This window comes from Streptomyces apocyni (genome assembly GCF_009739465.1).
Classification (GTDB): domain Bacteria; phylum Actinomycetota; class Actinomycetes; order Streptomycetales; family Streptomycetaceae; genus Streptomyces; species Streptomyces apocyni.
In genome coordinates this window covers 168,954-224,563 of sequence record NZ_WHOM01000040.1, presented here as the reverse complement: position 1 = coordinate 224,563, position 55,610 = coordinate 168,954, and the positions used below count along the sequence as shown (strand labels likewise).

Below are 55,610 nucleotides of genomic sequence, written 5' to 3'. Positions count from 1 at the left end.
ACAACCTCAAGCGCGTCCTCCGTCCACAGCCTGTGGATTTCGCCGCCGACCCGGGCACTCACCGCCTGACGGCGTTCCTGGAGACCAAGACGGTCTGGCACCCGACGGGGTCGCTGGGCGCGTCGGGCTCGGCGTACTGACCGGCTGACGGGCTGACCGGCTGACCACGTACTGGCCGGACGCCCAAAGACCAGCCCCGCCTTCCTCCGTCCAGGAAGGCGGGGCTCCTGTCATTCCGGGGCACCCCGGCCGCACCCGGTCGCACCCGGCCGGGCCCCTGGCGTCACCCAGGCAGCACGCCCAGCACGTCGCCCGTCACCGGCAGGCTGCCCAGGGACCCGCCGTCGGTCAGCGGCCCCGTCGCGGCGGCCGTGGAGACCGGCTGGAAGTCGGCCACCTGGGTGCCCGCGGCGTTGTCCAGCGGGTCGACGCCCGTGTTCGCCAGGGGGTCCAGCTGGAGGTTCTTCGCCGGGGCCAGGGCGCTGGCCGCCGTGTCCGTGACGGTCTTGGTCAGCGGCTGGTCCGGGCTGGTGGAGACGATGCCGTCGAGCGGCTCCGCGTTCGCCGCGCCGCCGCCCACGCCGAGCGCCGCGCCCGCGGCCGCCAGGGTCAGTCCCGTACGCAACAGGGCGCGGGCCTGCCTCCCGGGCGCCGCGTGCCGTGCCGTGCGTCCTGCCGCCTGCCCCGCTGCCTGCCCTGCTGCCTGTCGTGCCATGGGTGCGCCACCTATCCGACTCTGATCCGAACCTGCCCTGCGGTAACCGAGTGCGCACGGATAGTAGTTGTCGTGTGACGCTGGTTTCAAAGGCTGTCCCCCGGGGTCGCCCATGCGGCCGAATGCCTCACACTGGTGTCCCGTGAGCTCCCATCCCTCGATACCGACCCGGGTCGTGCTGCTGACCGGCCCGTCCGGCTCCGGAAAGTCGTCACTCGCCGCCCGTTCCGGGCTGCCCGTGCTCTGCCTCGACGACTTCTACAAGGAGGGCGACGACCCCTCCTTGCCCCTGGTCAGCGGCAGTACGGACATCGACTGGGACTCCCCGGCGGCCTGGGACGCGAACGCCGCGGTCACCGCGATCGAGGAGCTGTGCCGCACGGGCCGCACCCGGGTGCCGGTGTACGACATCGCCACCAGCGCGCGGACCGGTACCGAGGTGCTCGACATCGAACGCACGCCGCTGTTCGTCGCGGAGGGGATCTTCGCCGCGGACATCGTGGGGCGCTGCCGCGAACTGGGCGTCCTGGCCGACGCCCTGTGCCTGCGGGGCCGCGCCAGCACCACCTTCCGGCGGCGGCTGCTGCGGGACCTCAAGGAGGGGCGCAAGTCAGTGCCGTTCCTGCTCCGCCGCGGCTGGCGGCTGATGCGCGCCGAACGCGCCATCGTCAGCCGCCAGGCGGCACTCGGCGCACACCCGTGCGGCAAGGCCGAGGCCCTGGGCCGCCTCGCCGCGGCGGCGGCGGGCCGCTGTGTAAAGGCCCGCGCCTCAACGCCGTAACCCACCCACACCACATCACCGCAGGCACCACAGCACCGCACCCAGCGCACCTAGCGCACCCACCGCACGCGACAGCGGGACCGTAGGCCCCCAGCCTCCGATCCCGCTGTGCGTTTTCCCCTTAATCCCCCGTGGGGCCCCCACAGGGGACCTGTGGTCCCCCGTTTCCCCACTCCCCCCGATCCCCCAGTCCCCCCACTCCGCCGCCTCCCCCGAAGCGACGCCCCCCTGCTCCCCGTTCCCCCAGCCTTCGGCGTGTTACGCGACCAGCTCGCCGAAGGACTCCTCAAGGTCGCGGCCGAGGCTGAGCGCCTCGTCCTCGCGCAGGCGGCGCAGTGACCGCCAGATGCTCGACTTGACCGTACCGACGCTGATGTCGAGGATGTCCGCGATCTCAGGGTCGGTACGGCCCTCGTAGTAGCGCAGCACCAGCATGGTGCGCTGCAGCTCAGGCAGCCGGGCCAGGGCCTGCCAGAGGACCGCGCGCAGCTCGGTGCCGCGCATCGCGTCCGTGTCGCCCACCGTCTCCGGGAGCTCCTCGGTCGGGTACTCGTTGAGCTTGCGCCGCCGCCAGGCGCTGATGTGCAGGTTAGTCATCGTCCGGCGCAGATAGCCGCCGACGGCCGCCTTGTCGCTGATCCGGTCCCAGGCCCGGTAGGTCGAGAACAGCGCGCTCTGCAGCAGGTCCTCGGCCTCGAACCGGTCGCCGGTCAGGTGGTAGGCGGTGGCGTACAGCGAGGCGCGGCGCTCCTGGACGTAGGCGGTGAAGGCGGCTGCGGCCTCCGTCGCCTGGTCCTGGACCTGGGCCTTACGCTCCCCCGTCGCGGCGGCGCCCCCGTCGCCCGCCACGGCCTGACGTGCGTCAACCACCTTCAGGTACGTGGTGTGCTGACGCCCGGTGCCGCGAGCGCACCCCCGCCCGCTCACAGCACCGGACTTCTCATTCCGCTCATTCCGATCACCCCGTACGACGTCGTGCAGACGCGTGACAACTGCGCTTGAGCTGGTGCGGTGCTGCAGCGTGTTCATCTCGCGCCCCCCGTCGTGGAGTCTGTGTGCGGCTTCGAGAAAAAGACTCTCGCCGCGACTTCATGACGGTGTCCGTCGACTGTCACAGACCTGTCACAAGGTCTCCTTGCCTGGGTGGGAATGATGGGAGCGCTCCAACTGTCGATACCGCACCGCACCATGGGTCAGAATGACCCCTGTGCCTTCCCTGTTGCTGATCGAGGACGATGACGCCATCCGCACGGCCCTGGAGCTGTCGCTGACGCGCCAGGGGCATCGTGTTGCCACCGCCGCCACCGGCGAGGATGGTCTGAAGCTGCTGCGCGAGCAACGGCCCGACCTGATCGTGCTGGATGTGATGCTGCCCGGTATCGACGGTTTTGAGGTGTGTCGTCGCATTCGGCGCACCGACCAGCTGCCGATCATCCTGCTGACCGCGCGTAACGACGACATCGACGTGGTGGTCGGCCTGGAGTCCGGCGCCGACGACTACGTGGTGAAGCCGGTGCAGGGGCGGGTGCTCGACGCCCGTATCCGCGCGGTGCTGCGGCGCGGCGAGCGGGAGGCCAACGACTCGGCGGTCTTCGGCAGCCTGGTCATCGACCGTTCCGCGATGACGGTCACCAAGGATGGCGAGGACCTCCAGCTGACGCCCACCGAGCTGCGGCTGCTGCTTGAGCTGAGCCGCAGGCCGGGGCAGGCGCTCTCCCGCCAGCAGCTGCTGCGGCTGGTCTGGGAGCACGACTACCTCGGGGACTCCCGTCTGGTGGACGCCTGTGTGCAGCGGCTGCGCGCGAAGGTGGAGGACGTACCGTCCTCGCCCACGCTGATCCGTACGGTGCGCGGGGTCGGCTACCGATTGGACAGCCCTCAGTGACACGGGCGGAGACTCAGGCGGAGTCACGGGCGCGGACACCGGCGGACGACGTCGAGGACGGCGACGGCGGCGGCGCGCGGCGCGGGCCACGTAGGACGGTGCTCGCCCGGCTGCGGTTCACCAGCCTGCGGCTGCGGCTGGTCGTGGTGTTCGGCCTGGTGGCGCTGACCGCCGCGGTCTCCGCCTCGGGTATCGCGTACTGGCTCAATCGCGAGGCCGTGCTGACCCGCACGCAGGACGCGGCGCTGAACGACTTCAAAGAAGAGATGCAGAACCGCGCGGCGTCGCTTCCGAAGGACCCGACGAAGGACGAACTGCGGCGTGCCGCCGTCCAGATGTCGCTCGGCAGCCAGCGCTACAGCGTGCTGCTGATCGCCAGAGACGCGGACGGCAAGACGGTGGTCGGCAACTCCGACCTGGACACCTTCACCCGGGACGACGTCCCGAAGTCCCTCCGGGACACGGTGAACAAGCGGCAGCCCGTCGGCGGCGGCAACAAGGACGAGTACCACGTCTTCTGGCAGCGGATCGTCACCGACGGCACGCCCTATCTGGTGGGCGGGGCGCGGGTGATCGGGGACGGCGGGCCGACCGGGTACATGCTCAAGTCCCTGGAGGCGGAGGAGCAGGACCTCAGTTCGCTGGGCTGGTCGCTGGGGATCGCCACCGCGCTGGCACTGGTCGGCGCGGCGCTGCTGGCGCAGGCCGCGGCGACGACGGTGCTCAAGCCGGTGCACCGGCTGGGGGTCGCCGCGCGGCGGCTCGGCGAGGGCGAGCTGCACACCCGGCTGCGGGTCTCGGGCACCGACGAACTGGCCGAGCTGTCCCGTACGTTCAACAGCACGGCGGCCGCGCTGGAGAAGAAGGTCGCGGACATGAGCGCGCGGGAGGAGTCCAGTCGGCGGTTCGTCGCGGACATGTCGCACGAGCTGCGGACGCCGCTGACCGCGATCACGGCGGTGACGGAGGTCCTGGAGGAGGAAGAGGACAGCCTCGACCCGATGATCGCTCCGGCGGTACGTCTGGTGGTCAGCGAGACGCGACGGCTGAACGACCTGGTGGAGAACCTGATGGAGGTCACCCGCTTTGACGCGGGCACCGCGCGGCTGGTCCTGGACGACGTGGACATCGCGGACCAGATCACCGCGTGTATCGACGCCCGTGCCTGGCTGGACGCGGTCGACCTGGACGCGGAGCGCGGGATCATGGCGCGGCTCGATCCGCGGCGCCTCGACGTCATCCTGGCGAACCTGATCGGCAACGCGCTCAAGCACGGCGGATCTCCGGTGCGGGTGTCCGTACGGGAGACCCGTTCCGCGGCACGAGGAGCGGAGCTGACCATCGAGGTGCGCGACAACGGCCCGGGTATTCCGCAGGACGTACTGCCGCATGTCTTCGACCGTTTCTACAAGGCGAGCGCGTCCCGGCCGAGGTCTGAGGGCAGCGGGCTCGGGCTGTCCATCGCGCTGGAGAACGCGCATATCCACGGCGGTGAGATCACCGCCGCCAACTCGCCCGCGGGGGGCGCGGTGTTCACCCTGCGGCTGCCACAGGACCCGTCGGACGGGGAGGCGGACGGCGAGGACGGCTGCGACCGTGCGGGTCGCGAGGGTCGCGAGGGCGGCGGCGGGGGCTTCAGGGGGCGCCCCGGTGACCGCGTCGATGTCGATGTCGACACTGACGCCGATACCGCGGGCGGTACCACTGGCGGTACCGCTCACGACAGCACTCACGACAGCGCTCACGACGCCGCGACCAGGGGGGCCGACCGATGAGCCGGTGGCGCGTGCGGCGGGCGGGTGCGGTACTCGCGGGCTGTGGGGTCCTGCTGCTCGCCGGGTGCGGGATCAGGGCGACGGAGGTGCCGACCGACTTCGGGCCCGCGCCCTCGCGGGTGGCGTGTGTGACCACGGCGCAGGGCGTCGAGGCGCGCGCGGCGGGGGGCACGCTGGCGCAGGTCTTCCTGGTGTGTGGTTCGCAGCTGGTGGCGGTGGACCGGACGGTGGAGCTCCCCCAGGCCCCGGACGGGGACGCGGGAGCGGGTGAGAACGAACGCGTACCGGTGGCGCAGGCGCTGCTCGACGCGTTGCGGCAGCCGACATCCGAGGAGGAGGCGCAGGCGGGTTTCGCCACGGACCTGCGCGCTCGGGCGACCGTCACGGGCCCGCGCGAGGGCGACCCGAAGACCGCGCTCCGGCTGAGCACACCACCCGAAGGGCTCTCCCCGTTCGCCCTGGCCCAGGTCGTCTGCACCTTCGCGCACAGCGCGGTGGCGAGCGGCGAGGACACCGTGATCCTGGGCGGCCGTGGCTCCGACCCCCTCCGCAGCTACGCGTGCACGGACGCGCTCCGCGCCCGCCCCGGCACGGTGCCCGTACCGACGGAGACAGTCGGCGGTTAGGGCTGCCCGCCGGACAGGCCCTAACGCTTGTCTCCACAGCCGCGCCAGGGCGCGTGGTGGGCGGAGATGGAGCGCGTGGGGGCACGCGGAACCGATCCTGGCCGTGCTGGCGTCTTGGGGGACGTGCAGCGTCATGGCTCGCGCGGCGGCAACGTCGCCACTCGCTTCCGTGCGGCAGGAGTGCTCCTCCTGGCCGTACACCTTCTGCTCGTCGGCTGGCTCACCCTGCGTCCCCTGGACGTGCCGTGGATGAGCGCCGCCAATTTGCAGCCCCTGGCCGGGATCAAGGCCGACCTCGCCCTGGGACCCGAGGCGGCCGTGCGCAGTCTGGGCCGGGAACTGCTGCTGCTCGCCCCGCTCGGGGTGCTGCTTCCGATGGTCGGCGGGCGGCTTCAGGTGTCGCCGCTGGCGTCGCTGACCCGTACGGTCGCCGCCGGTGCGCTGCTGTCGCTGGGTATCGCGCTGGCGCAGACCGGGGTGCCGGGCCAGGTCGTCGATGTGGACTCGCTGTTCCTGAACACCGTGGGCGTCGCACTGGCCCATCTCGCCGTGGTGCCAGCCGCCAGGGCCCGGCTGCGTCGTCGCGTACGTGTGGGTCATCGCGTGCGTGATCGCGTGGGTGATCGTGTGCGTGGCGGGGTCGGTGAGGTCGGGATGCGGCGGCTGTCCGTGCCGCCGCGGGACGAGGCCGCTTCTCAGGGGTCGACCCCGACGATTCCCAGGGTCGGGATCGCCCCCTAGCGGGACGCTTTGGCCCCCTTCGCGCTCGTACGGTGGAAAACATCAGACACCGCGTGAAGGAGCGACCATGACGGCACTTGCCCGCCCCCAGAACGGACGGATGATTGGCGGAGTGTGCGCGGCGCTGGCACGGCGCTTCGGCACCTCGGCGACCACGATGCGGGTGATCTTCGTGGTGTCCTGCCTGCTGCCAGGACCACAGTTTCTGATCTACCTCGCGATGTGGATCATGATCCCGAACGAGAAGCCGGAGCCGGCCGCCGCGAGCTGGTGAACCGCCAACCGCCGCGTACACGGCGAACGGGGTGCGCACCGTGTGGTGCGCACCCCGTTCGTGTGCCGGGTGCCGGTCGCCCGTACGCCGGGTGCCGATCGGTCTACCAGGGAGGTCAGCCGAGGGGGAGACCGGTCCCGACGGGGAGACCGCCCGGCGCCACACCCTCCAGCGGGAGGCCGCCGAGCAGGCCGGTGACCGGGTCAGTGCCCTTCGCCAGCGCGTCCTGGCCGACACCCAGGGCCTCGGGGGCACCGGCCGGGAGCGTCCCAGCCGTGTCGCCGATCGGCAGTACGCCGGACACGGGGCCGAGCCCCTGCGCGACGTCCGGGATCGCCGGGGCGGCCGTTGCGGTACCGGCAGCGGCGGCGGCGAACGCGGCGCCGATCGCGGCGACACCGAGGGTCTTGGCGGCAGACTGCTTCATCTTGGATATGTCCTCTGAGCCGGGGGTCTTCGGGGATCTTTGCGCGGTCCCGCAAGCTATCCAGGCGCCGATGAGCTTCGCAACGCATACAAAACGGCCGGAAGGTTCCCCTTCCGGCCGTTCGTGTGAGGTGCGGGTGGCGGTCGACTCAGCCCAGGATCGCGGTAGAAGCGCTGGTCGAGGCGGTCTGCTGGAAAAGCCACTCGGATTTGAGCTCGGCGTAACCGGGCTTGATGACGTCATTGATCATGGCGAGACGTTCATCGAAAGGAATGAATGCTGATTTCATCGCATTGACTGTGAACCACTGCATGTCATCGAGCGTGTAGCCGAAGGCCGAGATCAGGTGTTCGAACTCCTGGCTCATGCTCGTGCCGGACATCAGGCGGTTGTCGGTGTTCACCGTGATGCGGAAGTGCAGCTTGCGCAGCAGACCCAGCGGGTGGTCGGCGTAGGAGCTCGCCGCTCCCGTCTGCAGGTTGGACGACGGGCACATCTCCAGCGGGATGCGCTTGTCGCGTACGTAGGAGGCGAGGCGGCCGAGCTGCACGGTGCCGTCGTCGGCGACCTCGATGTCGTCGATGATGCGGACGCCGTGGCCGAGGCGGTCCGCGCCGCACCACTGGAGGGCCTGCCAAATGGACGGCAGGCCGAAGGCCTCACCCGCGTGGATGGTGAAGTGGTTGTTCTCGCGCTTGAGGTACTCGAAGGCGTCCAGGTGGCGGGTGGGAGGGAAGCCCGCTTCCGCGCCCGCGATGTCGAAGCCCACGACGCCGTGGTCGCGGTAGCGGTTGGCGAGTTCGGCGATCTCCAGCGCGCGGGCGGCGTGCCGCATCGCGGTGAGCAGGGCGCCGACGCGGATGCGGTGGCCGCTGGCCTTGGCGCGGCGCTCGCCCTCGCGGAAGCCGTCGTTGACCGCCTCGACGACCTCTTCGAGAGTGAGGCCGTTCTCCAGGTGCTGCTCGGGGGCGTACCGGATCTCGGCGTAGACGACGCCGTCTTCGGCGAGGTCCTCGGCGCACTCCGCGGCTACCCGGTAGAGGGCTTCCTTGGTCTGCATGACGGCGCAGGTGTGCGAGAACGTCTCCAGGTAGCGCTCCAGGGAGCCGGAGTCGGCGGCGTCCCTGAACCAGGTGCCGAGCTTGTCGGGCTCGGTCTCGGGGAGACCCTGATAGCCCGTCTCGCGGGCGATGTCGATGATCGTCCCGGGGCGGAGGCCACCGTCAAGGTGGTCGTGCAGCAGCACCTTGGGTGCGCGGCGGATCTGGTCCGGGGTCGGGGTGGGAGCGCTCTGGCTGGCCTGGCTCCTGGTCTGGCTCGTCATTGGCGCACTCTACCGCCTACGCGCGTAGAGCGCGCCTGCGACGGCGGGGCGGCTCCGTGTCGATACCCAACAGTGACCCCGCGGCCCGGCTCCGTACATCTGGGGTTCTGAGACTCTGCTGTCATGGCGCAGCAAGCAACACCGGTACGTGATGCCCGACTTGGGCGGGTTCTGGGCGGCAGGGCGGCAGGGTCCGGGGTCAACGGGGTGGTGCTGGTGCTGCCCGGCGGCGCTGAGGTGTCGGCGCGGCGAGCGTCTTCGGTGGCCCTGGCGGGGGCGTGGGGTGTGGCGCGGCGGGTGGTACGGGGGTCGGGGGCGTGGCCCGGAGTGGGGTCGGGGTCCGCATCGGGGTCGAGGTCGGGGCCCGGGTCAGGGTCGGGGTCGGGGGCGGGGGCGGAACCCGGGTCGGGGCTGGTCGCGCATGTGGTGCGCTACCGGTGTCGTGGGTGGAACGGCCCGGAGGCGGGGCCTGCGCGGGACGCGGAGTGGGCTGTGGACGAGGTCGTACGCCGGTACGGGGACGTTCCGGTGTGCCTCGTCGGGGTCGGCATGGGCGGCCGGGCGGCGCTGCACGCGGCAGGACACCCCGCCGTGCACTCCGTGGTGGCGCTGGCGCCCTGGCTTCCGGGCGGCGCGAGCGATGCGGGCGGCGCGAGCGATGCGGGCGACGAGGGCGCGTCGGCGCGGGAGCCCGTGGCGGAGCCGGTGGGGCAGTTGCGTGGACGGCGGGTGCTGATCGTGCACGGGACGGTTGACACGCGGAGCGATCCGGAGCTGTCCTTCCGGCTGGCGGAGCGAGCGAAGAAGGTCAACGGCGAGGTGTGCCGGTTCGAGGTGCACACGGACGGACACCGGCTGCGTCAGCACCGGGACGAGGTGCTGGCGCTGGTGACCGACTTCGTACAGGGGTCGCTGTACGAGCGGGGCTTCTCGCGGCCCGTCGCCGACGCGCTCGCGGCGCCACCGCCGCTGGGGCTGCGGATGCCGTTGGCGGCGGGGTTCGGGCGGGCGTTGCGCAGGTAGCGCCGGACAGGCCCTACGGGAGGAGGGAGCCCGCGGGGGCGGCGATCGTGCCCTTGCGGGTGAGCAGGAAGCGCTTGAAGGCCGCTACGGGTGGGGTGTCGGGATGGCCCGCCAGCCAGGCGACGCCGATCTCGCGCACCGCCCGCGGCGCCGTCACCGCGAGTTCGACCACCCCGGGCCGGGCGAACGCCGGAGGGGGCAGCAGCGCCACCCCGAGCCCCGCCGCGACCAGCCCGCGCAGGGTCTCCGCGTCCTCGCCCTCGAAGGCGACCCGTGGGCGGAACCCGGCCTCGGCGCACAGCGCGTCGGCGATGCGGCGCAGCCCGTAAGGGGGTTCGAGGGTGACGAACGCTTCGTCGGCGGCCTCGGCGAGCCGGATGCGCTTGCGCGTGGCCAGCCGGTGGTCGGCGGGGACGACCAGGTTCAGGCGCTGCTCGGCCAGCCGTCGGGCGACCAGGTCCGGGGCGTCGGGGACCGGCGAGGTCAGGCAGAGGTCGAGTTCGCCGGTGCGGAGGCGTTCGATCATCCACTCGCCGTAGTTCTGGACGAGGCTGAAGCGCACCCGGGGGTGGTCCACACGAAAGGCCCGGATGAGTTCGGGGACCGCTTCGGAGCCCATGGTGTGCAGGAAGCCGAAGGCGACCTTCCCGGTGGCGGGGTCCGCGTCCGCGCGTACGTCGTCAGCGGAGCGGTCGATCTCGCCGAGTGACCGCTCGACGGAGGCCAGGAAGGTGCGGCCCGCCGCCGTGAGCGACAGGGTGCGGCCGCGGCGGGCGAACAGGTCGACGCCGAGGTCCTGTTCGAGCCTGGCCAGGGCGCGGGAGAGCGTGGACTGCGGGATGCCCAGCTGCTGCGCGGCGCGCGTGACGTGTTCGGTACGGGCCACGGCGGCGAAGTACGCGAGGCGGGGGGCGAGGAGGGCGGACCAGGAGTCGGGACTCAGGTCGCTCAGGTCGCTGGGGTCGCTGGGGTCGCTGGGGTCGCTGGGATAGTTTTTCGCCTCAACAAAAGGGGGTCGTGTGGGGCGTGTGCTGCGGTCATGCGCCATGGGATTGATTATGGCCTGTTTATGCATTGGACGCATGAACTGCACCTCCTTAGATTCAAAGCATGCCTCCTGCCAGTAGCAGGGCGTTCGCAAGGCACGCGGACGCCCCTGCCTCCGATTCCTCTGCTCCCTTTGACTCTCGCCTGGCACCGGGCGGGGCCGGTTACCTCCGGATGAACCTCGCGCTGTTCGCCGCGGGGCTCGCCACCTTCGCGGTGCTGTACTCCACGCAGGCGCTACTGCCCCTGATCTCCGCCGAGTTCGCCGTCACGGCCGACACCGCGAGCTGGACGGTCTCCGCCGCCACGGGGGCGCTCGCGCTGTGCGTCCTGCCGCTGAGCGCGCTCTCCGAGCGGTTCGGGCGGCGGACGCTGATGACGGTTTCGCTGGCGGTCGCCGTGGTGGTCGGGCTGCTCATCCCGTTCGCGCCCAGCCTGGGCTGGCTGGTGGGCCTGCGGGCGGTGCAGGGTGCGGCGCTGGCGGGGCTGCCCGCGTCGGCGATGGCGTATCTGGCCGAGGAGGTACGGCCCAAGGCGCTGGTCGCGGCGATCGGACTCTTCGTCGCGGGCAACAGCATCGGCGGGATGAGCGGCCGGGTGCTGACCGGCTGGGTCGCGCAGGCCTGGGGGTGGCGGGCGGGGCTCGCCGCCGTGGGTCTGATGGCGCTGGTGTGCGCGGTCCTGTTCCGCGTCCTGCTGCCCCGGCCCCAGCACTTCACGGCCGGTTCGCTGCGGCCCCGGGAGCTGGCACGGACCGTACGCGGGCACCTGGCCAATCCGCTGCTGTGCCGTCTGTACGTCATCGGGGCGCTGTTCATGGTGGTCTTCGGCGCCGTCTACACGGTGATCGGATACCGGCTCGTCGACGAGCCGTTCTCGCTGCCGCAGGGAATCGTCGGCTCGATCTTCCTGATCTACCTGGTCGGTACGGTGTCATCGGCCGCGGCCGGACAGCTGGTCGCGCGGATCGGGCGGCGCGGGGCGCTGTATCTGGCGGTGGGTACGACGACCGCCGGGCTGCTGCTGTCGCTCGCCGATGTGCTGGCCCTGGTGCTGGCGGGGCTGGTGCTGATCACCGCCGGGTTCTTCGCCGGGCATACGGTCGCGTCCTCCGCGGTGAGCCGGACGGCCGAGGTGGGGCGGGCGCAGGCGTCGGCTCTCTATCAGTCGGCGTACTACCTGGGCAGCAGCGTGGGCGGCATACTCGGCGCGGTCGCCTTCCACACCCTGGGCTGGCAGGGCACGGTGCTGCTGGGCCTGGTGGCGGTGCTCGGGGTGGTGTCGGTGACGCTGTACGGCACCCATGCGGCACGGGTGGAGCGCGCGCACGCGGCACGGGCGCGGGCGCGGGCCGGTCAGCGGCCGGTGCTGGCCTCGCACGCGTAATCCCGCTAGAGAAGGTGCATGCGGGTTCCTGAGCGGTTGTCGGTGGCGGTCGAGCTGCTGGGTGTGCGGGCGGACGAGCGGATTCTGGAGGTCGGCTGCGGGCGTGGGGTCGCCGCCGCGCTGATCTGTGAGCGGCTCACGGGCGGGGACGGGCAGCTGGTGGCTATCGACCGGTCGGCCGCCGCGATCGCCGCCGCCCGGGCGCGCAACGCGGCGGTGGTGGACGCCGGACGGGCCGAGTTCCGGCAGCTGGCGCTGGCCGATGTGGACCCGGCGTCGCTGGGGACGTACGACAAGATCCTGGCCAGTGACGTCAACCTCTTCTGGACCGGGCCCGCGACGCGGGAGGTGGCTGCCATCGGCCGGCTCCTGGAGCCGGACGGGCAGGTGCTGCTGTGCTTCGCGCCGCCTCGCGGGCGGGCCGTCGGTCCGCTGGAGTCGGCGGTGCTCGGGCGGCTCCGGGACGGCGGATTCCGGGCCACGGCGGTGCGGCGGCCCCTGGGTGAGGGCGGGACGCTGCTCGCGGTGCGCGCCAGGCATAGGGCTTCCGCCGCTGGTGGGACGGGCCGCTGAGTTCTTCGGGCGCCATTGTCAGTGGGGTGCGGTAGCTTCCGAGGTGTTGGTTTCGGAGGCTCGGCAGGGGTGTGGACCGATGAGTGACAGCGCGACGAAAACCGATCTGGACGCGGGCCTGGAGAAGCACAGGACCGAGCTGACGGGGTACTGCTACCGCATGCTCGGCTCCGGCTTCGAGGCCGAGGACGCGGTGCAGGACACCTTCGTCCGCGCGTGGCGGGCGTACGACCGCTTCGAAGGGCGCTCGTCCCTGCGTTCCTGGCTGTACCGCATCGCCACCAACGTCTGCCTGGACATGCTGAACGCGGGCAACAAGCGCGCCCGGCCGATGGACCTGACCGCAGCGCAGCCGGTCGCCGCCGCGGTGCTCAGTGAGCGCTCCGAGATCACCTGGCTGGAGCCGGTGCCGGACGGCCGGGTGCTGCCGTCCACCGCCGACCCGGCGGAGACGGCGGTGGCGCGCGAGTCGGTGCGGCTCGCCTTTGTGGCGGCGCTACAGCATCTGCCCGCCAAGCAGCGTGCGGTGCTCATCCTGCGCGAGGTGCTGGCCTGGAAGGCCAGCGAGGTCGCCGAGCTGCTCGACACCTCGGTCGCCTCGGTCAACAGCGCCTTGCAACGGGCGCGGGCCACCATCGGCGAGCGGGAGATGCGCGAGACGGACCTCGCCGACCCGCTGGACGAGGATCAGAAGAAACTCCTCGACCGCTATGTCGCGGCCTTCGAGGGCTACGACATGGACGCCCTGACCTCGCTGCTGCACGAGGACGCCGTACTGTCCATGCCGCCCTACGACCTGTGGCTCACGGGGTACGACAACATCACCGGCTGGATGCTCGGCCATGGCGCGGTCTGCCGCGGCTCCCTGCTGGTCCCGACGGTGGCGAACGGCACGCCGGCCTTCGGCCAGTACCACCCGACCGAGACACCCGGGCGGTACGAGCCGTGGGCGCTCCAGGTCGTCGAGATGTCAGGGGGAAGGATCGTCGAGATCACCAACTTCCTGGACACCGACCGCTGGTTCCCGATGTTCGACCTCCCCCAGCACCTCGACAAGTCCCACTAGGAGCAGCAACTCGCAGAGCCGGGTGCTGGGGTCGCGGACGCGCATCCTCGCCCCGGCCGTGCGGGTGGTGATCCGTAGCCGGGCGAGGGCGTCCACGGCGGCCAGGTTGGGTTCGGAGACGGCCGCGGCGTCGCAGATGAGTTCGTCGGCGCCGGAGTGCTCCAGTGCCGCTCTCACCCGCTCGCACAGCAGGGGCACCTCGGCCGGGGAGACGCGGGGGCCGAGGGCGACGACGATTGGTTGGGTAGCTGTCACACAGGGGTGACCCGTGGGCGGGGCGGAACTCATCGCCCCGCCCACGGGTCACCGACCGGATCAGGCGATGCGGTCCAGGACGATCGGGTTCGGGGTGAAGCCGTTCGCGCCCTGCGTGTCGATGTCGTACGCGCCCTGGAGGGACTTGATCGCGTACTCGAACCGCTCCGGGGTGTCCGTGTGCAGGGTGAGCAGCGGCTGGCCCTCGGTGACCCGCTCGCCCGGCTTGGCATGCAGCTCGACACCGGCGCCCGCCTGGACCGGGTCCTCCTTGCGGGCCCGGCCCGCGCCGAGCCGCCAGGCGGCGACGCCGACGTCGTAGGCGTCGAGGCGGGTGAGGGTGCCGGAGGCGGGGGCGGTGATGACGTGCTGCTCACGGGCCGTGGGCAGGGTGGCGTCCGGGTCACCGCCCTGGGCGGCGATCATGCGACGCCAGACGTCCATCGCGGAGCCGTCGGCGAGGGCCTTGGCCGGGTCGGCGTCCTTGATCCCGGCCGCGTCCAGCATCTCGCGGGCGAGGGCGAGGGTGAGCTCGACGACGTCCGCCGGGCCGCCGCCCGCCAGGACCTCGACGGACTCGCGCACCTCAAGGGCGTTGCCCGCCGTCAGGCCGAGCGGCGTGGCCATGTCGGTGAGCAGGGCCACGGTCTTCACGCCGTGGTCCGTGCCGAGACCGACCATCGTGGAGGCCAGTTCGCGGGCGTCGTCGATGTTCTTCATGAAGGCGCCGGAGCCGACCTTCACGTCCAGCACCAGGGAGCCCGTACCCTCGGCGATCTTCTTCGACATGATGGACGAGGCGATCAGCGGGATCGCCTCGACCGTGCCGGTGACGTCGCGCAGCGCGTACAGCTTCTTGTCGGCGGGGGCCAGGCCGTCGCCCGCCGCGCAGATCACCGCGCCGGTGGTGTCCAGTACGTCCAGCATCTCGGCGTTGGACAGCAGGGCGCGCCAGCCGGGGATGGACTCCAGCTTGTCCAGGGTGCCGCCGGTGTGGCCGAGCCCCCGGCCGCTGAGCTGCGGCACGGCGGCGCCGCAGGCGGCGACGAGGGGGGCGAGCGGGAGGGTGATCTTGTCGCCCACGCCTCCGGTGGAGTGCTTGTCGGCGGTGGGGCGGGTGAGAGCGCTGAAGTTCATCCGCTCGCCGGAGTTGATCATCGCGGCGGTCCAGCGGGCGATCTCCGCGCGGGTCATTCCGTTCAGGAGGATCGCCATGGCCAGGGCCGACATCTGTTCGTCGGCGACCTCGCCGCGGGTGTAGGCGTCGATGACCCAGTCGATCTGGTCATCGCTGAGTACGCCTCGGTCCCGCTTGGTGCGGATGACGGAGATGACGTCCATGGGGTTGGGTCCCTTCCAGGGGAGTGGGTGGGGTGCGCGTCAGAGATATGTCCCCCACCCCGCCCCTTCCCGAAAGGCCTCGCCGGCCGGGCTCAAAGATGGCCTCAAACGCCGGCCGGGCTGGATTGCGGAATCTTTAGCCCGTCCGGCGTTTGAGGACCGGGGTCTGGGGCGGAGCCCCGGTTACGGGAAGGGGCGGGGTAGGGGAGAAGGAAGCGTGGCGCGGCTACGCCAGGTGCTCCGGGCCGAACGCGTCGGGGAGGAGTTCCGACAGCGGGCGGACGCCGCTCGCGGTGTCGACCAACAGGGTGGGGCCGCCGAACTCGTACAGCAGCTGGCGGCAGCGGCCGCACGGCATCAGGATCCCGCCGCTGCCGTCCACGCAGGTGAAGTGGGTGAGGCGGCCGCCCCCCGAGAGCTGGAGCGCGGAGACCAGGCCGCACTCCGCGCACAGGCCAAGCCCGTACGAGGCGTTCTCGACGTTGCAGCCGGTGACGGTGCGGCCGTCGTCCACCACGGCCGCCGCGCCGACCGGGAAGCCCGAGTACGGGGCGTACGCGCGGGACATGGCGTCGCGCGCCGCATCGCGCAGGGCTTCCCAGTCGACGTCGGCGTCCGTCACTTGCCTTGCCCCTTCCGGTACGGCTTGCCGTTCGCCTTCGGCATCCGCAGGTTCTGCGCCGCCAGGGCCAGGACCAGCAGGGTCGCGATATACGGGGCCGCGCCGATGAACTGCCTGGGCACCTCGTCCACCGTCAGATACGTCAGTACACCGGCGAGCGCGGCCAGCGCGGCCAGCCCGGACTGGAGGTACTTCTTCCGCGTGAACTGCCACACCGCGACGACCGCCAGCAGGATGCCGAGCAGCAGGAACATCGCCATGACGTTCTCCGCGCCGCGCTCCTTGAGCGAGCCGGTGAAGCCGAAGAGCAGGGCGCCCATCGCGACACCCACCGGCCGCCAGTTACCGAAGATCATCGCGGCCAGGCCGATGTAGCCGAGGCCGACGGTCTGGCCCTCGCGGTAGAAGGGGGCGGCCACCTCGGAGAGGAAGACGCCGCCGAGGCCCGCGAGCGCGCCGGAGATCAGCACGGCGACGTACTTGTAGAGGTAGACGTTGACGCCGAGGGACTCGGCCGCGATCGGGTTCTCGCCGCAGGACCGCAGGCGCAGGCCGAAGGCGGAGCGCCACAGGATGAAGTACGTCGCGACCAGCAGCACGATCGCGAGGACCGACAGCCAGGACAGCCGGGTGGTCAGCGCGCCGAGGAAGCCCGCCAGGTCGGAGATCAGGAACCAGTGTTTGCCGTTGAGTGAGACCAGCCAGTCGGACAGGCCTGGCACGGTCAGCGAGCCGAGCGGGTCGACCTGTGGGGACTGGGTGGTGCTGCCGCCCTCTTCCGCGCCGAAGGTCAGCTTGGACAGGAAGCGGGTCGCGCCGAGCGCCAGGATGTTGATGGCGACACCGGAGACGATGTGGTTCACGCCGAAGGTGACGGTGGCGATGGCGTGCAGCAGCGCGCCGAGCGCGCCGCCCAGCAGGCCCACGACGACGCCGGTCCACGGGCCCCACTGGTAGCCGGCCCAGGCGCCGAACCAGGTACCGAAGATCATCATGCCTTCGAGACCGAGGTTGATCACACCGGCGCGCTCGGACCACAGACCGCCGAGACCGGCGAGCAGGATCGGGACGGCGACGGAGATCGCGGCGGCCACCTGGCCGACGGAGGTGATGTCGTTGGTGCCGGTGAGGGTGCGGACGAGCGAGAAGAGGACCAGGCCGCCGAGGACGTAGTAGAGCGTGCGGTGCCAGTCGAAGCCCGACTTGCGGCGGGCGTGCCCGGCTTCGGGCTGGCCGAGAGCGGATGCCGTGGCGGCCATCAGAGCGCCACCTCCTCGTTCTTCTTCGCAGCGGCGGCCAGCTCGGCCCCGACCTTCTGCTGCTGGCGCTTCAGGCCCCAGCGCTGCACGGACTCGTACGCGATGACGACGGCGAGGACGATGATGCCCTGCATGATCACGGAGATCTCGGACTCGTAGCCGTTGTCGTCGAGGGTGGTGGACGCCTTGTCGAGGAAGGCCCACAGGAGCGCGCCGAAGGCCATGCCCAGCGGGTGGTTACGGCCGAGCAGCGCGATGGCGATGCCGGTGAAGCCGTAACCGGCCGGGAAGTCGGACATGAAGGTGTGGGACTCGCCGAGCAGGACGGGCATGCCGATCAGGCCCGCGAGGGCGCCGGAGGCGAGCATCGCGATGACGACCATCTTGCGGCCGCTGACACCGGAGGCGAGGGCCGCGGACTCCGAGGCACCGGCGGCGCGCAGGTCGAAGCCGAAGCGGGTGCGATTGAGCATCACCCAGTAGCCGACGCCGCACAGCACCGCGATGACCAGGAAGCCGTAGATCTCGTAGTCGCCGTACGGAATGCCGGGGAACCAGGCGGACTCGGGGAGTTCACCGGTGTTGATGGCGTTGGAGCCCTCGGGCTGGTGGCCGAAGACGTCCCGCTGGATCAGGTAGCCGATGATCGCGGCGGCGATGGCGTTGAGCATGATCGTGGCGATCACCTCGCTGACACCGCGGGTGACCTTGAGCAGTGCCGCGATGCCCGCCCAGAGCGCACCGACCACCATGGCCGTGACGATGACCGCGATCATCTTCAGGACACCGGGGGCCGGGAGGTTGAAGCCGACGATGCCGCCGATGCACGCGCCGAGGCGGTACTGCCCCTCGACGCCGATGTTGAAGAGGTTCATGCGGAAGCCGATGGCGACCGCGAGCGCCGCGAAGTAGTACGTGACGGTCTGGTTGATGACCAGGACCTGCACATCGGGCCACTCGGCGACGTAGTTCACCATCAGCGAGTACGGCTCGAACGGGTTCTTGCCGGTGGCGAGCAGGATGACCGACGTCAGGGCGACGGCCACGGCGAGGGCGAGCACCGGCGCGGCGGTCGCCAGGATCACCCGCTCCTTGAGGAGCTCCCGCTTCAGCTCCTTGGGGGTCTGCTGTGTCATCGGTCCTCTCCCCCGGTCTGCGCGGAGTTCTGGTCGGCGATGTTCCCGGGCGGGGAGTCCTCGGGATGCTCCAGGTGGCCGGAGGCGGCACCGGTCATGGCAGAACCCAGCTCCTGCGGGGTGATGGTGGCGGGGTCGGCGTCGGCGACCAGACGGCCGTCGAAGATGACCCGCAGGGTGTCGGACAGGCCGATCAGCTCGTCCAGGTCGGCGGAGATCAGCAGCACGGCAAGGCCTTCGTGCCGTGCCTGGCGGATCGCGTCCCAGATCTGGGCCTGCGCGCCGACGTCCACACCCCGGGTGGGGTGGGCGGCGATCAGGAAGCGCGGGGTGTGGCTCATCTCGCGGCCGACGATCAGCTTCTGCTGGTTACCGCCGGAGAGCGAGGCCGCGGTGACCTCGATGCCGGGGGTGCGGACGTCGTACTCCTCGACGATCCGCTCCGTGTCGGCCTTGGCGCCCTTGGGGTCGAGCCAGAAACCTTTGGAGTTGGGTGCTTCGGTGACGTGGCCGAGGATGCGGTTCTCCCAGAGGGGGGCCTCCAGGAGCAGGCCGTGCCGGTGGCGGTCCTCGGGGATGTAGCCGACGCCCTGCTCGCGGCGCTTGCGCGTCGGCCAGGCGGTGACGTCCTCGCCGTCCAGCGTGATGGTGCCGGAGTCGGCGTGCTTCATGCCGATCAGGGTCTCGATCAGCTCGGTCTGGCCGTTGCCCTCGACGCCCGCGATACCGAGGACCTCGCCCGCGCGGATGGCGAAGGTGAGGTGGTCGAGGAGCGGCTTGCGGCCCTCGGCGCCCAGGGTGAGGCCCTTGACGTCCAGGACGACGCGGTCGGTGACCGTGGACTCGGTGGTCTCCGGGACCGGCAGCTCACTGCCGACCATCAGCTCGGCGAGGGCACGCGGGGTCGTCTCGGACGGGATGGCCGTGCCGACCGTGGTGCCGCGCCGGATGACCGTGATGTCGTCGGCGACGCTCAGCACCTCGCCCAGCTTGTGCGAGATGAAGATGACCGCCAGGCCCTCGGCCTTGAGTTCGCGCAGGTTGGTGAAGAGCGCGTCGACCTCCTGCGGGACCAGCACGGCGGTCGGCTCGTCGAGGATCAGGGTGCGGGCGCCGCGGTAGAGGACCTTGAGGATCTCCACGCGCTGGCGGTCGGCGACGCCGAGGTGCTCGACGAGGGCGTCGGGGTTGACCCCGAGACCGTAGGCCTTGGAGATCTCCAGGATCTTCTTGCGGGCCCTGGAGCCGATGCCGTACAGCTTCTCGCCGCCGAGGACGACGTTCTCCAGGACGGTGAGATTGTCGGCGAGCATGAAGTGCTGGTGCACCATGCCGATGCCGCGGGCGATCGCGTCACCGGGGCTGCTGAAGGAGACCTGCTCGCCGTCGATGGTGATGGTGCCCTCGTCCGGCTTCTGCATGCCGTAGAGGATCTTCATCAGCGTCGACTTGCCGGCCCCGTTCTCACCGACCAGAGCGTGGACGCTGCTCCTGCGGACGGTGATGTCGATGTCGTGGTTGGCCACGACGCCGGGGAATCGCTTGGTGATGCCGCGGAGCTCGACGGCCGCGGTCTCGGTGGAGGCTGTGATGGCGCACTCCCTCGGGGCGGAGGAAAGGAGGTGACGGAGGAGGTGGTGGTGCGGGTGAGGCGGTGGTGCGGGTGAGGCGGTGCCGTTCAGGACTCGTACGGGCCTCACTGCGGGAACCGCCGGGGGGACCGTATCCTGTCATGCACATGCTACGCGCGTAGAGTTAACGAGAAAAGGCGCGAACACCCTCCAGGGGATCAAGTCCCCTGGAGGGTCGGCCCGCTGAGCCCTGGGAGCTGCTCCCTGAGCCCTCGGGCTACTTCTCGCTGAGCCCTGGGACTACTTCTTGGGCTGGGTCGCGACCTTGATCTCGCCGTCGGCGATCTTCTTCTTCGCCTCGTCGACCGCGGCGATGGTCTCCGTCATCTTGACGAACTCCGGGTTCGACTTGGAGTAGCCGACGCCGTCCTGGGCCAGGTCGGCGGAGACGATGCCGGACTGCGGCTTACCGTCCTGGACCGACTTGACGAAGTCGTACACCGAGCCTTCGACGTTCTTGAGCATCGAGGTCAGGATGACCTCCTTGACGCCCGAGAGTGCCGGGATCTTGTACTGGTCCGAGTCGACACCGAGGCCCCAGGCGTCGCCCTTGGTCTTGATCGCCTCGAAGGCACCGCCGCCGGAGCCACCGGCCGCCGGGTAGATGACGTCGGCCTTCTTGGAGAGCATGCCGCTGGCGATGCGCTTACCACCGGCCGGGTCCGCGAAGCCCTTGAAGTCGGGCATCTGCGTGATGTACTCGGTCAGCACCGTGACATCGGAGTTGGTGTCCGCGACGCCCTGCTTGAAGCCGGCCTCGAACTTCTTGATCAGCGGAGTGTCCACACCGCCGATGAAGCCGACCGTGTCGGTCTTGGTGGTCTTGGCGGCGACCACGCCCATCAGGTACGAACCCTGCTCCTCGGTGAAGACCAGGTTCGCGACGTTCTTGGTCTGCAGCGACGAGTCGTCGACGACCGCGAAGCTCGTCTTCGGGAACTTCTTGGCCACCTCGTCGATGGACTTGGCGTACGCGAAGCCGACACCGATGACCGGGTTGTAGCCCTGGCGCGCCATCTCGGTCAGGCGCTGCACCTTGTCAGCGTCGGACTCGCCATCCTTCGGCTCCTTCTCGGTGCCGCCGATGTCGAATTCCTTCTTCGCCTTGTCAAAGCCCGCGGCGGCCGCGTCGTTGAACGACTGGTCACCACGGCCGCCGACGTCGTAGGCGAGGCCGATGCCCTTCCCGTTCGAGTTCGAGCTGCTGCTGGACTTGTCACCACTGTCGTTGCCACACGCGGTGGCAGCGAAGGCAAGAGCAGTGGTGGCTACACCACTGACGACGATCTTGGTCACCCGGCGCACGATGGGTCCCCTTCACTCAAGGAAGCGCCCCGACCGGGGCTGACTTACCGGGAGCTTAACGCGCGTAGATGTCGCGTAAAGAGGGGTTCAGAGCCTGTTATCCAATCGAAGCGTTTCGGACAGGTGCCAGTTGGCTTCGGAGAGGTAAAACCGCAGGTCACCATTTGTTCCGGGCGGGAACAAGCGGGGGCGACAGCGCGCCCACGCCGCGCCGTCAGCGAGTTCGGCCCCTGGTCTCCGCGTCGAGGAGCGCCGCGGCGGTGAAGAGTTCGACGCCGACCTCGATGGCTGATTCGTCTGCGTCGAAGTCGCCCTGGTGGAGGTCGCGGACCGTGTGCTCGCCCGGTGTGCGCACGCCCAGGCGGGCCATCGCGCCCGGTACGTGCTCCAGGTACCAGGAGAAGTCCTCGCCGCCGAGGCTCTGTTCGGTGCCCTCGACCGCGTGGGGCCCTCGGCGGGCCGTCATGGCGTCGTGCAGCAGGTCCGTGACGGCCGGGTCGTTGACGACCGGGGGGACGCCACGGATGTAGTTGATCTCCGACTTGGCGCGGTACAGGTCGGAGATCTCCTGGATGGCGGCGTGCACCAGGTCCGGCGCCTGTCGCCAGGCGGCCAGGTCCAAGCAGCGGACGGTGCCGGAGAGCTCGGCGTGCTGCGGGATGACGTTGCAGGCGTGGCCTGCCTCGATCCGGCCCCAGGTGACGGCGAGCCCGGAGCGTGTGTCGATCCGGCGCGAGACCAGGGCGGGAACCTCCGTGACGACCTTGGCGGCGGCGGTGACCAGGTCGGTGGTGAGGTGCGGGCGCGCGGTGTGCCCGCCCGCGCCATCCAGGGAGACCTCCAGGCGGTCGCAGGCGGAGGTGATCGGGCCGTGGCGTAGTCCGATGCGTCCGGCGTCGACCCGTGGGTCGCAGTGCACCGCGATGATCCGGCCGACCCCCTCCAGGACGCCGGACTCGATGGCGTCGGCCGCCCCGCCGGGCAGCACCTCCTCGGCGGGCTGGAAGATCAGCCGTACGGGAGCGGGGAGGCGGCCCTCACGGTCGAGCTCGGCCAGGACCAGGCCCGCGCCGAGCACGGCGGTGGTGTGCACGTCGTGGCCGCAGGCGTGGGCGCGGCCCGGGACGGTGGACCGGTAGGGGCTGCTGGTCTTGGCGTCCGGGATGGGCAGGGCGTCGATGTCGGCGCGGAGGGCGAGCATGGGGCGCGTTCCGTCGTGCGTTCCTTCGGGCGTACGTGCGTGCGTGCCGATGTCGCACATCAGACCGGTGCCGGTGTCCAGGACCCTGGGTCTGAGCCCCGCGCGTTCCAGGCGTTCCTTGAGAGCCGCGGTCGTCCGGAACTCCTGGTTGCCGAGTTCGGGGTGCATATGCAAGTCGCGGCGGAAGGCGATGAGTTCGGCGCGCAGCGGCTCGGGCAGCGCGCCGGGGAGTGCCTCCGCTGGCGCGGACTCAGTATCGGACTCGGCTTCGGACTCGCGCGACTTCAGTTGGTTCACCCTGTGAAGGGTAGAGCGACGCATGGGCCAACTCACCCACGATCAACAAAAGTTAATCCGGATTGGCGTAAGAAAATGGGTCGAGGCACGCATGAGCCGCTTGCCTGGAGGGTATGACCTCTTGTTCGCTCTCTGTCTATGCCATGCGTACGGACTGGAGTCGATGCACGTCACGGGCCGTTCCGGTGACGCCGGACAGGAAGCCCTGGGCGCGCGGCGAGGCGTGGTTCGTCAGCCAGCTGGGGTCGATATCACAGACCGCGACCTCGACGCCGGTGCCGACCAGCGCGCGGGGCAGGGTGTGTACCACGGTTGACGGGAAGCTCAGGATCGTACGCCCGATGGGGCCTCGGCGAGCGATCAGCTCCAGCGGGAGGTCGGGACGTACCACCTCTAGTCCGGTCGCGGTAGACAGCGCGTGCAGCTTCTCGGGGAGCTCTCTACGGTGGGCGAAGTAGCGCGTCGCACCGTGGGTGCGGGCGAGTCGGCTGACCGCTTCGAGGTAGCGGTCACGGTCGACGACGCCCGTTTCGACCAGTGAAGTGCCCACCAGGTCCGCGCTCTTGGTGATCCTCGGCGGGCCGAAGCGGGAGCGAGTCCAGGAGAAGTCGTTCTCGGTGACGCGGATACCCGTGGGGGCGTCCGTCGGTATCGGCATGGAGGAGAAGATCTCGACGGTGCGTTCGCCGGACGGGATGAGACGGCGTCGGGCCGAAGCGGAGAAGGGCGCGAAGGCCAGGTCCCGCGCGCCGGGGCGGCCGCCGCGCCGGTGCCAGCGCACCAGGCGCTCGCCGCTGGCGAGTTGGGCGATGAACTCCATGGTCGCCGTGCCGTCGTCGACCACGACCAGGTCGCGGGCGGTGGTGAGGGTGAGCAGCAGTTGCACGTAGCGCGAGAACGGGTCGCCGATGACCACCCGGCGTGCGGTGCGCAGCATCCGGGTGAGCGCGCTGATGGTCTTCACCGGCGCGCTGGCGCCGCCCCGAGCCTCCTCCCAGCGCACGGTGTGCCCCTCGTCGCGCGCCAGCTCGGCCATCCGGCGCAGCTGGCCGCGTGACATGGGGTCGACCGGGGACAGCACGATGAGGGTGAGGCCGGTACGAGCCCGGGGGTGGTCGCTGGACGGAGCCTCGCACGCGGCGTCGGTGTGCGCCCACTCCAGCACGTTGAGCAGCTGGACCGGGCTCTCCACGAACGCGAGGGTGTCGGCCGGGTCGGCTGCGGCCGGGTCAGCGGGGCGAGCGGACGGGGCTGGCGCCCCCGAGAGCTCGGGGGCGCCAGCGGGTCCGTGCGAGTTCATCACCGTGAGGTGTCCGGCTGCCCGTCAGACCGCGGCCGGCTCGCGGTCGGTGAGCTGCGCCTCCGCCTCGGCGATCACACCGCTGACGCGGCGGAGCTTCTTCATCGGGCCGAGCTCGGACTCGTACACCTTCTTGACGCCGTCGCCGAGCGAGGCCTCGATGGTGCGGATGTCGCGGACCAGGCGCGACAGGCCCTGCGGCTCGACGGACGCGGCCTGGTCGGAGCCCCACATGGCGCGGTCCAGGGTGATGTGGCGCTCCACGAAGGTGGCGCCGAGCGCGACGGCGGCGAGGGTGGTCTGCAGGCCCGTCTCGTGGCCCGAGTAGCCGATCGGGACGTTCGGGAACTCGCCCTGAAGCGTGTTGATGACGCGCAGGTTGAGCTCCTCGGCCTTCGCCGGGTACGTGGAGGTGGCGTGGCAGAGCAGGATGTTGTCGCTGCCCAGGACCTCGACCGCGTGGCGGATCTGCTTCGGGGTCGACATGCCGGTGGAGAGGATGATCGTGCGGCCGGTGGCGCGCAGGGAGCGCAGCAGCTCGTCGTCGGTGAGCGAGGCCGAGGCGACCTTGTGGGCGGGGATGTCGAACTTCTCCAGGAAGGCGACGGCCTCGGTGTCCCACGGGGAGGCGAACCAGTCGATGCCGCGCTTCTTGCAGTGCTCGTCGATGGCCTGGTAGTCGGTCTCGTTGAACTCGACGCGGTGCCGGTAGTCGATGTACGTCATCCGGCCCCAGGGGGTGTCGCGCTCGATGTCCCACTGGTCGCGCGGGGTGCAGATCTCCGGGGTGCGCTTTTGGAACTTGACCGCGTCGCAGCCCGCTTCGGCGGCCACGTCGATCAGCTTGAAGGCGTTCTCAAGGTCGCCGTTGTGGTTGATGCCGATCTCGCCGGTGATGTAGACGGGGCGGCCGGGGCCCGCGGTCTTGTTGCCGAGGGTGCGGAGGCGGGACGTGGACGTGCTCATGGCGGGGGTTCCTTACGTGGCTCGGTGATGCTGAGAGGTGGGGAAGAGAGGAAGAGAAAGAAGAGGTGAGAGGGAAAGTCAGGGGGTCGTCAGGGACGGGCCGAGGAGCCAGGTCGCGATCTCCCGGATGGCGCCGTCGCCGCCCGCCGTGGTCGTGACGGACCTGGCGGCGTCCCGTACGACGTCGTGGGCGCTGGCGACCGCGACCGGCCAGCCGACCAGGCCGAAGCAGGGAAGGTCGTTGACGTCGTTGCCCGCGTAGAGGACGCGCTCGGGTGCGACGCTCTGCTCCTCGCACCACTGTTTGAGCGCGAGGTCCTTGCGGTCGATGCCGTGCAGGACGGGGATCTGGAGCTTCTTGGCGCGGGCCGCGACGACCGGGTTCTGCTCGGTGGACAGGATCAGCAGCTTGAGGCCCGCCTTGCGCAGGGCCGCGATGCCGAGTCCGTCGCCACGGTGTACGGCGACGATCTCGCGGCCGTCGGCGTCGATCAGCACCCGGTCGTCGGTCTGGGTGCCGTCGAAGTCGATGACCACGGCGTCGATGTCGTCGCCGGTGGGGCGGGCGGACGCGGGCTCCTCCAGGTCCGTGGGACCGGTAGGGCTGGTGGGGCTGGTGGGGCCGGTGGAGTCTGTGGGGCCCGTGGGGCCCGTGGGGCCCGTGGGGCCCGTGGGGCCCGTGGGGCCCGTGGGGCCCGTGGGGCCCGTGGTGTCGGCTCGGTCGAGCAGCGGGGCCAGGGCGCGGGCGCGGGCCAGGTCGTGCGGGTCGTCGACCTCCAGGACGCGGGCCGGGTCGGTCCGTACCAGCGCGGTGTGGCCGAAGAACCGGTGCTTGTGCTCGCGGAACCCGACGGCCGCCATGGCGTAGGCCGCGCCGGTCTCCAGCAGGTCCTGGGGGCGGTCCTGGCGGCGGGGGCGGAAGGACTTGTCGTGGTTGACGCCGTATCCACCCGTGGTGGAGGTGGCGGCGGCGGTGGCGGTTCCGGTGGCCTGGGCGGCGCCGGAGGCCGCCCGTACCGGCCGTTCCTCCGGGGCGAGTTCGTCCGCGCTGTCGCGCCAGACGAAGCCGTGGAAGCTGGCCACCGTCAGCGCGGTGTCGGCGCCGTGCTCGACGACCTCCGCCGCGACCCCGTCGATGTCCTCGCGGACCAGGAAGGGGCTGGTGCACTGGACCAGCAGCACCACGTCCATCGACGCGCCGTGCAGCGACTCGTGGGCGTCCATCGCGTGCAGCACCGCGGCCTCGCTGGTGGCCGTGTCACCGGCGATCGCGGCGGGGCGCAACACCACGTCGGCGCCTGCCGTGCGGGCCACGTCCGCGATGGCCGGGTCGTCGGTGGAGACGACGACGTCGGTGACCAGGCGGGCGGCCAGGCATTCCCGTACGGCCCTGGCGACCAGCGGTAGGCCGCTGACCGGGGCGAGGTTCTTGGCGGGTACGCCCTTGGAGCCGCCGCGCGCGGGGATCACGGCGAGTACCCGGCGTCTTGGCTTCACGTCCGCTTCCTGGTGGTTCATGTTCATGGGGTGGCCTCCTCGCGGGCCTGGGGTGACGTCGTCGGGGCCCTGAGGCCGGGGTGCTGGGGCCCGGGATACTGGGGCCGGGATGCTGGGGAGGTCACAACTTGCCCAGGCGGCGCAGGGCGGGGGCCACGCGCTGAGCCCCGTAGCGGTAGGCGCCGCGGGCCGCGCCGCGGGTGACCTTGCGCATGGTGTGCCGGATACCCCGGGCCGCGACCGGCTCGGGGGCCTGGGGCAGCGGGGTGCCGTCGGGTGCGAGCCGGTGCCTGGCCAGCAGCGACGGCAGGTATCCGGGGGCGGTCACCGGGTTGTAGTACGGGGCGACAGGCGGCAGTTCGGGGGCCTGGCGGAGTTCGGCGATGCGCTTGCGGGCCGCGTCGAAGCAGCTCTCGTACCCGCCGTCGGCGGCGACGCCCTGCACCGCCACCCAGTCCGGGTTCGGCTCCGGGATGTGCCCCTGGTCGAGCTGGTCCCAGGAGGCCAGGCAGCCGGAGCCGATGAAGTGGTGGTTGCCCAGCCGCTCGCGTACGCCGAGGTCGGTGAGGATGGCGGTGGGGATACGGCGGTGCAGCGACTCCAGCGCGGCCGTGGAGCTGACCGTCACGAGCAGCGAGGTGCGGTCGAGTACCTCGCCCATGTTCCCGTAGACGAGACGGCAGTTGTCCGGCAGGCCCACATCCTCGGCCAGCCGCTGGTACGGCAGGTTCTCCACGTGCGTGGTGTGCTCACCCGGCAGCGAGCGCAGCTTGATCAGGACCTCGCGGTCCGGATGCGCCCGTGCGTGGTCCGCCATCCGGTTCAGCAGGTACAGCCGGTCCGTACGGGTCTTCGGCACGGAGGGCTGGACCGCGAAGGTGACCGTGTACGGGTCGTGGTCCTGGTGCGGGGCGCCGCCGAGGAACGGCAGCGCGGCCTCCACCACGCTGTCGGCGCTGGCGCCCACCCCCTCGTACACCGCGCGGAAACGCTCCGCGTCCTGGCGGGAGTTGGCGAGCACGATGTCCGCGCCGTGCCGCAGCAGCAGGCCGTCGGCCAGCTTCTCGTACACCACGCCGACATAGCCGGTGACGAGTACCGGGCGCCTCCCGCGTCCCTGCCAGACCTTGGCGAGCCCGTGCAGCATCGCCTGCACCCCGCCGCCGACGAGCGCCAGCACGACCACGTCGTACTGCTCCGGGTCCTGCTCCATCTCGCTGAGGAACTCGGCCGACGTGAGCTCGCGCAGGCTGTCCGCCTGGACGCCGACCTCCTCCAGCTGACGCGCGGTGGGCGTGGCCCGGCCGCGGAGCAGGAGGCCGTCGAGCCGGCTCTCCGGAGCGATCCGGTGCGCGGTGAGCGCCCCCCACTTCCAACGCGTGTCGGAATCGGCGAGTACGGCGACGCGCTGCGTTCGTTCATTGCTTTCTGGCACGTCGAAGAAGCTAGAAAGGAATTCACGTGGATGGCCCAACTCGGGCGCAACAAAGGGTTAACAGCACCTCGACAATTAACCAACCAGCCTTGCTTACCTGGGAGTTAACCACCCGTCCACATATCGTTCACGAGGCATCTCCTCGCGGGTCAATGCGAATGCCGGTCGACTGACTAACGTCGCCTCAATGAAGCTCTTCGTCATACCTCTGTTCCCCCTCGACTCGCCGCGGATGACGCTCCCGTGACGCGCGACCTCGGCAACACCACACTCCCGAAGCCCTCTCCGGGAGTGAGTTCCACCGGTACACAGGACACCCGCGCACAGAACACCCGCGCCCCGGACACCCGCGCCCCGGCCTCCCGGTCCGCGCCCCGGCTGCGCGCGCTGGACGCGCTGCGGCTGCTGGCCGCGCTGATGGTCGCTGGCTTTCACTACGGCGGCCGGGGCGACGGCGATGTGGCCGTCGCCTGGGGTACCTCGACCCAGGTTCAGTTTCCCACCGCGCACGGCTGGTTGGCCTTCGGCAACCTGGGCGTGCAGATCTTCTTCGTGATCAGCGGTTTCGTGATCTGTATGAGCGGCTGGGGCAAACCCCTGCGCGCCTTCTTCGCCTCCCGGGCCGCGCGGCTGCTGCCCTCGTACTGGGTGGCGGTCGTCCTGGTCACCGTGGTCTTCGCGCTCCCCTCGGTGGCGTACGAGACGGTCTCGGCCAGCGACGCGCTGCTCAACCTCACCCTGCTCCAACAGCCACTCGGCGCCGATCGGGTGCTCGGGGTGTGCTGGACGCTCTGGGTGGAGTTGCGGTTTTACGCCCTGTTCGCGCTGTGCGTCATGTTGCCGGGCGCCAACAGACAGCGCATCGTGCTGTTCTGCGCGGTGTGGACGCTGGCCGCGGCGATCACCGAGCAGGCGGACCACGAGCTGCTACGGCTGGTGGTGATGCCGCAGCACGCGCCGTTCTTCATCGGCGGCATCGGGCTGTACCTGGTGTACCGCAACCGGCGGGACGTCACCGCCTGGGGCATCGTGGCGGTCAGTTGGCTGACCGGCCAGCACCACGCCGTTGACCGGCTCATGGACGGGGCTGACGCGGCGGCCTACCCGCCGCACCCGTCGCTGGTCGCCATCGCGATCGTCACGGCCGGTTTCGCGGCCGTCGCGGCGATCGCGCTGGGTGCGCTGGACTGGGCGGACTGGGGCTGGCTGACCACCGCGGGGGCGCTGACGTACCCGTTCTACCTGGTGCACGAGCATCTGGGCTGGGTGGTGATCGGTCTGCTGCACCGGGGGCTCGGGCTTCCGTCGTCCGTGACGGTCGCGGTGACGGTGGCGCTGATGCTGCTGGTGGCCTGGGCGCTGCACCGTGGCGTGGAGCGGCGGCTCACGCCGCTGCTGCGGGCGCGGCTGACGTCTGGTGGTGCTTCCCCACGCCGCCCCTTCCCGTGACGTGACCGGTGCTCAGAACGCGTCCGTGGGGACGTAAGTCCCCCACACCTCGCGCAGCGCGTCGCAGACCTCGCCCACCGTGGCCCGCGCCTTCAGCGCGTCCTTCATCGGGTACAGCACGTTCGCGTCGCCCCTGGCCGCGTCCCGCAGCGCCGCCAGCGCCGCGTCCACCGCCCGCTGGTCGCGCTCGGCGCGCAGCTTGGCCAGGCGTTCGGCCTGCTGGGCCTCGATCGCGGGGTCGACGCGCAGCGGCTCGTACGGCTCCTCCTCTTCGAGCTGGAAGCGGTTGACGCCGACCACGACGCGCTCGCCGGAGTCGGTCTCCTGGGCGATGCGGTACGCGCTGCGCTCGATCTCGTTCTTCTGGAAGCCGTGCTCGATGGCGCTGACCGCGCCGCCGAGGTCCTCGACCCTCGCCATCAGGTCCAGCGCGGCCGCCTCCACGTCGTCGGTCATCTTCTCGACGACGTACGAACCCGCGAACGGGTCGACGGTGGCGGTCACATCGGTCTCGTACGCCAGGACCTGCTGGGTGCGCAGCGCGAGCCGGGCCGACTTGTCCGTCGGCAGCGCGATCGCCTCGTCGAAGGAGTTGGTGTGCAGCGACTGCGTACCGCCGAGCACCGCCGCCAGCCCCTGGACCGCGACCCGTACGAGATTGACCTCGGGCTGCTGGGCGGTGAGCTGGACGCCCGCGGTCTGCGTGTGGAAGCGCAGCATCAGCGACTTGGGGTTCTTGGCGCCGAACTCCTCCCTCATCACCTTCGCCCAGATCCGGCGCGCGGCACGGAACTTGGCGACCTCTTCGAGGATCGTCGTACGGGAGACGAAGAAGAAGGAGAGCCGGGGCGCGAAGGCGTCGACGTCCATTCCGGCCGCCACCGCCGTACGGACGTACTCGATGCCGTCCGCGAGCGTGAACGCGATCTCCTGCGCGGGCGAGGCACCCGCCTCGGCCATGTGGTAGCCGGAGATCGAGATGGTGTTCCACTTCGGGATCTCGGCCTTGCAGTACTTGAAGATGTCCGCGATCAGCCGCAGTGACGGCTTGGGCGGGAAGATGTACGTGCCGCGGGCGATGTACTCCTTGAGTACATCGTTCTGGATGGTGCCGGTGAGCTGGTCGGCGGCGACACCCTGCTCCTCGCCGACGAGCTGGTACAGGAGCAGCAGCAGCGCGCCGGGGGCGTTGATCGTCATCGACGTGGAGACCTTGTCCAGCGGAATGCCGCCGAACAGAATCCGCATGTCGTCGATCGAGTCGATGGCGACACCGACCTTGCCGACCTCGCCGGACGCGATCGGCGCGTCGCTGTCATGGCCCATCTGGGTCGGCAGGTCGAAGGCGACCGAGAGCCCCATCGTGCCGTTGGCGATCAGCTGCTTGTAGCGGGCGTTGGACTCGACGGCCGTGCCGAAGCCCGCGTACTGACGCATCGTCCAGGGGCGCCCGGTGTACATCGACGGGTAGACACCCCGGGTGAAGGGGTACGTGCCCGGTTCGCCCAGCTTCTCGGCCGGGTCCCAGTCGTCGCCCAGGGCCTCAGGTCCGTAGACCGGCTCGATGGGCAGTCCGGACTCAGACTCGCGCGCCATGTGCTGTGCCTCCTGCTACTCGCCGGTAATCGTTGGCCTCGCGACGGACTGTAGCGGCGGAGGCGCGTCGGGTGGAGGTCACCTCGCTGGGACCTTGCTCACAAGCACCTCACCGGGTGGGCGCGTCGCGTTCGCCTTCCATGATGCGCGGGAAGTCTCTCCGTATGGGGGGGCAGCGGCAGTGGGGGGAACACATGCGCGGAAGAGCCGTGATCCGTCGGGCGTCTGCCACGGCGGTCGTGGCGGTCGCCGTGGGGGCCGTCGTGACGGGCTGTAAGGCCGATGTGGTGGACGGGGCGGCGGGTGGCGGCGAGGACGGGGTGGGGGGCAAACGACCGCCACCGCTGACGTCGTCGCCGAGCCCGCCGAGCCCGCCGGGGACGCGGCCCGCGAAGACTCCGACAACCGCCCCGACGGCCACTCCGACGGCCAGTCCGACGACCGCCCCGACCACCGCCCCCGCGCGGTCCAAGGCGGCCCCGGCCCTGAAGGTCCTGCTCGCCGAGGGTGATCAGGGCGAGCGCGTACGGGAGCTCCAGGCGCGGCTGCGGCAGATCGGCTGGTTCGGTGGGCCCGGGCCCACCGGGCGGTACGACGCGGCCACGGTCTCCGCGGTCAAGGGCTTCCAGGCCAAGCGCGGCCTGCCCGCGACCGGCGAGACCGACGAGGCCAGCTGGCGGCGGCTGCTCGACATGACCCGTAAGCCAGGCTTCTTCGAGCGGTACGCGGCGGGCGACCAGCCGCCCGCCAAGCCTGATCCGCGGTGCCTGGAGGGCCGGGTCCTGTGCATCAGCAAGAAGAGCCGCACCCTGACGTGGATGGTCGACGGCAGGGCCCTGTCGACGGTGGACGTGCGGTTCGGCTCGCAGTACACACCGACGCGCGACGGCGAGTTCACCGTGTACTGGAAGTCCCGGCACCATCACTCGACGCTGTACGACACTCCGATGCCGTACGCGATGTTCTTCAGCGGCGGCCAGGCGGTGCACTACTCGTCGGACTTCGCGGACCGCGGCTACGGCGGGACGTCGCACGGCTGCGTGAACGTACGCCAGGAGAAGAAGATCGCCGACCTCTTCGCGCAAGTGCGGACGGGCGACAGGGTGGTCATCTACTGGTGACCCGGGGTGCTCAGAGGGCGAGGGTGGGACCGGGGGAACGTGTCCCACCCTCGCCTGATGCACAGAGCCGGGGGTACGGGGGGAACCTCGGCTCGTGCAATCGCCGATGACCAGTCGGCTCACTTCATACTGCGCCATGGGGGCCGAAAGTGTTACACCCCCCGGAAAATCAGGAGCTGAGTGGCTCCACGGCCAGCCCGTCCGGGGCGGTTCCGAGGTGGCTGGTGACCGAGGAGCCGCCGTCGTCCAGGCTCCGTTCGGCGGTGTCCACCTGGTCCTTGCCCGCGCCTCGGCTGGTCTGGGGCGCGGGGCGACGGTCAGCGCCGGGCCCGCCACTGCCGCGCTTGTCCTTGTCGTCGGCGTCGGCGCCGTCGTTACGAGGAGCACCGTCGCTGCCGCCGCCCTGTGCCGCGAGGGCGCGGTCGCAGAGCTTCGCCACGTTCCCGGCGCCGTTGGCCGCACGCTCAAGGAGGCGCCGCTTGTCCGCGGCCAGTGGCTTGCCGCTCTGGTAGTCGCGGCAGACGCTGACCACCCGCTGGTACAGGTCGCGCTTCTGCTCGGGGGTGAGCTCGTCGGTCGGGTCGGGCTTCCTGGTGCTGGGGCCGCCCTGCTGGTCCTGCTCGCCCCGCTGGTCCTGCTGGTCGTCGTCTGGGGTGCTGGCGCCGGGCGCCGGGGATTCCGTACGGCCGTCGGGTGCGGTGGGCTCCGTACTGCCGCCGCTGGACGGGGCATCGTCGGTGTCGTCGCCGTCGCTCTCGACGGGGTGCGGCTGGCTCGGGTGCGGCGAGACGTGGGACGGGGGTGTGCCGGCCACCGAGACGGAGGCGCCGGGCTTCGGCTCGCCGCTGGTGCCGCCTCCGCCGTCAAACGGCGTGGGCAGCACTCCGGTGCCGGCCGCGACGGCGACGCCGCCGAGCGTGCAGGCGGCGAGCGCCGCGGCGGCCGCGAAGCGCACGACGGGCAGGCGGCGGGCGCCGCGCCGCCGCAGGCCCCAGTGGGCACGGGCTGGCAGCCCGTCGGAGGGGTTGCCCACGACGGAACCGGGAGCGGCGGCGCCGGGAGCGGCGGCGGCTGCCGCGCGAGCCTGCCGGAACGCGGCCAGCGCGGCGGCCTCTCCAGGCACCTCACCGGCTGGGGGCTCGCCGTGCGGCGGCAGTCCGCCGCGCGCGGCACCGAGTGCCTCGGCGAGCCGCTGGGCTCGCATCCGCGAAGAGGTGTCCGAGGCGTCGAGTACGGCGTCGAGGGGCTCGCCGCGCAGCAAAAGCTCCGCGGCGTCCTCGTCCAGCCACTTGTCGTACTCCTCGGCCATCACATGTCCTTCTGCGTCCGCGAACGCGAATGCGTCACACCATCGGGGCCCGCCGGAGAGCTCGCCGGGTGCCCGTCGCGCCCCCGCTGCGGCGGTACGGCGGCCAGCCCTTCGGCGTCGTCAGCTGCCTCACCGAGCAGCTCCGCGAGGCGCTTGAGGCCGCGGTGCGCGGAGGTGCGTACGGCACCGGGACGCTTGCCCAGCGTCTCCGCCGCGCTCTTCGCGTCGAGGCCGACGACCACGCGCAGGACGACGGCCTCGGCCTGGTCCTGGGGCAGCTGGGATATCAGCGCGAAGGTGTCGCCGGTGGCGAGGGCCTCCAGTGCCTCGCCCGCGGTGTCCGCGTCACCGGGCTTCACGGTGAGCTCCGTCTCGTCGCCGCCGACGGCGGGGCGGCGGCTGCGCATCCGGATGTGGTCGAGCGCGCGGTTGCGGGCGATACGGGCCGCCCAGCCGCGGAACCGGTCCGCGTCGCCGTCGAACCGGTCGAGGTCGCGGGCGATCTGTAGCCAGGCCTCCGACGTCACGTCCTCGGCGTCGACGTCGCCGACGAGTGTCCGCACGTACCCCAGGAGCCGCGGGTGCACAGCGCGGTACACAGAACGGAACCCACTCTCGTCCCCGCCCTGTGCCGCGAGCACCGCGGTGGTCAGCTCCGCGTCGTCCCCCAGCACTAACTTCTCCCTAGCCCGGCGCGATGCAGAACGGTACGGCCTGATGCGCCGTCCGTCCATGTTTGTACAACATGCAACAACATGGTCGCCAAGCGGGGTGTGACAGAAAACGCACGCACGGCGCTGAAGGGAGTACGGGCCGTCACACGGTCCGTACCGTGCGTCGGTCGGGGCCTCTCCTGTGGGGGGTGGCGGCCCCGACCGCGCATCCTCATCTCTATGGCCTGAACTGGGGTTATGCGGAAGGTCGCTCGCCGCCATGGCCCACCGCGTGACCAGCGCGTCCGGGAGTCCGCCCATCCGGCCAAGGCCGGTGCGCCGCGCCGTTCCCGGGGCCAGCGATCCGATCAGTGGCCACTCCGAGAACGCTCACTCAGCGGAACGCACCCTCGCCCCGGACAGCACGAACCGCGACCGCAGGACTCAGAAGAGCGTCTCGCAGTTCGCCCGGGTCTCGATCCGGATGTCGCATCGGTCGGCTACGCCCGGCCCTCCGTTGCCGAAGTCGCCCGCACCAGAGGGATCGGTCAGCAGATCGTTGCCGCCGCCACCGTGAAGTCGGTCGTTGCCCGCACCGCCGTCAAGGTCGTCGGCGCCTGCCTGGCCATGGAGAACATCCGGTCCGGCGCCGCCGTTGAGGGTGTCGGGCCCGGCCCCGCCGTAGATGGTGTCCGGGCCCGCGCCACCAGAGATCCGGTCGACCCCCGCCCTGCCATAGAGCGTGTCGCCGCCCCCGCCACCGGAAATCCGGTCGGCACCTGCTCGGCCGTCGATTAAGTCGGCGCCGGCACCCCCGTCCAGGGTGTCGGCTCCGGCGCCCCCGATGAGGCGGTCGTTGCCCGCACCGCCGAGCACGGTGTCTGGGCCGACGCCGCCGAAAACGGTGTCAGCGCCGCCCCGGCCCTCGATGTGGTCCCTGCCTCGCCCCCCGTTGATCCAGTCAGCGCCACTGCCCCCGATGACCGTGTCCGCACCGGCTCCGGCACAGATGATGTGGTTACCGGCGCCGCCGAGGATGATGACGTCGTTGCCAGCTCCGGTGGAGACCACCAGGCGGCTGTCGGAGTTCAGCACGATCCGGTCGCTGCCGTCCGTGCCGACGATGTCGGCAGCCACACCGTTGCATTTCGCCGCTGGCGCGGCATGCGCCGCCGTCGGCAGCGTGAAAGCCATCGCACCGGCCAGCATGGTCACGACAAGAGCCTGTCTCGTAGTGCTCATCAGATTTCCCTTCAGGTTGAACACAGGACTTTGGTTGGGACGGGCCACTGGGGCTCTCCCGCTTTCCGCTGCCGGAAGCAGCTCGGGCTACGCCCCAGCGATGTGTATCGTGCCGTGTCGGGAACAGCTTGTGACGGACCGATCACGCCAGGTTTCAGGACGGCGGGATAGTGGCTTCTTGAGCCTGCCCAGTGCCGGAGGCGCAGGCCGACGGCGCCGCCCACGCATGCCGCACCTCGCCGCACACGCCTCACGCCGGAACCTCCACTGAGGTTTTCAATCGCACCGGCCTGGGAATCTGGTCTACGCCGAGAGGGGGAGACGGGTGGCGGATTCAGACTCCGAAGGTTCTTCGAATCGAACGGCTCGAATTGCCGTGGTCGTTGCGATAATTACCGCAGTGGGGACTATCAGCGCCGCAGCCGTAACCGGAGTGTTCGGCCTGTTAGGAAACGGCGATTCCACCGAGGAAAAGGGTGCGCCGCCGAGCGCATCGGAATCTCCGAGTGGCACTCAGTCGGTCGCCCAGTCAGCGCCCCCGAGCGCCTCGGGTTCTCCGAGTACCGTTCAATCCGCGCCGCCCCCGAGCGCCCCTGGCGTAGTGGGCGATCCCGTGATGGTGGGAACCTGGGAAGGCTCCTACCGATGCGACGACGTCAAGGGAGTGCGGCTGGTCATCGTGAGCGACCCCGAGGTGGGTGAGGGTGGATTGCGGGCGACCGTGATCTTCTACCCCAAGGATGGAAACGCGGGCAGCCCTCTGGGGCAATACGCCTCAAAAGGAAGCTTCACCAGTGACACCTTCGTACTCAACGGGGACTACTGGATCGATAAACCCGCTGGTTACGGCATGACGGATCTCACGGCAGACGCCCCTGAAGGAGATCCACTCGTCTTGAAGGGCGCCATGAATGGCTACGGTTGCAAGCACTTCGAGGTGACGAAGGTATCCAAGGAGGCGACCCCACCCCCACTGTGATCAAGTGGGGCTCCACCTACCCGGACAGTGTGCGAACTCACTCGGCGGCCGCGCCGTCCCGGCAGCTGGTCAGAGGCGCGGGGTGCGTGACCCGGAGCTTGGACTGGCCGTGCGGCAGTCGCTCCCAGTCGTCCATGAAGCGGGCGCTCAGGCCGTGCTTCTCGGCGAGCTGGATCAGCGTCCGGGGACGGTAGTAGAAGTCCTCGCCGAGCACCTGGTGTTCGGTGCCCTCGGTGCGGTCGAAGGTGAAGTCGAAGAAGCCGTCAGGGGCCAGCACCCGTCCGACGTGGGAGAGGCATTCGTCGATGACCTCCAGCGGCGAGTGCGAGAACACGCTGTGCGCGTGCACCACCGTGAAGTACCCGTCGGGAAGGAAGTCCAGCGTCAGGTCCGCGACGGGGGTGAGATGCGGCACCTTCTGCTGGAGGTCGTACCGGACCAGGGTCTTCTTCGCCTCGATGAGGATCTCGGGCGAGATGTCGATCCCGAAGTAGTGCCCGGGCTCCAGGTACTCGATGAACCGCCACCCGGCGCGCAGATTGCCGCACCCGATCTCCAGCACCCGGTCCTGCGGCTTCAGCCCATGCCCCAGCAGGTAGTCGTACTGCATCTGCCCGATGGCCAGCCAGCGCGCGTGCGACGGCCCGCCGCCGACCGCGGCCTCGGGACTGCGCGCGGCGTCCGACGCCATCACCGCCCGGTAGTACGCGACGTGACTCCCGCGGTGCCGGAACCGCAGCCAGCCGTCCCTCGCCGACCGGCGCAGGTAGGGCACCACACGCTGTGGATGACGCAGTGCGTAACGCACCTTGTACCCCAGCCGCGAACGGTTCGTCGACAGGGGCGCGGCCGATGAGCTGGGCATGAGGGTCTCCGTGCCTTCCGTCCGGTCCGTAGGCATCACCTGTCCGGATGGTAACCACGGGGGGCCGACACAGCCTGTCTTCCGTGGAGGCTCCCCGGCTCGCCCTCACTCCTTCGGGAATAACCGCTCGGCCGAGTGCCTCACCGGCCTGGTGAGGCACCACAACCACCGGCAGCGTGCAGGAGCGGACACCAGCCGCGGGCACACGCCGCGGGCGCCGTCATCGGCCGGACCGTCGACGTCGAAGGAGACCGGACCATCCAGGAGCCACGTTTGATCTCCGGCTCGCGACAAGAGGTGCCGGATGACGCACAGCGAGAACAGACGCGAGGCGGCCGAGGCCGCCGAGGACACCCGGGCCGCCTAGGACACGGTGTGCGGCGGCGCGCCCTCAAACCCGGCGCGGCCGCCCGGCCAGTGCTGTGGCTGACGGCCGTCGCCGCCGCCTTCACGCTCGTCCAGCTCGTCCTGGTGGTGCCGGGTCTGGGGCTGGGCTGGGACGAGACGGTGTACGTCAGCCAGGTCAGCCCGCAGGCCCCGGCGGCGTTCTTCAGCGCGCCGCGTGCCCGGGGTGTCACCTTCCTCGTCGCCCCCGTCACGGCGGTGACCACCTCCACCCTGGCGCTGCGCGTCTACCTGGCACTGCTCTCCGGCGGCGCGTTGTTCAGCGCGCTGTGGGTGTGGCGGCGGATGCTTCCCACTCCCGTACTCGCGGTCGCCGGGGCGCTGTTCGCGAGCCTGTGGATCACGATGTTCTACGGCCCGCAGGTGATGCCCAACCTCTGGGTCGCGTACGGGGCGCTCATCGCCGTCGGCTGCTTCCTGCGCGCCGCCCGCCGACCCGGCCCCTGGGTGCTGACCGGCGTGGCCGCGGGGGTCGGACTCGCCTCGCTCATGCGTCCCACCGACGCGGTATGGCTGGCCCTGCCGCTCGCGGTGGCGGCCCTGCTGATGCGGGTGCGGCGCCAGGTGCTGCTGCTCCTCATGCTCGCTACGGGCCTGGCGATCGGCTGGGCCGGTTGGGTCATCGAGGCGTACGTACGGTACGGCGGCCTCTTCGCGCGGCTGCGGCGCGCCAGCGACATCCAGGGGCACCTGGGCGCGTACTTCGCCATCGACGACCACGTACGCGCGCTGAGCGGCCGCACCCTGTGCCGCCCCTGCGACGTGCCCTGGCAGCACCCCGTCACCAGTGTGTGGTTCCTCGCACTGCCGTTGCTCGTCGCGGGCGGCGTATGGGCGGCGGCCCGCACCCGGCACCGGGCCGCCATCGTCCTCGCGACCGGTACCGGACTGGCGCTGGCCGCACCGTACTTGTTCACCGTCGGCTACGCGGCGCCGCGCTTCCTGCTGCCCGCGTACGCCCTGCTGAGCCTGCCGGTGGCGCAGTGCCTGGTCCGCGTCTCGCGGGTCCGGCCGCGGTGGCGCCGGGCCGCCGTAGCGCTCGTCGCCGTGGCGGTCGCCGCGCATCTGGCGGTCCAGTTCCGGATCCTCGACAGTACGACGCACCGCGTACGTGGCTATATCGCCGACCAGAACCGCGTCGCCGCCGAACTGCGCGCGCAGGGCGTACGCCCGCCGTGCGTGATCACAGGGGAGGAGGCCATCCGGGTCGCGTTCGACATCGGCTGCGCCTCCCGCCAGCCCAGCGGTCACGACGAGAGCATCACGCCCGGCGGACTCGCCGCCATGGCCCGGCAGCGGCCGGTCGCCGTCCTGCGCTCCGACGAGCGGCCTCCCCCGGCCTACGCCCGCCGCTGGCGCGTCCACCCGCTCCCGGACCTGCACCACCGGACTGGCCTCCGTGCCTACCTGTCTCCCACGGCGTCCCCGCTGGGTCAGGCACCGGCTCGATGAGGTGAGGTGCGGTGAGGTGCGGTGAGGTGCGGTGCGGTGCGGTGCGGTGAGGTACCGCGGACCGTGCGCTGGCTACGGCCGACTCGACCGGGACGGACTTGGTCGCGAGCCTGGCCGGTTCGCCCTCGTCAGGCCCGCGACCAACGCGCCGAGAACGGCCCGCAGCGCGGCCCGGCGCCACGGGGAACGTGGCCGCCAGTCGTCCCGTCGCCGGGTGAGCCACGTACGGACGCCGGACGCGTGCGAGGCACGGAAGGCGGCGACTGCGGCGGACTCGGCGCCCGGGTCGACGGCGGACGGCCGCGCGGCGGCGGAGAGCAGCGCGTCGAGCCGAGCCGGGTCAGGCAGCTCTCCGGAGGGCGGCGGCCGGTCGGTACTCATCCTGTATCCCCCAGCGTCCGGGTGTCGTCATCCGTCACATCGCCGGGCCGCCCCAACTGTCCCGCCAGTCTCTTCAACCCCCGGTACACCGCCGTCCGTACGGCTCCCGGGCGCTTGCCCAGCACCCGTGCGGCAGCGGGCCCGTCGAGCCCGACGACGACGCGTAGCAGCACCGCCTCGGCCTGGTCCCGTGGCAGCCCCGCGATCAGTCCGAGCGCGTGCTCGGTGGAGATCGCCTCCATGGCCTCGGCGGGGGTGTCCAGGTTGCCCGCGACCTCCAGCAGCTGGGACTCAAGCCCGCCCGCGCGCGGCCGTTTCTTCTGCCGCCGCAGATGGTCGAGCGCCCGGTGCCGCGCGATGGTCGCCGTCCAGCCACGGAACCCCGCACCGTCACCCCGGAAACGCCCCAGATCACGGGCGATCTCCAGCCAGGCATCCGCCGCCACGTCCTCGGCCTCGTCGCCGACGAGCCCCCGCAGGAAGCCAAGCATTCCGGGCTGCACCAGCCGGTACGCGACCGCGAAGGCCCCCTCGTCCCCCTCCTGTGCCCGAGCGACGGCCGCCCCGAGTTCCCCGTCGTACGCACGCGCGCGACGGGACTCCCCACCCTGGCCCAATACGCCCCTCTTCGCCCCGGTCCGGCATGGACCACCGTGTCGATGACCTGTCCATGACCCCACCCGTACAGCGCTCAACCGCGCAGAAACGTCACAGAGAACTCAGGGGCCTCCGGCGCTACCGAGAGCAAGCGCGCTACGGGCACGGGGTCGCCGCCCCCGTCAGGCCTGGCCGCCCCGCGCCCGGCGGGAGACCACCGCGCGCAGCACCCGGCGGCCCTCCGTGGACACCTCGAGCGCCTGGCGCAGGCCGCCCGCGCCGCGCGTTGCCAGCAGCTCCAGGATCTCGGTCTGGCGGCGGAGTTCGCCCGCGACCAGGGGTCCGGCGCTCTCGGTGATGCCCTGGCGCAGCTTCTCCGACGGCACCTCGTCGTCGGCCGCCGTGCCAAGGAGCCGGTGGATCTGCAACGCCGCCACCGAGCAGGCGTCGGCCCAGCCGCGCAGCGCGTCCGGCGAGCGCCGCTCTGGTACGGCGTCGAGCATCCGGCGAGTGAGGGCGGACGGTTCGTCCTCGGCGTCGGCGGCGGCCGGGGCGCCCGAGGGCGCGAGGGTGGCCCGTACCTCCGCCAGCTGCTCCGACCAGTCCTCGCCGTGCTCCAGCCGCGCCCACAGCGGACGCAGCGCGTCATCCGGGGCGCCGGAGTCGCCCAGCAGGGGCAGGCACCGGTCGAGGCACGCGAGGCCGCTCGCGGCCAGGCCGCGCTCATCGGCTTCGGCCATCTGTTCCACGAGGCTCATGAACATCTCCTGTTGCGGACGCTGACTCCCTTACTGCGTTCCGCCTCCCGGAAATGTCACAGGGTCATGATCCCCTCACAGAAACGTCACGCCTCGCTCACGGCTCAGTTCGCTGCTCAGTTCGCGGCCCAGCTCACGGCTCGGTCATGCCTCCGGAAGGCCCAGCCGCTCCAGGAACCGGAAGAAGAGCAGCTCCGCGGAGGGCTCGGCGGCCGCGGTCAGGACCTCGGTGAGCTCCGCGGCCGTGGCCTGCTGCCCGGCCTCCGCCGCCCAGGCGACGGCCCGCTCGGCGGCGTCCCTGGCGGGCAGGAACAGGTCGTCCGGTTCCTTGCCGTCGGCGCTCAGGTACCCGGCCATCGCCTCGCGGTCCAGGCAGGCGTTCCACGCCCCGCTTTCGGGGCCCGCCGCCTCGACGGCCACGCACTCGCTGTCCATCACGAAACCGAACAGCGCGGGCGCCCCGGTCTCCCGCGCCAGTGAGGTCATCGAGCCCACCTCCGGCACCGCGGCCTCCCAGATCTGCCAGCCGCCATCCCGCCGCTCGTGCAGGGTGAGCCCTTCGCTCACGGCGCTGAGCGCGTCCAGTTCCGCCAGCGGCCGCTCGCTGCGGCCCACCACGTAGTAGCCCCAGAAACCCATATGTGTCCCCCATATCCCCCGTGCGCAACACAGCGGTTCAGCCAGTTCGGCCGGTTCAGCGGTTCAGCCGGTCCGGTCAAATCCATCACACCTGACCGGAACTCCGCCACCGAATCCGCAGCAGAATCCCGGATCAGGTCAGTTTCCCGGCGAGGCGTACGAACTCCGGCCAGGGCTTCGACGGTTCCCTCGGGTCCCACACCTTCTGCGCCAGCGCCCGCAGCGGCAGCCGCACCCCCGCCGCCACCTGGGCAGGTGTCTGCGCGTCGGCGAGGTCGCACCACACGGCGAGCCGGGCGCCGAGGATCTGGTCGTCATAGACGGCCGGGACCGGCTGGCTGCCGCGCAGGACCAGCGGGGTCCACTCCTGGTAGATCCGCCGCCCTGTCGGGTAACGGAATTCGTTGGGTTCGCCGAGGACGTAGTAGAGGTACTCGTCGTTGAGGTTGACCACGTCGCGGCCCGCGCTCAGATACTCCACTGGCTCGCGCGCGCCCAGTTCCTTCCCGGTCCAGTACTCGACCTCGATATCCGCCGCCGCCTCGACGGTGCCGCCGCGATAGAAGCCGTCGTTCCAGGCCTTGGGCCGCTTGTCGTGCGAACGGACCACGTCGGCCCGGTCGTTCAGCCACCCGGTCGCCAGGTCCCGCACCCGGGCCGCTGGCCCGTAGCGCTCGCGCGCGAGGCGGGCCAGTTGCGGATACGAGGCCTCCGGGTCGCGCGCCGTCAGCGCCAGGTACTCGTCGGCGCCCAAGTGCCAGTAGCTGCCGGGGAACAGTTCCGCGTACTCGTTCAGCAGGTCGTCGATGACGCGCGCGGCGCCCGGCTTGGAGATGTCGATGGCGCCGCGCGCGGGCCGCCCGTTGACGTCGCGCAACTGGAGGTCGGGGTGGGCCTTCAGGACCGCGCCGAGGTGCCCCGGCGAGTCGATCTCCGGGATGACGGTGATGTGCAGCCGCGCGGCGAGCCGCACGATGCGCCGGACCTCGGCCTTGGTGAGCCGCTGGGCGGAGACCACCTCGGGGTGCGAGGACGACTCGATACGGAACGCCTGGTCGTCGGAGAAGTGCAGGCCCAGCTGGTTGTACTTGAGGTCGGCGAGTTCGCGTACCCGGCTCTCGATCCAGCCCGCGGTGAAATGCTTGCGCGCGGTGTCGAGCATGAACCCGCGCTGCGGCTTGGCCGGACGGTCGCGTATGACACCCTCCGGCGCCGCGCCGTCCGCACGTATCGCCTGCTTGAGCGTGCGCGTGCCGTAGAAGACCCCGGCCTCACCGGTCCCGGAGATCCGCACCCGCCGCTCGCGCACGGTGAGGGTGTACGCCTCGGAGTCCGCCTGGCCCGACGCGAGGGCGAGTTCGACGTCCCCCGCGCGGGCTTTCGCCCCCTCGCGGTACGTCAGCCTCAGCTCACCGGCGAGGAGCCGCCCCTCGTCCGCCAGGTGCCTGGCGTCCGCCTTGGCGACCACGACCCGGCCGCCGTCGGCGGGCCGCCAGCCGGGGCCACGGGCCGCCTGGTGCTCTCGTACGGAGGGGATGGTGCTCGGCGCCTTGGACAGCGGGTACGTGGACGGGCTCGGCTCGTCGGTCGGCGCGCCGTCCGCAGTCCGAGTCGGCGGGGCTTCCGGCGGGGACGCCGTGGCTGGGGACGTCGCGGGCGGCGGGCTGTCCGTACCGTCGCGTCCGGCGGGGCTACCGGTGCCGTTCCCGTCCGGCCACAGCGTCAGCGTCAGCACGGCGGCGCCTCCCGCGACCAGCCCGCCCGCGAGGAGCGCCCGCCGTCCGCTCACGGGCCGCCCGCGCCGCCCGCGCCGACTCACCACGCCGCGTCCGGCGCGCGGGCAGCCCCCAACACAGAACCCGACACAGAACCCGATACGGACCCCGACACGCCCGCACAGGACCCCATAGCCGAGAATATTCGCGTCACGTCAGAAACCTCCCATGAGGGGCGCGGCTACGACTCCAAAACGACTCCGTCGTCCACCGGGCGTTCCGAAACTCTCCCATCCGGGTGAATTTCGCGCATCCGGCGGACGTCACTCCTGACACGTCGATAGCGTGGCGCCACTCCCTTGCCACCGCTCTCGCCGTTGCCTGCTTCCCCTGCTTCCCCTTTTCCTGCTCTGGAGCGCACGCTGCCCACGCCCACCGCTTCCACCGTGCACCCGGGACTCGAGCTGTTCAACCGCGCCCCCGTGGCCGCCACCGAGACCGCCCTGCTCCGGTGCTGCGCCAGCCCGCTGTGGGCGCGGCGGGTCGCCGCCCACCGCCCGTACCCGGACCTGGACGCGCTGCTCGCCGCCGTCGACGAGGCCAGCTACGACCTGCCGCTCGCCGACCGCACCGCCGCCCTGGCGGCGGAGGAGCCGCCGCGCCCAGGGCACGGCGACACGCCGCGCGCCGCGCTCACCGCGCTGAGCGCGGCCCACTGCGCGTACGAGAGCCGGTTCGGCCACGCGTTCGTGATCAGCCTGGCCGGGGTCCGCCCCTCGGAGCAGCTCGACCACACCCTGTCCGAGCTGCGCGCCCGGCTGGCCAACGAGCCGGAGGACGAGCGCGTGCTCGCCGCCGAGGAGCTGCGCGAACTGGCCAGGACCCGGGTCACCCGCCTCGTACAGAAGTTCCCAGAACAGCAGGAGCGGCAGGACCGCCAGGGCCGCCAGGAGCGCCAGACCCTCCAAGCACTCCACGCGGCCCAGGAAGTCCACACGGTCCAGACAGCCCAGGCGGCCGGAAAAGCGGGAAAAGCACGGCAAGCTCCGGATTCCGGACAACCTGATAGCCCGTACGTGGCTGTTTGATCACACCTGAGGACCCCGGGCGAGCGCACCGACAACTCGTCGATACGATGACGAGCGGCCGGTGGACCGTACCCGGCCGGGTCAGACCGACATCGAAGCCGGCCGACCCTAATCCCCGCTCCCGGAGGGTTCTTCCGTGCCGGCTGGAACGCTGTACCGCGGCCGGGAAGGCATGTGGTCATGGGTGGCTCATCGAGTCACCGGTGTCCTCATTTTCTTCTTCCTGTTCGTGCACGTCCTCGACACCGCTCTCGTCCGCGTCTCCCCCGAGGCGTACGACACTGTCGTGGCTACCTACAAGACGCCGATCGTGGCACTGCTGGAGTACGGCCTGGTGGCCGCAGTCCTCTTCCACGCACTGAACGGTCTGCGCGTCATCGCCGTCGACTTCTGGTCGAAGGGCCCTCGCTACCAGAAGCAGATGCTGTGGACCGTGGTCGGCTTCTGGGCCGTGCTGATGGCCGGGGCGCTCTACCCCGTCCTTGGCCACGCATTCCGTGAACTGTTCGGGAGCTGACGCTGATGTCTACCGACACCTCCGGCGCCATCGACGGCGTCACCCTCTACGACGTGGACAACCCCGCTCCCGTCATCGAGCCGCCCCGTAAGCGCACCAAGAAGACGCCCAAGGGCGGCGGCACCAACTTCGAGATGATCGCCTGGCTGTTCATGCGGCTGTCGGGCATCGTCCTGGTCGTCCTGGTCATTGGTCACCTGCTGATCCAGCTCGTCCTGGACGGCGGCGTCTCCAAGATCGGCTTCGCCTTCGTCGCGGGCCGCTGGGCCTCGCCGTGGTGGCAGACCTGGGACCTGGTGATGCTGTGGCTGGCCATGCTGCACGGCGCCAACGGCCTGCGTACGGTCATCAACGACTACGCGGAGCGGGACAACACCCGCTTCTGGCTGAAGATGCTGCTGTACACCGCCACGGTGTTCACCATCCTGCTGGGCACGCTGGTGATCTTCACCTTCGACCCGAACATCAGCTAGGCACCGGGACCGAGGGAATCACTGATGAAGATCCACAAGTACGACACCGTCATCGTCGGCGCCGGCGGCGCCGGAATGCGCGCGGCCATCGAGGCCACCAAGCGCAGCCGCACCGCCGTGCTGACCAAGCTCTACCCCACCCGCTCCCACACCGGCGCGGCGCAGGGCGGCATGGCCGCGGCGCTCGCCAACGTGGAAGAGGACAACTGGGAGTGGCACACCTTCGACACGGTCAAGGGCGGTGACTACCTGGTCGACCAGGACGCCGCCGAGATCCTGGCGAAGGAAGCCATCGACGCGGTCCTGGACCTCGAGAAGATGGGCCTGCCGTTCAACCGCACCCCGGACGGCACCATCGACCAGCGCCGCTTCGGCGGCCACACCCGCTCGCACGGCGAGGCCCCGGTGCGCCGGGCCTGCTACGCGGCGGACCGCACCGGCCACATGATCCTCCAGACGCTGTACCAGAACTGCGTCAAGGAGGGCGTGGAGTTCTTCAACGAGTTCTACGTCCTGGACCAGCTGATCGTCGAGGAGGACGGCGTACGGAAGTCGGCGGGTGTCGTCGCCTACGAGCTGGCGACCGGCGAGATCCACGTCTTCCAGGCCAAGTCGGTCGTGTACGCGTCCGGCGGCACCGGCAAGTTCTTCAAGGTGACGTCCAACGCGCACACCCTGACCGGTGACGGGCAGGCCGCCTGCTACCGGCGCGGGCTGCCGCTGGAGGACATGGAGTTCTTCCAGTTCCACCCGACGGGCATCTGGCGCATGGGCATCCTGCTGACGGAGGGCGCCCGTGGTGAAGGCGGCATCCTCCGCAACAAGGACGGCGAGCGCTTCATGGAGAAGTACGCGCCGGTCATGAAGGACCTCGCGTCCCGTGACGTCGTGTCCCGCTCCATCTACACGGAGATCCGCGAGGGCCGCGGCTGCGGTCCCGAGGGCGACCACGTCTTCCTCGACCTCACGCACCTCCCGCCGGAGCAGCTGGACGCCAAGCTGCCGGACATCACCGAGTTCGCCCGTACGTACCTGGGCATCGAGCCGTACACCGACCCGATCCCGATCCAGCCGACCGCGCACTACGCCATGGGCGGCATCCCGACCAACGTCAAGGGTGAGGTCCTGGCGGACAACACCACCGTCGTACCGGGCCTGTACGCCGCAGGCGAGGTCGCCTGCGTCTCCGTCCACGGCGCCAACCGCCTCGGCACGAACTCGCTGCTCGACATCAACGTCTTCGGCAAGCGGGCCGGTATCGCCGCCGCCGAGTACTCGGCCACCGCCGACTACGTCGAGCTGCCGGAGAACCCGGCCGAGCTGGTCGCCTCCCAGGTCGAGCGGCTGCGTGAGTCCACCGGTCCGGAGCGGGTGGCGGACATCCGCAAGGAGCTCCAGGAGACCATGGACGCCAACGTCATGGTGTTCCGTACGGAGCAGACGATCAAGAGCGCCGTCGAGAAGATCGCCGAGCTGCGCGACCGCTACCTGCGGGTGTCCATCCAGGACAAGGGCAAGCGCTTCAACACCGACCTCCTCGAGGCCATCGAGCTGGGCAACCTGCTCGACCTGGCCGAGGTGATGGCCGTCTCCGCGCTGGCCCGCAAGGAGTCCCGTGGCGGTCACTACCGCGAGGACTTCCCCAACCGCGACGACGTCAACTTCATGCGCCACACCATGGCGTACCGCGAGGTCACCGGCGAGGGCCCGAGCGCAAAGGACTCGGTCCGGCTCGACTACAAGCCGGTCGTGACGACCCGCTACCAGCCGATGGAGCGTAAGTACTGATGGCTACTCCCGTAATGGACAAGGCCCAGGCCACGGCTACCGCCGACTACATCACGGCCACGTTCCGCATCCGGCGCTTCAACCCGGAGGAGTCGGACGCGGTGATCTGGGAGGACTTCCAGATCACGATCGATCCGAAGGAGCGCGTCCTGGACGCCCTCCACAAGATCAAGTGGGACACGGACGGCACGCTGACCTTCCGGCGCTCCTGCGCGCACGGCATCTGCGGCTCTGACGCCATGCGCATCAACGGCCGTAACCGCCTGGCCTGCAAGACGCTGATCAAGGACATCAACCCGGACAAGCCGATCACGGTCGAGCCCATCAAGGGCCTCACGGTCCTGAAGGACCTCGTGGTCGACATGGAGCCGTTCTTCCAGGCGTTCCGCGATGTGATGCCCTTCCTGGTCACCGAGGGGAACGAGCCGACGCGCGAGCGTCTGCAGTCCGCCGAGGACCGCGAGCGCTTCGACGACACCACCAAGTGCATCCTGTGCGCCGCCTGCACGTCCTCGTGCCCGGTGTTCTGGAACGACGGCCAGTACTTCGGCCCGGCGGCGATCGTCAACGCGCACCGCTTCATCTTCGACTCGCGTGACGAGGCGGGCGAGCAGCGCCTGGAGATCCTGAACGACAAGGACGGCGTGTGGCGCTGCCGCACGACGTTCAACTGCACGGACGCCTGCCCGCGCGGTATCGAGGTCACCAAGGCGATCCAGGAAGTCAAGCGCGCCCTGATCACGCGCCGCTTCTGACGCTGACCTGCTTGGTCGTACGTCAACCGAGGGCCCCGCGCTCCCCGTTCATCCGGGAGGGCGGGGCCCTCGGCCGTTGCGGCTGTGCCAGGATCAAGGGCACCGTAGGGCTAGGCGCCGCCGCGGCCGAGGGGAGACCGGGACACATGAGCGACTCACGTCCGTACAAGGACCAGGGCGACGACCCCGGCGACGGCGCCTACCAGTGGGGCCCGGCACAGCCACCCGGCATGGGCGCGTACGGCCAGCCGCAGTACCCCACACAGCCGATGCAGCCGTTCGGCCAACCCATGCAACCCATGTACCCCATGGGAGGCGCCCCCCTGCTCGCCATCGGGGACATCACGGTGATCGGCGACCAGATCGTGACGCCATCCGGCACGATGCCGCTCAAGGGCGCCGTATGGAACGCCACCGACTTCTCCCGCGTGGAGGAGAAGATCCCCAGCCACGCCATCGTCCTGGCGGTCGTCTTCGCCCTCTTCTGCCTCCTGGGCCTCCTCTTCCTCCTCATGAAGGAACAGGTGACCACCGGCTACATCCAGGTCACCGTCACCAGCGGCGGCCGCCACCACGCGACGATGATCCCGGCCACCGGACCACAGACCCTCCCCTGGGTCATGGGCCAACTCAACTACGCCCGCTCGCTGAGCATCTGAGTGACCCGATCACCTCGTGCGGGGATCAGGCCGTCAGGCCGAGGCGGGTCAGGAGGGTGCCGACTCGGGCGTTCTCGGTGGTGAGGAAGTGGGCGAAGGCGTCGCCGGAGAGGTAGGCGTCGGTCCAGCCGTTGGAGCGGAGGGCGTGGCGCCACTGCGGGGTGGCGCGTAGGCGGTCCAGGAGGGTGAGGAGGTCGGCGCGCTGGCGGGGGGTGAGGTCGGGTGGGGCCAGGAGGCCGCGCCAGTTGACTACCTCCAGGTCGTGGCCCGCCTCGCGCAGGGTGGGTGCGTCGATGCCGGGGACCCGGGCGGGGCCGGTCACCGCGAGGACCCGGAGCTGGCCCGCGGCGATGGCGTGCCGGTACTCGGCGGAGCCGGTGAGGGCGAAGTCCACTTTGCGGCTGAGGACCGCGGCGAGCAGTTCGCCGCCGCCGTCGTAGCGGCCGAAGCTGATGTCGGTGGGAGACAGGCCCACCGTCTCCGCGATCAGCACCAGCGCCTGGTGGTCAGGGCCACCGACGTGCGAGCCGACCCCGGCGCGCAGCCGGGCCGCATCGCCGCGCCAGGCCGCGACCAGCTCGTCGAAGGTGCGGTACGGGGAGCCGCGCGGCACGACCACGGCTTCTGGCTCCTCGATCAGGCGGACCAGCGGGGTCGCCTCGTCGACCGACCGCGACGCCTCGCCGGTCAGCGCGCTGCCGACCAGGCCGAGGCCCATCTGCATGAGCAGCCGGTCATTGCCGGACTCGTGGACCAGCCGGGTGAGCGCGGTGGTTCCGGCCGAGCCGGTGAGGTTGAAGACCTCCGCCTCGTCGGTGAGGCCCGACTCCTCCAGGGCGAGGGCGATCGTGCGGGCGGTGACGTCGTAGCCACCGCCCGCGGGAGTCGGCACCATGAGCCGAAGCGGTTCGTCCCGCTTCGGCTCCACGGTGCAGCCACCGAGCAGCGCCGCCAGCAGTGGCAGCAGCGACACCGTTGCGATGACTCTGCTTCTCATGGTCGGTGCCTCACGGTCGTGTCACGTTCGCGTCCACCTTCGCGCCCTGCTCGTCCGGGTCATCCTGACCCGCGCCATCGTCCTGGGGCAATGCCCGCCCGCGACGCCTCCGCCGAAGCTGGCCGAACACCGGCGCCAGCAGCGAGACCGCGGCCAGGGCCAGCAGCACCGCGGAGATCGGCTTGGTGACAAAGGTGCTGAGGTCTCCGGAGGAGATCAGCAGCGCCTGCCGCATGGACTTCTCCATCAGGCCGCCGAGGATCACGCCCAGGATGAGCGGCGCCGCGGGGAAGTCGTTGGCTCGCATCAGGAAGCCGAGCACCCCGAACCCGATCAGCAGCCACAGGTCGAACGTCGAGAAGGACTGCCCGTACACGCCGACCACGCAGAAGACCACGACCAGAGGGAGGAGAAGGGCCTGCGGGGTCTTGAGGACCTTGGCGAAGAGCGGGATGAGGGGGAGGTTGAGGATCAGGAGGACGACGTTGCCGATGTACATGCTGGCGACGACGCCCCAGAACATGTCCGGTTGCTCGGTCATGAGCAGCGGCCCCGGCTGTACGCCGAGGACCAGCAGGGCCCCAAGCAGTACGGCCGTGGTGCCGGAACCGGGCACACCCAGCGTCATCAGCGGCACGAAGGAGCCGACGGCCGCGGAGTTGTTGGCGGACTCGGGGGCCGCGACGCCCTTGATGTTGCCCTTGCCGAAGGTCTTGCCGTCCTTGGCCAGCCGCTTCTCAAGGGAGTACGAGAGGAACGAGGCGACGGTAGCGCCCGCGCCCGGCAGTACGCCGACGAAGAAGCCGAGCACGGAGCCGCGCCCGGTGGGCCCGCTGATCTCCTTGACCTCGCGCTTGTTCAGCCGCAGGGAGCTGATGGCCCCGGTCTGGGCGCCCTGGCCACGCCGGGTCAGCATGGCGAAGACCTCCGCGAGCGCGAACACGCCCAGCGCCACGATCAGGAACTCCACTCCCTCGTACAGCTCCTCGTGACCGAAGGTGAAGCGGAGCACCGAGGTCTGCGAGTCGATGCCGACCAGCGCGATCATCACGCCGACCGTGCCGGAGATCAGGCCCTTGGTGACGTTGCCGCCGGAGAGGGAGACCACCGCGGTCAGCCCGAGCACCATCAGGGCGAAGTACTCGGCCGGGCCGAAGCTGACCGTCAGCGACGAGAGCGAGGGGGCCACCAGCATCAGGCCGATGACGCCCACGGTGCCGCCGATGAAGGAGGCGATCGCGGCGATCGACAGGGCCTTGCCCGCCTGCCCCTTACGGGCCAGTGGGTAGCCGTCGAAGGAGGTGGCGACCGTGCCCGCCACACCGGGTGCGTTGAGCAGGATGGACGAGGTCGAGCCGCCGAAGATGGCGCCGTAGTAGACCCCGGACAGCATGATGATCGCCGAGACGGGGTCCATGGTGAAGGCGACCGGGATCATCAGCGAGATCGCGCTGATCGGGCCAAGGCCCGGCAGCATCCCGATCACGGTGCCGATCAGGACGCCCAGGAAGACGAAGAGCAGGTTCTGTGGCGACAGCGCGACACCGAAGCCGCCCATGAGGTGAGAGAAAGCGTCCATGACGGCTCCCAGTCAGAAGGGCAGAGAGTCAGCGGGGAGTTAGAAGGGCAGAAGGCCCATGGGGAGGGCTACTTCGAGCCCTTCGGACATGACGAAGTAGAGGCCGAGCGCCGTCCCGGCCCCGACCAAGGCGTTCACCGCGTGCCTGCGGTAGCCGAGGTGCCAGGCCAGGCCGGACACGAACAGCGCCGTGGACAGGACGAAGCCGAGCGGGACGAAGAGCGCGGCGTAGAGGCCGATCGCGGCGAGCAGCGCGGCGAGTTCGAGGCGGGTGTCGGAGAAGCGGCCGATGGGTGGGGCGGACTGCTGCCCCACGGGCCCGCCGCCAGGCGGCTCCGGCTTCGACACCAGCTCCGACACCGACACCGGCTCCGGTTTCGGTTTCGGCACCGGCCCCGACTCCTCCTTCGCCTTCGGCTTCTGGAAGAAGAGCGCCACACTGAGCACGAACAGCACCAGGCCAAGCACCCGAGGCAGCGAGCCTGGCTGGACCGGTGTCTCGACCGCGGTGAACTCCGGAATGCGGTACGCCTGCACGGTGTACGCCACGGCCAGGATGCCGAGCGCCACGGCCAACTTGCGTTGGGTGAACCGGAAGTGATGCATGTCCCGGCCCCGACTATTTCTTCAGTCCGACGCTGGTCAAAACCTCGGAGTATTCCTTGTTCTGCTCGTCGAGGAACGTGCCGAATTCCTTGCTTCCCATAAAGGCGTCGGTCCAGCCGAGCTTCTCGCTCGCCTTCTTCCAGGAGTCCTGCTTGACCATCTCGGCGTATGCCTTCTCGTAGTACGCGATCTGACTCTCGCTCAGGTCCTTGGGCGCCATCACCCCGCGCCAGATGTCGAAGGCGTAGTCCACCCCGGTCTCGGTGAGGCTGGGGGTCTCCGGCAGGATCGGGGACCGCTCCTTCGAGGACACCGCGAGCACCCGTAGGTCGCCGGAACGCACCAACGGCTGCACCTCGGACGCACCCGCGACCGCGGCGTCCGCGTGGCCGCCGAGCAGCGAGGTCAGGGCCTCGCCGCCACCGTCGAAGGGCACGTATTTGACCTTCGACGCGTCGGCGCCCGCCGCCTGTACGGCGCCCGCGAGGCCGACGTGGTCCAGGCTGCCCGGGCCCGAGCCGCCCGCCACGCTCACGTCCTTCGGGCTGGCCTTGAGCTTCTTCGCCAGGTCGCCGAAGGTCTTGTACGGCGAGTTCGCCTTCACCACGTAGGCCAGCGGTTCGCTGTTCAGCCGGGCGATGGGCGTGAAGTCCTCGTACGTCTGGCCGGACGCGCCGGCCAGCGGCACCAGCAGGATGGGCGGGCTGGTGACGAAGAGCTTGTGCGGGTCCTTCTGGTGCTTGGCGACGTACGACCAGCCGATCGCGCCACCGGCGCCGGGCTTGTTCACCACCCGCAGTGGGCGGTCGACCAGGTTCGACTCGTCGAGGACTCGGGCGGTGGTCCTCGCCAGGGTGTCCCAGCCGCCGCCGGTCCCGGCGGGGGCGACGTACTCGATGGGCTTGGTCGGCTTCCAGTCACCGCCGGAGGCCGCGTCCTGCTGTCCGCCACCGCCGCAGGCGGCGAGGAGCACGGCGGCGGAACCGACGGCGACGGCCGCTCTTACCGCCCTGGGGCCTGAACGGGACATGTTTCCTCCAGCTGCTGCGTACGTCGGGGGGTGGGGCGTAATGCAAGCAGCGGGAGAAGCAGCCGGAAAGGGCTCCGGGTGTTGTGCAGCTATTGGCGATAACGAAAGTTGTGGACATAGTGTTCACGGCCGGAACGCGCCGGTGAGCGGCACAATGTCGACCGCGCGCAATGCGACAGGCAGGCCGAGACGAAGGGGACGAGATGCGGCGAATATCCCGCATACCCCTGGTATCCCGAATATCCTGCATCCCCCGGGTGCCCCGGATGCTCCGGGTACCCCGGATTCTCGCGCCCCGGCTGTCCCTCGCCGGTCAGTTCCTCGCCTTGCAACTGGCCCTGATCGTGGTGGTGCTCGGCGTCATCGCGGCCGTGTCGGTGGCCCAGTCCAACGCGGAGTTCCGCCGAGCCGAGGGCCGTCGGCTGCTGAGCGTCGCCGAGACCGTCGCCTCCACCGACGCCGTACGGGTCGGTCTGGCCGACACCGAGGAGCAGGGCATCCTGCAACCCACCGCGGAGAGCGCGCGCAGCGTCTCGGGGGCCTCGTACGTGATCATCACCGGCACCGACCGGCAGGTACTCACCGACATCGACCCGCGACGGATCGGGAAGCCGCTCTCCGTGGGCCCCAGTGGCGTGCTCTCCGGCCGGTCCTGGGTGGGCAGCGCCGAGCCAGCAGGACGGGACGCGGTGGAGGCGCATGTACCGGTGTTCGGGGAGCGAGGCCGGTTGCTCGGGGCCGTGGTCGCCGGGCGTTCCTACCCTGATCTCGGGGCGCGGATCGCCACCGCCGCGCCGTATCTGCTGGTCTACCTGGGCATCGCCAGCGCGCTGGGCGCCGCGGGCTCGGTGCTGCTCTCGCGGCGGATCAAACGACAGACGCTGGGCCTGGAGCCGCAGGAGATCACCGCCCTGGTGGAGCACCGCGAGGCGATGCTGCACGGCATCAAGGAGGGCGTGATCGGCCTGGACGGGCAGGGCAGGGTGACGCTCGCCAACGACACCGCCGTAGACCTGCTGCGGCTGCCGCCCGACGCGCCGGGGCGCACGCTCCGGGAGCTGGCCGTCGATCCCGCGCTGCACGATGTGCTCACCGGGCGGGTCGGGGGCGCTGACCAGGTCGTGATCGCCGGGGACCGGATGCTGACGGTCAACCGCATGCCGCTGGTCGCCAAGGCGGGGGCGAACGGCTCCGTGCCCCACAACTCCGTGACCCACGGCTCCGTGACCACGATGCGGGACCTCACCGAACTGGTCGCGCTCCGCAGCGAGTTGGACACCACTCGCAGCGCCACCAACACGCTGCGCGCCCAGGCGCACGAGTTCCACAACCAGCTCCATGTGATCGCGGGCCTGGTGGAGTTGGAGGAGTACCCGGAGGTCGCCCGCTATGTGCGCGGGATCTGCGGCACCCACACCCGGCGTACGGCCGAGGTGATCTCCAAGGTCACCGACCCCTCGCTGGCCGCGCTGCTGATCGCCAAGTCGAGCCTCGCCGCCGAGCAGGGTGCCACGCTGCGGCTCACCGGCAGCGGCGGGCTGGGTCCGGTGGACGACGACTCCCTCGCCTCCGACCTGGTGACCGTGGTCGGCAACCTGGTGGACAACGCGCTCGACGCGGTACGCAACACGGGACCCGGCAGTTGGGTCGAGGTGGAGCTGACCGAGCGGGAGCCGGAGATCGAGATCCGGGTACGGGACTCGGGCCCCGGCGTCGCCCCCGAGCTGACCGAGGAGATCTTCCGGCACGGCTTCACCACCAAGACGGCGGCCAGAGGCGGGCAGCGAGGGCTTGGCCTGGCCATCGTGCGGTTGGTGTGTACGCGGCGGGGCGGCTCGGTCGCGGCGGACGGGGCGGAGTTCCGGGCGATCCTGCCACGCGCGGCAGCATCAGAACGAGCGGCAGCTGACGGCAGACCTGAAGGCAAAGGCATACGAGGAAGCGAAGGAGTCCCCTCATGATCCGCGTACTCGTCGTCGACGACGACTTCATGGTCGCCCGGCTGCACAGCAAGCTGGTGGAGCGGGTCCCCGGATTCACCGTGGTCGGCGAGGCCCGCAGCGGCCGGGACGCCCTGACCGCGGTCCAGGAGCTCCGCCCCGACCTGATGCTGCTCGACATCTACCTGCCGGACATGAGCGGCCTGGACGTACTGCGCGAACTCCGCCGAGGCCAGACACCACCGGCCGAGGTCGACGTACTCGTGGTGACGGCCGCGCAGGACGCCGAGACCGTACGCGGGGCGCTGCGCGGGGGCGCCGTGCACTACATCATCAAGCCCTTCGAGGCTCCCGTACTGCGGGAACGCCTGGAGCACTACGCCCAGCGCCACCAGCAGCTCGCGACCATCGCCACGCCCGGCCAGGCCGACGTCGACCGCGTCTTCGGCACGCCCCCCAACGACGCACCCGCGCCGCCACCGGAGCCCACGCCCTCCTCCACGCCCGCCCCCGTCGCCACGATGCTGGGCCCCGCCACGCGCCTGCCCAAGGGCGTCACGGCGCAGACCGCCGAACTGGTGGCCAGCGCCCTCGCCTCCCACCCCGACGGCGTCTCCGCCTCCGAGTGCGCCGCGCACAGCGGCCTCTCCCGGGTCAGCGCCCGCCGCTACCTGGAGTTCTTCGTCTCCACCGGCCGGGCGGTCGTCACCCTGCGCTACGGCACCACGGGCCGCCCCGAACGCCGGTACCACCGGGGCTCAGGACTGCCGTGACGCCAGGGTGACCACGGTGATGTCCGAGGGCGCGCCCACACGCACCGGCGGGCCCCAGGTACCCGCGCCCCGGGTGACGTAGAGCTGGGTGTCGCCGTAGCGTTCGAGTCCGGCGAGGGTGGGGTTGGCGAGGTCGGCGATGAGGTTGCCGGGCCACATCTGGCCGCCGTGGGTGTGCCCGGACAGTTGCAGGTCCACTCCGTGCCGTACCGCGTCATGGATGGCGACGGGCTGGTGGGCGAGGAGTACGGAGGCGCGGGTGGTGTCGCGGTCGCCGAGTGCCTTGTCGTAGTCGGGGCCCTGGCCCTCGTTCTCGCCCGCGATGTCGTTGACGCCCGCGAGGTCGAAGGCGCCCA

Annotated in this window: 55 protein-coding genes (2 of these 55 cut by a window edge); 23 read left to right on the top strand and 32 right to left on the bottom strand. The window is 70.6% G+C overall.

The features are described 5' to 3' along the window. Positions 1 to 140 carry the 3' portion of an aldehyde dehydrogenase family protein gene (locus tag GCN81_RS08340; RefSeq protein WP_156723227.1) on the top strand. It extends 766 nt beyond the left edge of the window, so the window shows 140 of its 906 coding nt (coding positions 767–906); its start codon lies beyond the left edge, outside the window; its stop codon occupies positions 138 to 140. Between the two features lie 143 nt (positions 141 to 283). Here the strand turns inward: GCN81_RS08340 and GCN81_RS08335 are convergent, their stop codons facing one another. Further along, positions 284 to 715: a hypothetical protein gene (locus GCN81_RS08335; protein ID WP_156723225.1), complete on the bottom strand. Its 432-nt coding sequence runs from the start codon at positions 713 to 715 to the stop codon at positions 284 to 286. Positions 716 to 827: 112 nt separating this feature from the next. Here GCN81_RS08335 and GCN81_RS08330 point away from each other — a divergent pair, with 112 nt between their 5' ends. Then, positions 828 to 1,496, top strand: a complete 669-nt coding sequence (locus GCN81_RS08330) for a uridine kinase family protein (RefSeq protein ID WP_156723223.1) — start codon at positions 828 to 830, stop codon at positions 1,494 to 1,496. 258 nt (positions 1,497 to 1,754) lie between these two features. Here GCN81_RS08330 and GCN81_RS08325 read toward each other — a convergent pair whose 3' ends face one another. Beyond that, the gene (locus GCN81_RS08325; RefSeq protein WP_156723221.1) at positions 1,755 to 2,525 is read right to left on the bottom strand and encodes a SigE family RNA polymerase sigma factor; all 771 of its coding nucleotides are present in this window, start codon (positions 2,523 to 2,525) and stop codon (positions 1,755 to 1,757) included. A 178-nt stretch (positions 2,526 to 2,703) separates the two neighbouring features. On the opposite strand from GCN81_RS08325, the gene afsQ1 reads away from it, so the two are divergent. From afsQ1 to GCN81_RS08300, 5 genes are all read left to right on the top strand, one after another. Then, positions 2,704 to 3,381 carry a two-component system response regulator AfsQ1 gene (gene afsQ1, locus GCN81_RS08320; RefSeq protein ID WP_197287538.1) on the top strand — a complete coding sequence of 226 codons (678 nt, stop codon included), beginning with the start codon at positions 2,704 to 2,706 and terminating at the stop codon, positions 3,379 to 3,381. After that, a complete protein-coding gene (locus GCN81_RS08315; RefSeq protein ID WP_197287527.1) occupies positions 3,378 to 5,156 on the top strand; it encodes an ATP-binding protein in 1,779 nt (592 codons plus the stop codon). Before afsQ1 ends, GCN81_RS08315 begins: the two co-directional genes overlap by 4 nt. Beyond that, a complete protein-coding gene (locus GCN81_RS08310; protein ID WP_156723215.1) occupies positions 5,153 to 5,782 on the top strand; it encodes a hypothetical protein in 630 nt (209 codons plus the stop codon). Before GCN81_RS08315 ends, GCN81_RS08310 begins: the two co-directional genes overlap by 4 nt. A gap of 123 nt (positions 5,783 to 5,905) precedes the next feature. Next, on the top strand, positions 5,906 to 6,523 hold the full coding sequence (locus tag GCN81_RS08305) for a VanZ family protein (RefSeq protein WP_156723214.1): 618 nt from the start codon (positions 5,906 to 5,908) through the stop codon (positions 6,521 to 6,523). Between the two features lie 67 nt (positions 6,524 to 6,590). Further along, entirely contained in the window at positions 6,591 to 6,797 is a 207-nt protein-coding gene (locus GCN81_RS08300; RefSeq protein ID WP_156723212.1) for a PspC domain-containing protein, read from the top strand. A 115-nt stretch (positions 6,798 to 6,912) separates the two neighbouring features. Here GCN81_RS08300 and GCN81_RS08295 read toward each other — a convergent pair whose 3' ends face one another. Next, positions 6,913 to 7,224, bottom strand: coding sequence for an ATP-binding protein (locus tag GCN81_RS08295; protein WP_156723210.1), 312 nt, complete (start codon positions 7,222 to 7,224; stop codon positions 6,913 to 6,915). Between the two features lie 148 nt (positions 7,225 to 7,372). Further along, positions 7,373 to 8,548, bottom strand: coding sequence for an adenosine deaminase (locus GCN81_RS08290; protein ID WP_156723208.1), 1,176 nt, complete (start codon positions 8,546 to 8,548; stop codon positions 7,373 to 7,375). Positions 8,549 to 8,671: 123 nt separating this feature from the next. Between GCN81_RS08290 and GCN81_RS08285 the strand changes: the two genes are divergently transcribed. Next, the gene (locus tag GCN81_RS08285) at positions 8,672 to 9,571 is read left to right on the top strand and encodes an alpha/beta hydrolase family protein (protein ID WP_156723207.1); all 900 of its coding nucleotides are present in this window, start codon (positions 8,672 to 8,674) and stop codon (positions 9,569 to 9,571) included. A gap of 13 nt (positions 9,572 to 9,584) precedes the next feature. Here GCN81_RS08285 and GCN81_RS08280 read toward each other — a convergent pair whose 3' ends face one another. Then, positions 9,585 to 10,619, bottom strand: a complete 1,035-nt coding sequence (locus GCN81_RS08280) for a LysR family transcriptional regulator (RefSeq protein WP_156723205.1) — start codon at positions 10,617 to 10,619, stop codon at positions 9,585 to 9,587. 62 nt (positions 10,620 to 10,681) lie between these two features. On the opposite strand from GCN81_RS08280, the gene GCN81_RS08275 reads away from it, so the two are divergent. The 3 genes from GCN81_RS08275 to GCN81_RS08265 all read left to right on the top strand — a co-directional run bounded on the left by GCN81_RS08275 (position 10,682) and on the right by GCN81_RS08265 (position 13,643). Continuing rightward, on the top strand, positions 10,682 to 12,004 hold the full coding sequence (locus GCN81_RS08275) for an MFS transporter (RefSeq protein WP_156723203.1): 1,323 nt from the start codon (positions 10,682 to 10,684) through the stop codon (positions 12,002 to 12,004). A gap of 18 nt (positions 12,005 to 12,022) precedes the next feature. Then, positions 12,023 to 12,577, top strand: a complete 555-nt coding sequence (locus GCN81_RS08270; RefSeq protein ID WP_156723201.1) for a methyltransferase domain-containing protein — start codon at positions 12,023 to 12,025, stop codon at positions 12,575 to 12,577. Between the two features lie 79 nt (positions 12,578 to 12,656). Next, entirely contained in the window at positions 12,657 to 13,643 is a 987-nt protein-coding gene (locus GCN81_RS08265; protein WP_156723199.1) for a sigma-70 family RNA polymerase sigma factor, read from the top strand. On the opposite strand, the gene GCN81_RS08260 is transcribed toward GCN81_RS08265, so the two are convergent. The 12 genes from GCN81_RS08260 to GCN81_RS08200 form a co-directional block, all read right to left on the bottom strand. Further along, positions 13,548 to 13,898: an STAS domain-containing protein gene (locus GCN81_RS08260; protein ID WP_231626495.1), complete on the bottom strand. Its 351-nt coding sequence runs from the start codon at positions 13,896 to 13,898 to the stop codon at positions 13,548 to 13,550. The genes GCN81_RS08265 and GCN81_RS08260 overlap by 96 nt on opposite strands. 60 nt (positions 13,899 to 13,958) lie before the next feature. After that, positions 13,959 to 15,239, bottom strand: a complete 1,281-nt coding sequence (locus GCN81_RS08255; protein WP_156723196.1) for a thymidine phosphorylase — start codon at positions 15,237 to 15,239, stop codon at positions 13,959 to 13,961. A gap of 226 nt (positions 15,240 to 15,465) precedes the next feature. Continuing rightward, positions 15,466 to 15,861, bottom strand: coding sequence for a cytidine deaminase (locus GCN81_RS08250; RefSeq protein ID WP_156723194.1), 396 nt, complete (start codon positions 15,859 to 15,861; stop codon positions 15,466 to 15,468). Then, positions 15,858 to 17,120, bottom strand: a complete 1,263-nt coding sequence (locus GCN81_RS08245; RefSeq protein WP_156723192.1) for an ABC transporter permease — start codon at positions 17,118 to 17,120, stop codon at positions 15,858 to 15,860. Before GCN81_RS08245 ends, GCN81_RS08250 begins: the two co-directional genes overlap by 4 nt. Beyond that, positions 17,120 to 18,256, bottom strand: coding sequence for an ABC transporter permease (locus tag GCN81_RS08240; protein ID WP_156723190.1), 1,137 nt, complete (start codon positions 18,254 to 18,256; stop codon positions 17,120 to 17,122). Before GCN81_RS08240 ends, GCN81_RS08245 begins: the two co-directional genes overlap by 1 nt. Further along, entirely contained in the window at positions 18,253 to 19,848 is a 1,596-nt protein-coding gene (locus GCN81_RS08235) for an ABC transporter ATP-binding protein (RefSeq protein ID WP_156723429.1), read from the bottom strand. Before GCN81_RS08235 ends, GCN81_RS08240 begins: the two co-directional genes overlap by 4 nt. 279 nt (positions 19,849 to 20,127) lie before the next feature. Beyond that, the gene (locus tag GCN81_RS08230) at positions 20,128 to 21,192 is read right to left on the bottom strand and encodes a BMP family lipoprotein (RefSeq protein WP_156723188.1); all 1,065 of its coding nucleotides are present in this window, start codon (positions 21,190 to 21,192) and stop codon (positions 20,128 to 20,130) included. A 214-nt stretch (positions 21,193 to 21,406) separates the two neighbouring features. After that, entirely contained in the window at positions 21,407 to 22,690 is a 1,284-nt protein-coding gene (locus tag GCN81_RS08225) for an amidohydrolase (RefSeq protein ID WP_231626493.1), read from the bottom strand. A 136-nt stretch (positions 22,691 to 22,826) separates the two neighbouring features. Then, on the bottom strand, positions 22,827 to 23,990 hold the full coding sequence (locus tag GCN81_RS08220) for a hypothetical protein (protein WP_231626491.1): 1,164 nt from the start codon (positions 23,988 to 23,990) through the stop codon (positions 22,827 to 22,829). Positions 23,991 to 24,014: 24 nt separating this feature from the next. Next, on the bottom strand, positions 24,015 to 24,956 hold the full coding sequence (locus GCN81_RS08215; protein ID WP_156723184.1) for an N-acetylneuraminate synthase family protein: 942 nt from the start codon (positions 24,954 to 24,956) through the stop codon (positions 24,015 to 24,017). Positions 24,957 to 25,034: 78 nt separating this feature from the next. After that, the gene (locus GCN81_RS32260) at positions 25,035 to 26,474 is read right to left on the bottom strand and encodes an acylneuraminate cytidylyltransferase (protein ID WP_231626524.1); all 1,440 of its coding nucleotides are present in this window, start codon (positions 26,472 to 26,474) and stop codon (positions 25,035 to 25,037) included. Between the two features lie 100 nt (positions 26,475 to 26,574). After that, positions 26,575 to 27,888: a DUF6716 putative glycosyltransferase gene (locus tag GCN81_RS08200; protein ID WP_156723183.1), complete on the bottom strand. Its 1,314-nt coding sequence runs from the start codon at positions 27,886 to 27,888 to the stop codon at positions 26,575 to 26,577. A gap of 243 nt (positions 27,889 to 28,131) precedes the next feature. Here GCN81_RS08200 and GCN81_RS08195 point away from each other — a divergent pair, with 243 nt between their 5' ends. Then, positions 28,132 to 29,337 (top strand): acyltransferase family protein, encoded by a 1,206-nt coding sequence (locus tag GCN81_RS08195; RefSeq protein ID WP_156723181.1) that lies wholly within the window; start codon positions 28,132 to 28,134, stop codon positions 29,335 to 29,337. Between the two features lie 12 nt (positions 29,338 to 29,349). On the opposite strand, the gene GCN81_RS08190 is transcribed toward GCN81_RS08195, so the two are convergent. After that, positions 29,350 to 30,933, bottom strand: a complete 1,584-nt coding sequence (locus tag GCN81_RS08190) for an acyl-CoA mutase large subunit family protein (RefSeq protein ID WP_156723178.1) — start codon at positions 30,931 to 30,933, stop codon at positions 29,350 to 29,352. A 194-nt stretch (positions 30,934 to 31,127) separates the two neighbouring features. On the opposite strand from GCN81_RS08190, the gene GCN81_RS08185 reads away from it, so the two are divergent. Then, positions 31,128 to 32,054, top strand: a complete 927-nt coding sequence (locus GCN81_RS08185) for a L,D-transpeptidase family protein (RefSeq protein ID WP_156723176.1) — start codon at positions 31,128 to 31,130, stop codon at positions 32,052 to 32,054. 169 nt (positions 32,055 to 32,223) lie between these two features. On the opposite strand, the gene GCN81_RS08180 is transcribed toward GCN81_RS08185, so the two are convergent. From GCN81_RS08180 to GCN81_RS08170, 3 genes are all read right to left on the bottom strand, one after another. Beyond that, on the bottom strand, positions 32,224 to 33,363 hold the full coding sequence (locus GCN81_RS08180) for a hypothetical protein (protein ID WP_156723175.1): 1,140 nt from the start codon (positions 33,361 to 33,363) through the stop codon (positions 32,224 to 32,226). Then, positions 33,363 to 34,037: an RNA polymerase sigma factor gene (locus GCN81_RS08175; RefSeq protein WP_156723173.1), complete on the bottom strand. Its 675-nt coding sequence runs from the start codon at positions 34,035 to 34,037 to the stop codon at positions 33,363 to 33,365. Before GCN81_RS08175 ends, GCN81_RS08180 begins: the two co-directional genes overlap by 1 nt. Before the next feature lie 423 nt (positions 34,038 to 34,460). Then, entirely contained in the window at positions 34,461 to 35,258 is a 798-nt protein-coding gene (locus GCN81_RS08170) for a calcium-binding protein (protein WP_156723171.1), read from the bottom strand. 601 nt (positions 35,259 to 35,859) lie between these two features. Here GCN81_RS08170 and GCN81_RS08165 point away from each other — a divergent pair. Further along, entirely contained in the window at positions 35,860 to 36,237 is a 378-nt protein-coding gene (locus GCN81_RS08165; RefSeq protein ID WP_156723169.1) for a hypothetical protein, read from the top strand. A 37-nt stretch (positions 36,238 to 36,274) separates the two neighbouring features. On the opposite strand, the gene GCN81_RS08160 is transcribed toward GCN81_RS08165, so the two are convergent. Beyond that, a complete protein-coding gene (locus GCN81_RS08160) occupies positions 36,275 to 37,102 on the bottom strand; it encodes a class I SAM-dependent methyltransferase (RefSeq protein ID WP_156723167.1) in 828 nt (275 codons plus the stop codon). 375 nt (positions 37,103 to 37,477) lie between these two features. Between GCN81_RS08160 and GCN81_RS08155 the strand changes: the two genes are divergently transcribed. Then, the gene (locus GCN81_RS08155; protein WP_156723165.1) at positions 37,478 to 38,959 is read left to right on the top strand and encodes a hypothetical protein; all 1,482 of its coding nucleotides are present in this window, start codon (positions 37,478 to 37,480) and stop codon (positions 38,957 to 38,959) included. Positions 38,960 to 39,031: 72 nt separating this feature from the next. Here the strand turns inward: GCN81_RS08155 and GCN81_RS31780 are convergent, their stop codons facing one another. The 5 genes from GCN81_RS31780 to GCN81_RS08130 form a co-directional block, all read right to left on the bottom strand. Then, entirely contained in the window at positions 39,032 to 39,340 is a 309-nt protein-coding gene (locus GCN81_RS31780) for a hypothetical protein (RefSeq protein WP_197287526.1), read from the bottom strand. Continuing rightward, positions 39,337 to 39,957, bottom strand: coding sequence for an RNA polymerase sigma factor (locus GCN81_RS08145; RefSeq protein WP_156723164.1), 621 nt, complete (start codon positions 39,955 to 39,957; stop codon positions 39,337 to 39,339). Before GCN81_RS08145 ends, GCN81_RS31780 begins: the two co-directional genes overlap by 4 nt. Before the next feature lie 162 nt (positions 39,958 to 40,119). After that, a complete protein-coding gene (locus GCN81_RS08140) occupies positions 40,120 to 40,695 on the bottom strand; it encodes a hypothetical protein (RefSeq protein WP_156723162.1) in 576 nt (191 codons plus the stop codon). Between the two features lie 144 nt (positions 40,696 to 40,839). Next, positions 40,840 to 41,334: a hypothetical protein gene (locus GCN81_RS08135; protein WP_156723160.1), complete on the bottom strand. Its 495-nt coding sequence runs from the start codon at positions 41,332 to 41,334 to the stop codon at positions 40,840 to 40,842. A gap of 133 nt (positions 41,335 to 41,467) precedes the next feature. Then, complete coding sequence (locus tag GCN81_RS08130; protein WP_231626488.1) at positions 41,468 to 43,123, bottom strand: beta-N-acetylhexosaminidase; 1,656 nt, start codon at positions 43,121 to 43,123, stop codon at positions 41,468 to 41,470. Between the two features lie 372 nt (positions 43,124 to 43,495). Here GCN81_RS08130 and GCN81_RS08125 point away from each other — a divergent pair, with 372 nt between their 5' ends. The 6 genes from GCN81_RS08125 (at position 43,496) to GCN81_RS08100 (ending at position 48,329) form a co-directional block, all read left to right on the top strand. Continuing rightward, positions 43,496 to 44,137, top strand: coding sequence for a 2-oxo-4-hydroxy-4-carboxy-5-ureidoimidazoline decarboxylase (locus GCN81_RS08125; RefSeq protein ID WP_231626485.1), 642 nt, complete (start codon positions 43,496 to 43,498; stop codon positions 44,135 to 44,137). A 136-nt stretch (positions 44,138 to 44,273) separates the two neighbouring features. After that, positions 44,274 to 44,654 (top strand): succinate dehydrogenase, cytochrome b556 subunit, encoded by a 381-nt coding sequence (gene sdhC, locus GCN81_RS08120; RefSeq protein ID WP_156723159.1) that lies wholly within the window; start codon positions 44,274 to 44,276, stop codon positions 44,652 to 44,654. 5 nt (positions 44,655 to 44,659) lie between these two features. Next, complete coding sequence (locus GCN81_RS08115) at positions 44,660 to 45,127, top strand: succinate dehydrogenase hydrophobic membrane anchor subunit (protein WP_156723157.1); 468 nt, start codon at positions 44,660 to 44,662, stop codon at positions 45,125 to 45,127. Positions 45,128 to 45,151: 24 nt separating this feature from the next. After that, entirely contained in the window at positions 45,152 to 46,915 is a 1,764-nt protein-coding gene (gene sdhA, locus GCN81_RS08110; RefSeq protein ID WP_156723155.1) for a succinate dehydrogenase flavoprotein subunit, read from the top strand. Further along, the gene (locus GCN81_RS08105; RefSeq protein ID WP_156723153.1) at positions 46,915 to 47,670 is read left to right on the top strand and encodes a succinate dehydrogenase iron-sulfur subunit; all 756 of its coding nucleotides are present in this window, start codon (positions 46,915 to 46,917) and stop codon (positions 47,668 to 47,670) included. The genes sdhA and GCN81_RS08105 overlap by 1 nt, the downstream gene beginning before the upstream one ends. Before the next feature lie 146 nt (positions 47,671 to 47,816). Then, complete coding sequence (locus tag GCN81_RS08100) at positions 47,817 to 48,329, top strand: hypothetical protein (protein WP_156723151.1); 513 nt, start codon at positions 47,817 to 47,819, stop codon at positions 48,327 to 48,329. Positions 48,330 to 48,354: 25 nt separating this feature from the next. On the opposite strand, the gene GCN81_RS08095 is transcribed toward GCN81_RS08100, so the two are convergent. Genes GCN81_RS08095 through GCN81_RS08080 form a run of 4 tightly spaced genes read right to left on the bottom strand, consistent with a single transcriptional unit; the run spans position 48,355 to position 52,541 of the window. Next, entirely contained in the window at positions 48,355 to 49,326 is a 972-nt protein-coding gene (locus tag GCN81_RS08095; protein ID WP_156723150.1) for a tripartite tricarboxylate transporter substrate binding protein, read from the bottom strand. A 10-nt stretch (positions 49,327 to 49,336) separates the two neighbouring features. Then, positions 49,337 to 50,905 (bottom strand): tripartite tricarboxylate transporter permease, encoded by a 1,569-nt coding sequence (locus tag GCN81_RS08090; RefSeq protein WP_156723148.1) that lies wholly within the window; start codon positions 50,903 to 50,905, stop codon positions 49,337 to 49,339. A gap of 39 nt (positions 50,906 to 50,944) precedes the next feature. Beyond that, positions 50,945 to 51,511 carry a tripartite tricarboxylate transporter TctB family protein gene (locus GCN81_RS08085; protein ID WP_156723146.1) on the bottom strand — a complete coding sequence of 189 codons (567 nt, stop codon included), beginning with the start codon at positions 51,509 to 51,511 and terminating at the stop codon, positions 50,945 to 50,947. A gap of 13 nt (positions 51,512 to 51,524) precedes the next feature. Next, positions 51,525 to 52,541, bottom strand: a complete 1,017-nt coding sequence (locus tag GCN81_RS08080) for a tripartite tricarboxylate transporter substrate binding protein (RefSeq protein ID WP_156723144.1) — start codon at positions 52,539 to 52,541, stop codon at positions 51,525 to 51,527. Positions 52,542 to 52,807: 266 nt separating this feature from the next. On the opposite strand from GCN81_RS08080, the gene GCN81_RS08075 reads away from it, so the two are divergent. Then, on the top strand, positions 52,808 to 54,502 hold the full coding sequence (locus GCN81_RS08075) for an ATP-binding protein (protein ID WP_156723142.1): 1,695 nt from the start codon (positions 52,808 to 52,810) through the stop codon (positions 54,500 to 54,502). Beyond that, positions 54,499 to 55,254 carry a response regulator gene (locus tag GCN81_RS08070; protein WP_156723140.1) on the top strand — a complete coding sequence of 252 codons (756 nt, stop codon included), beginning with the start codon at positions 54,499 to 54,501 and terminating at the stop codon, positions 55,252 to 55,254. The genes GCN81_RS08075 and GCN81_RS08070 overlap by 4 nt, the downstream gene beginning before the upstream one ends. On the opposite strand, the gene GCN81_RS08065 is transcribed toward GCN81_RS08070, so the two are convergent. After that, positions 55,240 to 55,610 carry the 3' end of a metallophosphoesterase gene (locus GCN81_RS08065; protein WP_156723138.1) on the bottom strand. It continues 952 nt past the right edge of the window, so the window shows 371 of its 1,323 coding nt (coding positions 953–1,323); the start codon falls outside the window, past its right edge — the gene reads right to left on this strand; it ends in the stop codon at positions 55,240 to 55,242. The genes GCN81_RS08070 and GCN81_RS08065 overlap by 15 nt on opposite strands.

What these genes read in the sequence shown, in the direction of transcription:
- GCN81_RS08185 (WP_156723176.1), top strand. Translation starts at nt 31,128, where the DNA reads ATGCGCGGAAGAGCCGTGATCCGTCGGGCGTCTGCCACGGCGGTCGTG.
- GCN81_RS08300 (WP_156723212.1), top strand. Translation starts at nt 6,591, where the DNA reads ATGACGGCACTTGCCCGCCCCCAGAACGGACGGATGATTGGCGGAGTG.
- GCN81_RS08335 (WP_156723225.1), bottom strand. Translation starts at nt 715, where the DNA reads ATGGCACGACAGGCAGCAGGGCAGGCAGCGGGGCAGGCGGCAGGACGC.
- GCN81_RS08100 (WP_156723151.1), top strand. Translation starts at nt 47,817, where the DNA reads ATGAGCGACTCACGTCCGTACAAGGACCAGGGCGACGACCCCGGCGAC.
- GCN81_RS08070 (WP_156723140.1), top strand. Translation starts at nt 54,499, where the DNA reads ATGATCCGCGTACTCGTCGTCGACGACGACTTCATGGTCGCCCGGCTG.
- GCN81_RS08310 (WP_156723215.1), top strand. Translation starts at nt 5,153, where the DNA reads ATGAGCCGGTGGCGCGTGCGGCGGGCGGGTGCGGTACTCGCGGGCTGT.
- GCN81_RS08135 (WP_156723160.1), bottom strand. Translation starts at nt 41,334, where the DNA reads ATGGGTTTCTGGGGCTACTACGTGGTGGGCCGCAGCGAGCGGCCGCTG.
- GCN81_RS08140 (WP_156723162.1), bottom strand. Translation starts at nt 40,695, where the DNA reads ATGAGCCTCGTGGAACAGATGGCCGAAGCCGATGAGCGCGGCCTGGCC.
- GCN81_RS32260 (WP_231626524.1), bottom strand. Translation starts at nt 26,474, where the DNA reads ATGAACCACCAGGAAGCGGACGTGAAGCCAAGACGCCGGGTACTCGCC.
- GCN81_RS08095 (WP_156723150.1), bottom strand. Translation starts at nt 49,326, where the DNA reads ATGAGAAGCAGAGTCATCGCAACGGTGTCGCTGCTGCCACTGCTGGCG.
- GCN81_RS08085 (WP_156723146.1), bottom strand. Translation starts at nt 51,511, where the DNA reads ATGCATCACTTCCGGTTCACCCAACGCAAGTTGGCCGTGGCGCTCGGC.
- GCN81_RS08180 (WP_156723175.1), bottom strand. Translation starts at nt 33,363, where the DNA reads ATGGCCGAGGAGTACGACAAGTGGCTGGACGAGGACGCCGCGGAGCTT.
- GCN81_RS08270 (WP_156723201.1), top strand. Translation starts at nt 12,023, where the DNA reads ATGCGGGTTCCTGAGCGGTTGTCGGTGGCGGTCGAGCTGCTGGGTGTG.
- GCN81_RS08330 (WP_156723223.1), top strand. Translation starts at nt 828, where the DNA reads ATGCGGCCGAATGCCTCACACTGGTGTCCCGTGAGCTCCCATCCCTCG.
- GCN81_RS08245 (WP_156723192.1), bottom strand. Translation starts at nt 17,120, where the DNA reads ATGGCCGCCACGGCATCCGCTCTCGGCCAGCCCGAAGCCGGGCACGCC.
- GCN81_RS08215 (WP_156723184.1), bottom strand. Translation starts at nt 24,956, where the DNA reads ATGAGCACGTCCACGTCCCGCCTCCGCACCCTCGGCAACAAGACCGCG.
- GCN81_RS08280 (WP_156723205.1), bottom strand. Translation starts at nt 10,619, where the DNA reads ATGGCGCATGACCGCAGCACACGCCCCACACGACCCCCTTTTGTTGAG.
- GCN81_RS08190 (WP_156723178.1), bottom strand. Translation starts at nt 30,933, where the DNA reads ATGGCGCGCGAGTCTGAGTCCGGACTGCCCATCGAGCCGGTCTACGGA.
- GCN81_RS08075 (WP_156723142.1), top strand. Translation starts at nt 52,808, where the DNA reads ATGCTCCGGGTACCCCGGATTCTCGCGCCCCGGCTGTCCCTCGCCGGT.
- GCN81_RS08105 (WP_156723153.1), top strand. Translation starts at nt 46,915, where the DNA reads ATGGCTACTCCCGTAATGGACAAGGCCCAGGCCACGGCTACCGCCGAC.
- GCN81_RS08080 (WP_156723144.1), bottom strand. Translation starts at nt 52,541, where the DNA reads ATGTCCCGTTCAGGCCCCAGGGCGGTAAGAGCGGCCGTCGCCGTCGGT.
- GCN81_RS08295 (WP_156723210.1), bottom strand. Translation starts at nt 7,224, where the DNA reads ATGAAGCAGTCTGCCGCCAAGACCCTCGGTGTCGCCGCGATCGGCGCC.
- GCN81_RS08160 (WP_156723167.1), bottom strand. Translation starts at nt 37,102, where the DNA reads ATGCCCAGCTCATCGGCCGCGCCCCTGTCGACGAACCGTTCGCGGCTG.
- GCN81_RS08275 (WP_156723203.1), top strand. Translation starts at nt 10,682, where the DNA reads ATGCCTCCTGCCAGTAGCAGGGCGTTCGCAAGGCACGCGGACGCCCCT.
- GCN81_RS08325 (WP_156723221.1), bottom strand. Translation starts at nt 2,525, where the DNA reads ATGAACACGCTGCAGCACCGCACCAGCTCAAGCGCAGTTGTCACGCGT.
- GCN81_RS08265 (WP_156723199.1), top strand. Translation starts at nt 12,657, where the DNA reads ATGAGTGACAGCGCGACGAAAACCGATCTGGACGCGGGCCTGGAGAAG.
- GCN81_RS08255 (WP_156723196.1), bottom strand. Translation starts at nt 15,239, where the DNA reads ATGGACGTCATCTCCGTCATCCGCACCAAGCGGGACCGAGGCGTACTC.
- GCN81_RS08240 (WP_156723190.1), bottom strand. Translation starts at nt 18,256, where the DNA reads ATGACACAGCAGACCCCCAAGGAGCTGAAGCGGGAGCTCCTCAAGGAG.
- GCN81_RS08090 (WP_156723148.1), bottom strand. Translation starts at nt 50,905, where the DNA reads ATGGACGCTTTCTCTCACCTCATGGGCGGCTTCGGTGTCGCGCTGTCG.
- GCN81_RS31780 (WP_197287526.1), bottom strand. Translation starts at nt 39,340, where the DNA reads ATGAGTACCGACCGGCCGCCGCCCTCCGGAGAGCTGCCTGACCCGGCT.
- GCN81_RS08170 (WP_156723171.1), bottom strand. Translation starts at nt 35,258, where the DNA reads ATGAGCACTACGAGACAGGCTCTTGTCGTGACCATGCTGGCCGGTGCG.
- GCN81_RS08290 (WP_156723208.1), bottom strand. Translation starts at nt 8,548, where the DNA reads ATGACGAGCCAGACCAGGAGCCAGGCCAGCCAGAGCGCTCCCACCCCG.
- GCN81_RS08220 (WP_231626491.1), bottom strand. Translation starts at nt 23,990, where the DNA reads ATGAACTCGCACGGACCCGCTGGCGCCCCCGAGCTCTCGGGGGCGCCA.
- GCN81_RS08115 (WP_156723157.1), top strand. Translation starts at nt 44,660, where the DNA reads ATGTCTACCGACACCTCCGGCGCCATCGACGGCGTCACCCTCTACGAC.
- GCN81_RS08285 (WP_156723207.1), top strand. Translation starts at nt 8,672, where the DNA reads ATGGCGCAGCAAGCAACACCGGTACGTGATGCCCGACTTGGGCGGGTT.
- sdhA (WP_156723155.1), top strand. Translation starts at nt 45,152, where the DNA reads ATGAAGATCCACAAGTACGACACCGTCATCGTCGGCGCCGGCGGCGCC.